Annotated in this window: 51 protein-coding genes and 1 pseudogene (1 of these 52 running past the window's edge); 33 read left to right on the top strand and 19 right to left on the bottom strand. The window is 66.8% G+C overall.

Features of this window, described 5'->3' with window-relative positions; all coding sequences use genetic code 11:
• A protein-coding gene (locus tag KU887_RS24650; protein ID WP_048987652.1) for a succinylglutamate desuccinylase/aspartoacylase family protein crosses the window boundary here: on the top strand, positions 1–883 show its 3' portion. 233 nt of this gene lie to the left of the window's left edge; only the last 883 of its 1,116 coding nucleotides appear in the window; the start codon falls outside the window, past its left edge; it ends in the stop codon at positions 881–883.
• Between the two features lie 211 nt (positions 884–1,094).
• On the opposite strand, the gene KU887_RS24645 is transcribed toward KU887_RS24650, so the two are convergent.
• Positions 1,095–1,883, bottom strand: coding sequence for an IclR family transcriptional regulator (locus KU887_RS24645; RefSeq protein ID WP_258255705.1), 789 nt, complete (start codon positions 1,881–1,883; stop codon positions 1,095–1,097).
• A gap of 227 nt (positions 1,884–2,110) precedes the next feature.
• Here KU887_RS24645 and pcaF point away from each other — a divergent pair, with 227 nt between their 5' ends.
• Positions 2,111–3,313, top strand: a complete 1,203-nt coding sequence (gene pcaF, locus KU887_RS24640; protein WP_006494221.1) for a 3-oxoadipyl-CoA thiolase — start codon at positions 2,111–2,113, stop codon at positions 3,311–3,313.
• Positions 3,314–3,424: 111 nt separating this feature from the next.
• Here pcaF and KU887_RS24635 read toward each other — a convergent pair whose 3' ends face one another.
• The 3 genes from KU887_RS24635 to KU887_RS24625 form a co-directional block, all read right to left on the bottom strand.
• On the bottom strand, positions 3,425–3,952 hold the full coding sequence (locus KU887_RS24635) for a DUF523 domain-containing protein (protein ID WP_058902354.1): 528 nt from the start codon (positions 3,950–3,952) through the stop codon (positions 3,425–3,427).
• A 74-nt stretch (positions 3,953–4,026) separates the two neighbouring features.
• A complete protein-coding gene (locus KU887_RS24630; RefSeq protein WP_006494223.1) occupies positions 4,027–4,587 on the bottom strand; it encodes a GNAT family N-acetyltransferase in 561 nt (186 codons plus the stop codon).
• The gene (locus KU887_RS24625) at positions 4,584–5,441 is read right to left on the bottom strand and encodes a class I SAM-dependent methyltransferase (RefSeq protein ID WP_060211007.1); all 858 of its coding nucleotides are present in this window, start codon (positions 5,439–5,441) and stop codon (positions 4,584–4,586) included. The genes KU887_RS24630 and KU887_RS24625 overlap by 4 nt, the downstream gene beginning before the upstream one ends.
• A gap of 311 nt (positions 5,442–5,752) precedes the next feature.
• Between KU887_RS24625 and KU887_RS24620 the strand changes: the two genes are divergently transcribed.
• Positions 5,753–7,297: a PAS domain-containing methyl-accepting chemotaxis protein gene (locus KU887_RS24620; protein WP_258255703.1), complete on the top strand. Its 1,545-nt coding sequence runs from the start codon at positions 5,753–5,755 to the stop codon at positions 7,295–7,297.
• A 411-nt stretch (positions 7,298–7,708) separates the two neighbouring features.
• Positions 7,709–9,253 (top strand): annotated as a pseudogene (locus tag KU887_RS24615) (methyl-accepting chemotaxis protein).
• A gap of 116 nt (positions 9,254–9,369) precedes the next feature.
• Here KU887_RS24615 and gabD read toward each other — a convergent pair.
• Both gabD and KU887_RS24605 read right to left on the bottom strand, forming a co-directional pair.
• Positions 9,370–10,839 carry an NADP-dependent succinate-semialdehyde dehydrogenase gene (gabD, locus tag KU887_RS24610; protein WP_012493582.1) on the bottom strand — a complete coding sequence of 490 codons (1,470 nt, stop codon included), beginning with the start codon at positions 10,837–10,839 and terminating at the stop codon, positions 9,370–9,372.
• 90 nt (positions 10,840–10,929) lie between these two features.
• Positions 10,930–12,219 (bottom strand): 4-aminobutyrate--2-oxoglutarate transaminase, encoded by a 1,290-nt coding sequence (locus KU887_RS24605; protein ID WP_060263351.1) that lies wholly within the window; start codon positions 12,217–12,219, stop codon positions 10,930–10,932.
• A gap of 120 nt (positions 12,220–12,339) precedes the next feature.
• Here KU887_RS24605 and KU887_RS24600 point away from each other — a divergent pair, with 120 nt between their 5' ends.
• Positions 12,340–13,848, top strand: coding sequence for a PLP-dependent aminotransferase family protein (locus tag KU887_RS24600; RefSeq protein ID WP_258255700.1), 1,509 nt, complete (start codon positions 12,340–12,342; stop codon positions 13,846–13,848).
• A gap of 160 nt (positions 13,849–14,008) precedes the next feature.
• Here KU887_RS24600 and KU887_RS24595 read toward each other — a convergent pair whose 3' ends face one another.
• Positions 14,009–14,845, bottom strand: coding sequence for a DMT family transporter (locus tag KU887_RS24595; RefSeq protein WP_062910281.1), 837 nt, complete (start codon positions 14,843–14,845; stop codon positions 14,009–14,011).
• Positions 14,846–14,959: 114 nt separating this feature from the next.
• Between KU887_RS24595 and selD the strand changes: the two genes are divergently transcribed.
• The 3 genes from selD (at position 14,960) to KU887_RS24580 (ending at position 18,009) form a co-directional block, all read left to right on the top strand.
• A complete protein-coding gene (gene selD, locus KU887_RS24590) occupies positions 14,960–16,024 on the top strand; it encodes a selenide, water dikinase SelD (protein ID WP_258255699.1) in 1,065 nt (354 codons plus the stop codon).
• Between the two features lie 81 nt (positions 16,025–16,105).
• On the top strand, positions 16,106–16,699 hold the full coding sequence (locus KU887_RS24585; RefSeq protein ID WP_258255698.1) for a LysE family translocator: 594 nt from the start codon (positions 16,106–16,108) through the stop codon (positions 16,697–16,699).
• Positions 16,700–16,929: 230 nt separating this feature from the next.
• A complete protein-coding gene (locus KU887_RS24580) occupies positions 16,930–18,009 on the top strand; it encodes a purine nucleoside permease (RefSeq protein WP_006494232.1) in 1,080 nt (359 codons plus the stop codon).
• 218 nt (positions 18,010–18,227) lie between these two features.
• On the opposite strand, the gene KU887_RS24575 is transcribed toward KU887_RS24580, so the two are convergent.
• Positions 18,228–18,521, bottom strand: coding sequence for a DUF4148 domain-containing protein (locus tag KU887_RS24575; RefSeq protein ID WP_006491979.1), 294 nt, complete (start codon positions 18,519–18,521; stop codon positions 18,228–18,230).
• A 416-nt stretch (positions 18,522–18,937) separates the two neighbouring features.
• Positions 18,938–19,942, bottom strand: a complete 1,005-nt coding sequence (gene ceoR, locus KU887_RS24570; protein ID WP_006484497.1) for a putative multidrug efflux transcriptional regulator CeoR — start codon at positions 19,940–19,942, stop codon at positions 18,938–18,940.
• A gap of 174 nt (positions 19,943–20,116) precedes the next feature.
• On the opposite strand from ceoR, the gene KU887_RS24565 reads away from it, so the two are divergent.
• The 10 genes from KU887_RS24565 to KU887_RS24520 all read left to right on the top strand — a co-directional run bounded on the left by KU887_RS24565 (position 20,117) and on the right by KU887_RS24520 (position 32,848).
• Entirely contained in the window at positions 20,117–20,977 is an 861-nt protein-coding gene (locus KU887_RS24565; protein ID WP_006484499.1) for an alpha/beta hydrolase, read from the top strand.
• A 32-nt stretch (positions 20,978–21,009) separates the two neighbouring features.
• Positions 21,010–22,227 (top strand): multidrug efflux RND transporter periplasmic adaptor subunit CeoA, encoded by a 1,218-nt coding sequence (ceoA, locus tag KU887_RS24560; RefSeq protein WP_006484484.1) that lies wholly within the window; start codon positions 21,010–21,012, stop codon positions 22,225–22,227.
• Between the two features lie 45 nt (positions 22,228–22,272).
• Positions 22,273–25,473 (top strand): multidrug efflux RND transporter permease subunit CeoB, encoded by a 3,201-nt coding sequence (gene ceoB, locus KU887_RS24555; RefSeq protein WP_006484500.1) that lies wholly within the window; start codon positions 22,273–22,275, stop codon positions 25,471–25,473.
• A gap of 10 nt (positions 25,474–25,483) precedes the next feature.
• Positions 25,484–27,025 (top strand): multidrug efflux transporter outer membrane subunit OpcM, encoded by a 1,542-nt coding sequence (opcM, locus tag KU887_RS24550; RefSeq protein ID WP_060263349.1) that lies wholly within the window; start codon positions 25,484–25,486, stop codon positions 27,023–27,025.
• 146 nt (positions 27,026–27,171) lie between these two features.
• Positions 27,172–27,795: a GNAT family N-acetyltransferase gene (locus tag KU887_RS24545; protein WP_249183126.1), complete on the top strand. Its 624-nt coding sequence runs from the start codon at positions 27,172–27,174 to the stop codon at positions 27,793–27,795.
• Between the two features lie 75 nt (positions 27,796–27,870).
• Positions 27,871–28,035, top strand: a complete 165-nt coding sequence (locus KU887_RS24540; RefSeq protein ID WP_154641174.1) for a hypothetical protein — start codon at positions 27,871–27,873, stop codon at positions 28,033–28,035.
• Between the two features lie 234 nt (positions 28,036–28,269).
• The gene (locus KU887_RS24535) at positions 28,270–30,978 is read left to right on the top strand and encodes a type VI secretion system Vgr family protein (RefSeq protein WP_258258448.1); all 2,709 of its coding nucleotides are present in this window, start codon (positions 28,270–28,272) and stop codon (positions 30,976–30,978) included.
• Positions 30,956–31,954 carry a hypothetical protein gene (locus KU887_RS24530; RefSeq protein WP_226245371.1) on the top strand — a complete coding sequence of 333 codons (999 nt, stop codon included), beginning with the start codon at positions 30,956–30,958 and terminating at the stop codon, positions 31,952–31,954. The genes KU887_RS24535 and KU887_RS24530 overlap by 23 nt, the downstream gene beginning before the upstream one ends.
• A complete protein-coding gene (locus tag KU887_RS24525) occupies positions 31,929–32,528 on the top strand; it encodes a hypothetical protein (protein ID WP_124675170.1) in 600 nt (199 codons plus the stop codon). Before KU887_RS24530 ends, KU887_RS24525 begins: the two co-directional genes overlap by 26 nt.
• Positions 32,525–32,848, top strand: a complete 324-nt coding sequence (locus KU887_RS24520; protein ID WP_059720619.1) for a hypothetical protein — start codon at positions 32,525–32,527, stop codon at positions 32,846–32,848. Before KU887_RS24525 ends, KU887_RS24520 begins: the two co-directional genes overlap by 4 nt.
• Positions 32,849–32,914: 66 nt before the next feature.
• On the opposite strand, the gene KU887_RS24515 is transcribed toward KU887_RS24520, so the two are convergent.
• Positions 32,915–33,409: a GNAT family N-acetyltransferase gene (locus KU887_RS24515; protein ID WP_059720620.1), complete on the bottom strand. Its 495-nt coding sequence runs from the start codon at positions 33,407–33,409 to the stop codon at positions 32,915–32,917.
• 264 nt (positions 33,410–33,673) lie between these two features.
• Between KU887_RS24515 and KU887_RS24510 the strand changes: the two genes are divergently transcribed.
• A complete protein-coding gene (locus KU887_RS24510) occupies positions 33,674–34,087 on the top strand; it encodes a hypothetical protein (RefSeq protein ID WP_258255695.1) in 414 nt (137 codons plus the stop codon).
• A gap of 90 nt (positions 34,088–34,177) precedes the next feature.
• On the opposite strand, the gene KU887_RS24505 is transcribed toward KU887_RS24510, so the two are convergent.
• Positions 34,178–34,774 carry a TetR/AcrR family transcriptional regulator gene (locus KU887_RS24505; RefSeq protein WP_058902342.1) on the bottom strand — a complete coding sequence of 199 codons (597 nt, stop codon included), beginning with the start codon at positions 34,772–34,774 and terminating at the stop codon, positions 34,178–34,180.
• 127 nt (positions 34,775–34,901) lie between these two features.
• Between KU887_RS24505 and KU887_RS24500 the strand changes: the two genes are divergently transcribed.
• Entirely contained in the window at positions 34,902–35,330 is a 429-nt protein-coding gene (locus KU887_RS24500) for a hypothetical protein (protein ID WP_058902341.1), read from the top strand.
• Between the two features lie 64 nt (positions 35,331–35,394).
• Here KU887_RS24500 and KU887_RS24495 read toward each other — a convergent pair whose 3' ends face one another.
• Complete coding sequence (locus tag KU887_RS24495; protein ID WP_212167886.1) at positions 35,395–36,285, bottom strand: LysR family transcriptional regulator; 891 nt, start codon at positions 36,283–36,285, stop codon at positions 35,395–35,397.
• 101 nt (positions 36,286–36,386) lie between these two features.
• Here KU887_RS24495 and KU887_RS24490 point away from each other — a divergent pair, with 101 nt between their 5' ends.
• Positions 36,387–36,827 (top strand): PACE efflux transporter, encoded by a 441-nt coding sequence (locus tag KU887_RS24490; protein WP_006484477.1) that lies wholly within the window; start codon positions 36,387–36,389, stop codon positions 36,825–36,827.
• 111 nt (positions 36,828–36,938) lie between these two features.
• On the opposite strand, the gene KU887_RS24485 is transcribed toward KU887_RS24490, so the two are convergent.
• From KU887_RS24485 to KU887_RS24465, 5 genes are all read right to left on the bottom strand, one after another.
• Entirely contained in the window at positions 36,939–37,790 is an 852-nt protein-coding gene (locus KU887_RS24485) for an alpha/beta fold hydrolase (RefSeq protein ID WP_006484487.1), read from the bottom strand.
• Between the two features lie 238 nt (positions 37,791–38,028).
• Positions 38,029–38,358, bottom strand: coding sequence for a DUF3579 domain-containing protein (locus KU887_RS24480; protein ID WP_006484473.1), 330 nt, complete (start codon positions 38,356–38,358; stop codon positions 38,029–38,031).
• Positions 38,359–38,383: 25 nt separating this feature from the next.
• On the bottom strand, positions 38,384–39,745 hold the full coding sequence (locus tag KU887_RS24475; RefSeq protein ID WP_006484474.1) for a sigma-54 dependent transcriptional regulator: 1,362 nt from the start codon (positions 39,743–39,745) through the stop codon (positions 38,384–38,386).
• A complete protein-coding gene (locus tag KU887_RS24470) occupies positions 39,735–41,648 on the bottom strand; it encodes an ATP-binding protein (protein WP_069352614.1) in 1,914 nt (637 codons plus the stop codon). The genes KU887_RS24475 and KU887_RS24470 overlap by 11 nt, the downstream gene beginning before the upstream one ends.
• A 120-nt stretch (positions 41,649–41,768) precedes the next feature.
• Entirely contained in the window at positions 41,769–43,133 is a 1,365-nt protein-coding gene (locus KU887_RS24465; RefSeq protein ID WP_006481998.1) for a 2-hydroxycarboxylate transporter family protein, read from the bottom strand.
• Between the two features lie 434 nt (positions 43,134–43,567).
• Between KU887_RS24465 and KU887_RS24460 the strand changes: the two genes are divergently transcribed.
• From KU887_RS24460 to KU887_RS24410, 11 genes are all read left to right on the top strand, one after another.
• The gene (locus KU887_RS24460; protein ID WP_058902338.1) at positions 43,568–44,398 is read left to right on the top strand and encodes a MetQ/NlpA family ABC transporter substrate-binding protein; all 831 of its coding nucleotides are present in this window, start codon (positions 43,568–43,570) and stop codon (positions 44,396–44,398) included.
• A 10-nt stretch (positions 44,399–44,408) separates the two neighbouring features.
• The gene (locus KU887_RS24455; protein ID WP_006493142.1) at positions 44,409–45,821 is read left to right on the top strand and encodes an LLM class flavin-dependent oxidoreductase; all 1,413 of its coding nucleotides are present in this window, start codon (positions 44,409–44,411) and stop codon (positions 45,819–45,821) included.
• Positions 45,822–45,839: 18 nt separating this feature from the next.
• Positions 45,840–47,021 (top strand): methionine ABC transporter ATP-binding protein, encoded by a 1,182-nt coding sequence (locus tag KU887_RS24450; RefSeq protein ID WP_060264046.1) that lies wholly within the window; start codon positions 45,840–45,842, stop codon positions 47,019–47,021.
• Entirely contained in the window at positions 47,014–47,670 is a 657-nt protein-coding gene (locus KU887_RS24445) for a methionine ABC transporter permease (protein WP_006491339.1), read from the top strand. The genes KU887_RS24450 and KU887_RS24445 overlap by 8 nt, the downstream gene beginning before the upstream one ends.
• A 51-nt stretch (positions 47,671–47,721) precedes the next feature.
• Positions 47,722–48,564, top strand: coding sequence for a hypothetical protein (locus KU887_RS24440; RefSeq protein WP_034203255.1), 843 nt, complete (start codon positions 47,722–47,724; stop codon positions 48,562–48,564).
• Entirely contained in the window at positions 48,561–49,772 is a 1,212-nt protein-coding gene (locus tag KU887_RS24435) for an acyl-CoA dehydrogenase family protein (RefSeq protein ID WP_062910291.1), read from the top strand. Before KU887_RS24440 ends, KU887_RS24435 begins: the two co-directional genes overlap by 4 nt.
• Before the next feature lie 166 nt (positions 49,773–49,938).
• Positions 49,939–51,147, top strand: a complete 1,209-nt coding sequence (gene zigA, locus KU887_RS24430; RefSeq protein WP_171984089.1) for a zinc metallochaperone GTPase ZigA — start codon at positions 49,939–49,941, stop codon at positions 51,145–51,147.
• A 60-nt stretch (positions 51,148–51,207) separates the two neighbouring features.
• Positions 51,208–52,128 (top strand): GTP cyclohydrolase FolE2, encoded by a 921-nt coding sequence (gene folE2 / locus KU887_RS24425; RefSeq protein WP_006491344.1) that lies wholly within the window; start codon positions 51,208–51,210, stop codon positions 52,126–52,128.
• Positions 52,122–52,700: a 6-carboxytetrahydropterin synthase gene (locus KU887_RS24420; protein ID WP_006491331.1), complete on the top strand. Its 579-nt coding sequence runs from the start codon at positions 52,122–52,124 to the stop codon at positions 52,698–52,700. The genes folE2 and KU887_RS24420 overlap by 7 nt, the downstream gene beginning before the upstream one ends.
• Positions 52,700–53,260 (top strand): carbonate dehydratase, encoded by a 561-nt coding sequence (locus KU887_RS24415; protein WP_006491343.1) that lies wholly within the window; start codon positions 52,700–52,702, stop codon positions 53,258–53,260. Before KU887_RS24420 ends, KU887_RS24415 begins: the two co-directional genes overlap by 1 nt.
• Before the next feature lie 3 nt (positions 53,261–53,263).
• Positions 53,264–54,634: a dihydroorotase gene (locus KU887_RS24410; RefSeq protein ID WP_006491330.1), complete on the top strand. Its 1,371-nt coding sequence runs from the start codon at positions 53,264–53,266 to the stop codon at positions 54,632–54,634.
• On the opposite strand, the gene KU887_RS24405 is transcribed toward KU887_RS24410, so the two are convergent.
• Positions 54,631–55,095 (bottom strand): Lrp/AsnC family transcriptional regulator, encoded by a 465-nt coding sequence (locus KU887_RS24405; RefSeq protein ID WP_006494255.1) that lies wholly within the window; start codon positions 55,093–55,095, stop codon positions 54,631–54,633. The genes KU887_RS24410 and KU887_RS24405 overlap by 4 nt on opposite strands.
• A gap of 168 nt (positions 55,096–55,263) precedes the next feature.
• Between KU887_RS24405 and KU887_RS24400 the strand changes: the two genes are divergently transcribed.
• Positions 55,264–55,890: a LysE family translocator gene (locus KU887_RS24400; RefSeq protein WP_034203259.1), complete on the top strand. Its 627-nt coding sequence runs from the start codon at positions 55,264–55,266 to the stop codon at positions 55,888–55,890.
• A 32-nt stretch (positions 55,891–55,922) separates the two neighbouring features.
• Here KU887_RS24400 and KU887_RS24395 read toward each other — a convergent pair whose 3' ends face one another.
• The gene (locus KU887_RS24395; protein ID WP_006494257.1) at positions 55,923–56,771 is read right to left on the bottom strand and encodes a helix-turn-helix domain-containing protein; all 849 of its coding nucleotides are present in this window, start codon (positions 56,769–56,771) and stop codon (positions 55,923–55,925) included.
• Positions 56,772–56,799: the final 28 nt, after the last annotated feature.

Raw genomic sequence — 56,799 nt, 5'->3', positions numbered from 1 at the left:
GGTCGGCCTCAATCATCATCTGCTCGGGCAGTTCATCGGCCGGTTCGATCTCGCGAGCGGCCGCAACTTCAATCGCGGCTTCCTGCCGCTCGCGGAGATCGCCGCGCGTGCGCGCGACCGGCTGGGCGACGACGGCGCGCGCAATCGCGCGATCGTGCGCGAATGCGTCGGCGCGGCGCTCGACGAAATCGCGCCGCGCACCGAATTCGATGCGCTGCAACTGGCGCTGCTGAAGCTGTCGCACGACGCCGACGTCGTGATCGACCTGCATTGCTCGCTCGAAGCGGTGATGCACGTCTACACGAGCGATACCGCGTGGCCGGAGGTCGAGCCGCTCGCGCGTTATCTCGGCGCCGAGGTGTCGCTGCTCGCCGAGGATTCGGGCGGCCATGCGTTCGACGATGCCCATCATCTGCTGTGGTCACGGTTGCGCGCGTATTTGCCGGACGGCACGCCGATGGCGGCCGGCACCGTGGCCGTGACGGTCGAGTGTCGGGGCCAGCGCGACGTGACGTACGAATATGCGCAACGCGACGCCGACGCGCTCGTCGACTATCTGGTGTGGTGCGGCGCGGTGCGCGGCGAACGCGCGCCGCTGCCGCCGCTGGCCGCGCCGGCCACGCCGCTCGCGGGCAGCGAGCAGTTTTATGCGCCGGTGAGCGGGATTCTCGTGCACCGCGCGGCGATCGGCGCGACGATCCGTGCGGGCGATCCGCTGTTCGACATCGTCGATCCGCTGACGGATGCGGTCACGACGATCTCGAGCGCGACCGATGGCGTGTTCTACATGCGCCGCGCGATCCGCTTCGTGACGGCCGGCGCGCCGCTCGGCCGCGTGACGGGCACGGTGCCGGTGCGAAAGGGGATGCTGCTGGGCGCGTGATCGAGGCGGCGGCCTGCCGACGCGATGCAATTTCGTTCTCGTCAGATTGACCGTGTTCGAGCGCGTTACTAAATTGTGCGACGCGGAGTGCGCTCCGTGTTCCGTGAGAAGAACGTTGCAGAGATCAGAGTTTGAGCGGGCGGCCTGTGCCGCCCGTCTTTTTTTGTTCGGTGACTTGTCGTGTCACGGATACGACGATCGGGCAGGGTGCTCAGCCACGTCGCGCCACCAGCTCCGATACCGTCTGCGCGGCCTGCTGCAGCGGCCCGAGAAACTCCTTCACCATCTGCTTCGCGGTATGCCGCTGCGCGTTGCCGCTGATGTTCATCGCGGCGATGACCTGCCCGCGCCGGTTGCGGATCGGCGCGGACAGCGACATCAGCCCCACTTCGAGTTCCTGGTCGACCACGGCCCAGCCCTGCTGGCGCACCTGCGCGATCGCCGCCTTCAGTTCGCCCATGTCGGTGATCGTGCGCGGCGTGTGCGCGCGGATGGCGCTCTGCGCGAGCGTGTCGTCGAGCGTCGCATCGTCGAGCGCGGACAGCAGCACGCGGCCCATCGACGTGCAGTATGCAGGCAGCCGGCTGCCGATCGACAGGTTGATCGTCATGATCTTGCGGGTCGGCACGCGCAGTACGTAGACGATCTCGGTGCGGTCGAGCACCGCGGCCGAGCAGCTTTCGTGGATCTGCGCGGACAGTTGCTCCATCACCGGATCGGCGAGATTCCAGAACGGCATCGACGTGAGATACGCGAAGCCGAGCTCGAGGATCTTCGGCGTGAGCCGGAACAGCCGGCCGTCGGCCTCGACGTAGCCGAGCGTCTGCAGCGTGAGCAGGATCCGGCGCGCGCCCGCGCGCGTGAGGCCGGTGGCCGATGCGACCTCGGTGAGCGTCTGTTCCGGGCGTGCCGCGTCGAACGCGCGGATCACCGCGAGGCCGCGCGCGAACGACTGTACATAGGAGTCGCCGGGTTTCGTCTGAATATCGTCGGTTGTCATGAGCGCCTGGAATGTCGTGCAGCCGAGAAGATAGCGCATGGGGCCCGACACGCCAACCGCCTGGCCGACCGTGCCCTTGACAGGTCGTCCCCGCACTCCCTATGATGCGTTGAACGTTCGATACACGATCTTATGTTCGTATGTAGAACATTTAAGCGCATCCCGGCGGGCAATGCAAGGGGCGCGCCCTGTTCATTTCCCCGCCTTTCACGGGACCGGAGACACTGATGACCGAAGCTTTTCTGTGTGATGCGATCCGTACGCCGATCGGGCGTTACGGTGGTGCACTGTCCGGCGTGCGCGCCGACGATCTGGGCGCGGTGCCGCTCAAGGCGCTCGTCGAGCGCAACCGCGACGTCGACTGGACGGCGATCGACGACGTGATCTACGGCTGCGCGAACCAGGCCGGCGAGGACAACCGTAACGTGGCACGCATGTCGGCGCTGCTGGCGGGCTTGCCGGAGGGCGTGCCGGGTTCGACGATCAACCGCCTGTGCGGTTCCGGGATGGACGCGGTCGGCGTGGCCGCGCGCGCGATCAAGTCGGGCGAAGCCGCGCTGATGGTCGCGGGCGGCGTCGAGAGCATGACGCGCGCGCCGTTCGTGATGGGCAAGGCCGCGAGCGCGTTCGCGCGCCAGGCCGACATCTACGACACGACGATCGGCTGGCGCTTCGTCAATCCGTTGATGAAACAGCTGCACGGCGTCGATTCGATGCCGGAAACCGCCGAGAACGTCGCGGTCGACTACAACGTCAGCCGCGCGGATCAGGACCTGTTCGCGCTGCGCAGCCAGCAGAAGGCCGCGCGGGCGCAGCAGGACGGCACGCTGGCCGAAGAAATCGTGTCGGTCACGATTGCTCAGAAGAAGGGCGATCCGGTGATCGTGTCGCGCGACGAGCATCCGCGCGAGACGTCGCTCGAAGCGCTCGCGAAGCTGAAGGGCGTCGTGCGCCCGGACGGCTCGGTGACGGCCGGCAACGCGTCGGGCGTCAATGACGGCGCCGCCGCGCTGCTGCTGGCGAACGAGGCAACCGCGAAGCGCTTCGGCCTGACGCCGCGCGCCCGCGTGCTGGGGATCGCGACGGCGGGCGTCGCGCCGCGCGTGATGGGCATCGGTCCGGCGCCGGCTACGCAGAAGCTGCTCGCGCGGCTCGGGATGACGATCGACCAGTTCGACGTGATCGAGCTGAACGAAGCGTTCGCGTCGCAAGGTCTCGCGGTGCTGCGCATGCTCGGCGTCGCCGATGACGATCCGCGCGTGAATCCGAACGGCGGCGCGATCGCGCTCGGCCACCCGCTCGGCGCATCGGGCGCGCGCCTCGTGACGACCGCGATGTACCAGTTGCATCGCACGAACGGCCGTTTCGCGCTGTGCACGATGTGCATCGGCGTCGGTCAGGGCATCGCGATCGCGATCGAACGCGTCTGAGCGGCGTAATGCGGTGATGCGGGCGGTGCGCGGCCGGATCCGCGCCGCTTGACCGCTGCGCCGTTTCCGCCACGATGGGCGGCACGAGGTGTCTCGTGCCGCCCATCGTCGTTAACCGGCCTGCGACGCTTGCCTGAGCCGCGCGTCGAGGGCGTCGATCTCGGTGTCCGCGAACACCTCGATGCCATGCGCGCGCAGCAGCGCCGCCGTGACGCCGGCGCCCGCGTGGCGCCGGCTCTCGAAACTTCCGTCGTAAATGAACGTGCTGCCGCACGACGGGCTGCCGTCGGCGAGGATCGCGAAGCGGCAATCGTGCGCCTGCGCGAGGGCCAGCGCGGTTTGCGCGCCGGCAACGAACGGGGTCGTCACGTCGGTGCCGTTCACGTCGACGATACGTGCGTGACCCGACAGCACCTGCTGCCCCGATGCGCCGCCGGCGATCTCGGCAGGCGGGCGCGGCACGCCGAGGCCGCCCGCGAGTTCGGGGCAGACGGCCACGAGCCGCCCTTCGCGTTGCCAGCGTTCGAGCGCTTCGTGCGCGGCGGTCTTCGCCGCGCCGTTGTAACGCACCGGATGGCCGACCACGCACATGCTGACGAGGATCTTCGGCGGGGCGGGCGGTGGCGGCTCGTGGTTCAATGTCGCGCTCCGTGACGGTTGATGGCGATTGTGGCAGAGCGAAAAATTCTACCCGTCATCCGCGTGCCGGGCCGTCAGGCCGTCGGCCCTTCGAGGTGAATGTCCTCGGGCTCGAGCGCGTAAAGCTCGGGATCGGGCGCCATGCTGACCGTGAAGCCGAGCCGCAGGTAGAAGTCGATCGTGTGCCGCGACGGCGTGGCCGACACATACAGGCGCTCGGCGCCCATTGCACGTGCCTGCACCTGCGCCGCGCGATAGAGCTGTACGCCGAGCCCGCAGCCGCGCCAGTCGTGGCTCACATGCAGGAATTTCAGCTGCAGCATGTCGCGCCGCGGGCCGAGCGGCCGGCTGTCGACGACGACGGCCGCGACGAGCCGCGTGCCGTCGAACCGGCCGAGAAACCAGCCGCCGCGGTCGTGGCAGTCGAGCAGGATCGGCGTGTAGTGATCGGCTTCGCCGTCGGGCCAGCCGGCCACGTCGTAGAACTCGGCCACGAGATGCAGCGTGCCGTCGCGCAGCACGTACAGGTGCTCGATGATTTCGCGGCGGTCGATGGTCCACACGAGCGGCACGTCGTCGCGGGCCAGCAGGCGGGCCGACAGCGCGTCGCGTTCGGCGGCGGTGCGGCGCGTCATGCGGCCGCCCGCTGCGCGGCGATTGCGTACATCAACGGCAGGCGCGGCATGCCTTCGGGCGGCACCATCCGGCGGCCCTCCAGCTCGCGCATGCCGTCGAAGCCCTTCCAGCCGTTCGCGTACGGATATTCGTTCAGGCGCTCGATCGCGAGCCCGGCCGAGACCAGCGCATTCACCACGTCGCCGATGCCCCACATGAACTCGTAGCTCGGATGCGGGTTCGCGAAACCGACGATGCCCGGATGATCGTGCTGCTCGCCGAGCCCCGTGCCGGACGCCGCGACGTAATCGCCGACGCCCGCGGGTTCCTCGGTCGCGTCGCTCTTGAAGTAGTCGTAGCGCGGTTGCCACTGTTCGTCGAAATACAGTGAGAACGGGTGGAACTCGATCATCGCGAAGCGGCCACCCGGTGCGAGCAGCGAGGCGATCCCGCGCGCCCATGCGCTCAGGTCGGACAGCCAGCAGATCGCGCCGTACGACGTGAACACGCGATCGAAGCGCTCGCCGCGCGCGGCGGCTTCGGGCATCCAGTCGAGTACGTCGGCGCGCTCGAACCGCGCGGGCAGGCCGGCGTCGGCCGACAGTCGCCGCGCGAAGTCGATCGCCTCGTCGGAGATGTCGACACCGGTTGCATCCGCGCCGTCGCGCACGAGGCTCAGCGTGTCCTGCCCCGCGTTGCATTGCAGGTGCAAGAGCCGCAGACCGGTGAGATCGCCGAGCAGTTCGCGTTCTTCCGGAAACAGCGTCGAGCCGCCATTGCGGAAAAATGCAGCCTGATCGCCTTTATGGCTGTTGTGCGCGACCGTCGCCGTATTCCAGGACAGCCGATTCAGTTCATGCAATGCCTTTTTCATGGAATTCGAATTCAGGTGGAATGGAGCAGGATAAGTCAAATCGTTTCGCCGCGCGCAACGGATGCTGGCATTGGCGCATCGGGCCGCGCGTTGTGACAAGTTGATAAACGCGTGTCGGGATTATCGCCGGATTATTTGATCGAAATCATGGCAATGGCTGGATTGCCCATTTTATGCGCAACGGAATTAAGGTTTTCCGATGAATTGCCGACAGTAAGGACGAGAGTGTCGTAAAGCGATCAACCGTTTTTCGGCTACTGAGCGCGACTTCAGCGCGGCGCGGACGACAGATCCGCCTTTCGGAGCCTTGCATGCGCAACAACCAGCCCGTTACCCAACAGGAATTCGATTTTCCCGACGACGTCACGCTGATGTCGACCACCGATGCCGACAGCATCATCACCTACGCAAACACGACGTTCGCGCAGGTGAGCGGGTTCTCGAACGAAGAGCTCGTCGGCCAGCCGCACAACGTGGTGCGTCACCCGGACATGCCGAAGGAGGCGTTCGCCGACATGTGGGCGACGCTCAGGCGCGGTGAGCCCTGGACCGCGCTCGTGAAGAACCGCCGCAAGAACGGCGATCACTACTGGGTGCGCGCGAACGCGATTCCGGTGATGCGCAACGGCGCGCCGCAAGGCTACATGTCGGTGCGCACGAAGGCGCCGCACGACGAGACCCAGGCCGCGGACGCGCTGTATCGCGCGTTTCGCGAAGGCAAGGCCGGCCGGCGCCGGTTCCACAAGGGGCTCGTCATCCGTACCGGGCTGCTGCGGCTCGCATCGCTGTCGCAGACGATGTCGGTGCGCGCACGCGTGCATTCGGCGCTGTGCGTGCTGGCGCCGGCGGTCGTCGGCGCGGGCTGGGCCTGCGGGCTGGCCGGCGGCGGGCTCGCGGCGTTTGCCGGCGTGACGGTCGGCGTGGCGGCGGCCACCGGCTGGTGGCTCGACGCGCAGATCGTGCAACCGTTGAAACGGCTGCACGAGCAGGCGCTGAACGTCGCGACCGGCGAGAGCCGGCGCGGCGTGCGGATGAATCGCGTCGACGAGATCGGCATGACATTGCGCACGATCAACCAGCTCGGGCTGATGTTCCGCTGGCTCGTCGACGACGTCAGCGAGCAGGTGCACAACGTGCAGCGCGCGAGCAACGAGATCGCGCAGGGCAACAACGACCTGAGCGCGCGCACCGAGCAGGCCGCGTCGAGCGTGCAGGAAACGGCCGCGTCGATGGCCGAGATGACGGCCACCGTGTCGAGCAATGCGGAGACGGCGCTGCAGGCGAATCAGTTGTCCGTGTCCGCGAGCGAGGCGGCCGAGCGGGGCGGGCAGGCGGTCAGCGAGGTCGTCACGACGATGAGCGAGATCACCGACAGCTCGAGGAGAATTGCCGACATCATCGGCGTGATCGACGGCATCGCGTTCCAGACCAACATCCTCGCGCTGAACGCGGCGGTCGAGGCGGCGCGCGCGGGCGAACAGGGTCGTGGTTTCGCGGTGGTCGCCGGCGAGGTGCGCGCGCTCGCGCAGCGCAGCGCGAACGCGGCGAAGGAGATCAAGACGCTGATCGGCGCGAGTGTCGAGCGGGTCGAGTCGGGTGCGCGGATCGTCGATGGCGCGGGCAAGACGATGGAGGACATCGTCACGCAGGTGAAGCGCGTGTCGGATCTGATTGCGGAGATCAGCTCGTCGACGGCCGAGCAGAGCACGGGTGTCGCGCAGGTCGACCAGGCGGTCGTGCACCTGGACAACATCACGCAGCAGAACGCGGCGCTCGTCGAACAGAGCACGGCGGCGTCGGAGAGCCTGAAGCAGCAGGCGACGCGGCTCGTGGATGCGGTGAACGTATTCAGATGATGCCGAAAGGGGGCGCGACGTGCGGGTTCGATCGATGAATGCCGGATGTCGCGCCCAGCGCTTATCCAGGGTTGAGGATTGGGTCGAACGGCGAAAAATGAGAAATATTCTTATTTCCAATTGACTGTTCGTGTATTCAATCACGCCGAAATCACGACGGGAAATAATCAGACGAATGGCCGGAAAACCTTTGTCGGACAAGGCGTTGCGTTTTATCCGTGAACAAATTATTCGGTAAAAACAAGTTGATTCATATTTAATGCATATTTACCCGAATACGGCATAATGTTTTCGTCGAATGTGCCGAAAGTGCAGGAGCCCGACTCACACGCATGCGAATCGATCGCCATGCGCGGAGTCTCGAATCAATCGACGAGCGGACGCAAGATCCGCCACCCGGAGCTCCACACCATGCGCAACAACCAGCCCGTCACGCAACGCGAATTCGAATTTGCCGACGATGCGACGCTGATGTCGACGACCGATGCCGACAGCTACATCACGTACGCGAACGCGGCGTTCATCCAGGTCAGCGGCTTTTCTCCCGAGGAAATCGAAGGCCAGCCGCACAACGTGGTGCGTCACCCGGATATGCCGAAGGAGGCGTTCGCCGACATGTGGGCGACGCTCAAGGGCGGCGAGCCGTGGACCGCGCTCGTGAAGAACCGCCGCAAGAACGGCGATCACTACTGGGTGCGCGCGAACGCGATTCCGGTGATGCGCAACGGGCAGCCGAAGGGCTACATGTCGGTGCGCACGAAGGCGACGCGCGACGAGATCGCGGCCGCCGAGGCGCTGTATCGCGATTTCCGCGAAGGCAAGGCCGGCAGCCGCCGGTTCCACAAGGGATTGATCGTGCGCACGGGCGCGATGCGCGTCGCGTCGCTGTTCCAGACGATGTCGGTGCGCGCCCGGCTGGTGTCGACGCTATGCGTGCTCGCGCCGGCGGTCATCGGCGCCGGCTGGGCGGGCGGGTTGACCGGCGGCGGGCTCGCGGCGTTCGCCGGCGCGGCGATCGGCGTGACGGCGGCGGCCGGGCTGTGGCTCGACGCGCAGATCGTGCGGCCGCTTCGACAGTTGCGCGACGAGGCGTTGCGCGTGGCGACCGGCGAGAGCCGCAGCGGCGTGCGGATGAACCGGGTCGACGAGATCGGCATGACGCTGCGCACGATCAACCAGCTCGGGTTGATGTTCCGCTGGCTCGTCGACGACGTCAGCGAACAGGTGCTGAACGTGCAGCGCGCGAGCAACGAGATCGCGCAAGGCAACAACGACCTGAGCGCGCGCACCGAGCAGGCGTCGACCAGCGTGCAGCAGACGGCCGCGTCGATGGCCGAGATGACGGCGACCGTGTCGAGCAATGCGGAGACGGCGTTGCAGGCGAATCAGTTGTCCGTGTCCGCGAGCGAGGCGGCCGGGCGGGGCGGGCAGGCGGTGAACGAAGTCGTCGCGACGATGAACGACATCACCGACAGCTCGCGCAAGATCGCGGATATCATCGGCGTGATCGACGGCATCGCGTTCCAGACCAACATCCTCGCGTTGAATGCGGCGGTCGAGGCGGCGCGCGCGGGCGATCAGGGGCGCGGTTTCGCGGTGGTCGCCGGCGAGGTGCGGGCGCTCGCGCAGCGCAGCGCGAACGCGGCGAAGGAGATCAAGACGCTGATCGGCGCGAGTGTCGAGCGGGTCGAGTCGGGTGCGCGGATCGTCGATGGCGCGGGCAAGACGATGGAGGACATCGTCACGCAGGTGAAGCGCGTGTCGGATCTGATTGCGGAGATCAGCTCGTCGACGGCCGAGCAGAGCACGGGTGTCGCGCAGGTCGACTAGGCGGTCGTGCACCTGGACAACATCACGCAGCAGAACGCGGCGCTCGTCGAACAGAGCACGGCGGCGTCGGAAAGCCTGAAGCAGCAGGCGACGCGGCTGGTCGAGGCGGTGAACGTATTCCGCTGATCGCGGGGAAGGGAGGGTGACGCGGGCGCGACGGAGAGGCGCCGGCCCGCGTCGGGCCGCCCGGTTCCGGCCGGGCGGCGAGGGCCTGTCGCCGGGAAGCGACCGGCCCCGAACCGTCAGACGGCCAGGCAGAGGTACTTGATCACGACGTAGTCGTCGATGCCGTAGTGCGAGCCTTCGCGGCCGAGGCCCGACTGCTTGACGCCGCCGAACGGCGCGACTTCGTTCGAGATCAGGCCCGTGTTCACGCCGACCATCCCGTATTCGAGCGCTTCGGCCACCTTCCACACGCGACCGATGTCGCGGCTGTAGAAGTACGCGGCGAGGCCGAACTCGGTGTCGTTCGCGAGGCGGATCACTTCGTCGTCGCTGCCGAACTTGAACAGCGGCGCGAGCGGCCCGAACGTTTCTTCCTTCGCGACCTTCATCGCCGGCGTGACGCCGGTCAGCACGGTCGGCTCGAAGAAGCCGTGGCCGAGCGCATGGCGCTTGCCGCCCGTCACGACGGTCGCGCCCTTCGCGAGCGCGTCCTCGATGTGCGCCTCGACCTTCAGCACGGCCGCTTCGTTGATCAGCGGGCCCTGCGTGACGCCCGGCTCCGTGCCGCGGCCGACCTTCAGCTGGCCGACGGCCGCCGCGAGCTTCTGCGCGAACTGGTCGTATACGGCTTCGTGTACGTAGAAGCGGTTCGTGCACACGCACGTCTGGCCGCTGTTGCGGTACTTCGACGCGATCGCGCCCTGCACGGCCGCATCGAGATCGGCGTCGTCGAACACGATGAACGGCGCGTTGCCGCCGAGCTCCAGCGACACCTTCTTGACCGTCGCCGCGCATTGCGCCATCAGCAGGCGGCCGACCGGCGTCGAGCCCGTGAACGACAGCTTGCGCACGATCGGGTTCGACGTCAGCTCGCCGCCGATCGCCTTCGGGTCGCCCGTGACGACGCTGAACACGCCGGCCGGCACGCCCGCGCGCTCGGCGAGCACCGCCATCGCGAGCGCGGAGAACGGCGTGGCCTCGGCCGGCTTCACGACGATCGGGCAGCCGGCCGCGAGCGCCGGGCCGACCTTGCGCGTGATCATCGCCGCCGGGAAGTTCCACGGCGTGATCGCCGCGCATACGCCGATCGCTTCCTTCGTCACGACGATGCGCTTGTCGCTCGCCGGCGTCGGGATCGTGTCGCCGTACACGCGCTTGCCTTCCTCGGCGAACCATTCGAGGAACGACGCCGCGTAGCCGATCTCGCCCTTCGCTTCGGCCAGCGACTTGCCTTGCTCGGTCGTCAGGATCAGCGCGAGGTCATCGGCGTTTTCCATCATCAGGTCGTGCCACTTGCGCAGGATGACCGCACGCTCCTTCGCGGTCTTCTTGCGCCATGCCGGCCAGGCGGCGTTCGCGGCGTCGATCGCGTGACGTGTCTCGGCCGCGCCCATCGCCGGCACGGTGCCGAGCAGGCCGCCGGTGGCCGGGTTGCGGACGTCGAACGTCTCGCCGTTCGTCGCGCCTTGCCATTCGCCGTTGACGTACGCCTGCTGGCGGAACAGCGACGGATCTTTCAGTGCCAGGGTTTCCTGAACAGTGCTCATATGAATCACCTGCTTCGAAAAGGACGGATGAAAACGGCCGCCGCCGTCTTCACGACGGCGGCGGCGCATTCAGTTGCAGCGGACGGGAACTCAGGCCGGCACGCCGACCGTTTCCTTCAGCACTTCCTCGAGGATCACGAGCGCTTCGTCGAACACGGCTTGCGGGATCGTCAGCGGGAACAGGAAGCGCACGACGTTCGAGTACACGCCGCACACGAGCAGCAGCAGGCCGCGCTCGAGCGCACGCGCCTGCACGCGCTTCGTGAATTCGGCATCCGGCTCGCCCGAACCCGGCTTCAGGAATTCGACCGCGATCATCGCGCCCGGGCCGCGCACGTCGGCGATCTGCGGCACGTCGGCCTGCAGCGCGTTCAGCTTCGCCTTCAGCACGTCGCCGAGTTGCGTCGCGCGCTCGCACAGCTTCTCTTCGTCGATGATCTCGAGCACCGCGTGCGCCGACGCGACCGCCAGCGGGTTGCCCGCGTAGGTGCCGCCGAGGCCGCCCGGGGCGGCCGCGTCCATCACGTCCGCACGGCCGACGACGCCCGACAGCGGCATGCCGCCCGCGAGGCTCTTCGCCATCGTGATCAGGTCGGCCAGCACGTCGTAGTGCTGCATCGCGAACAGCTTGCCGGTACGTGCGAAGCCCGTCTGCACTTCGTCGGCGATCAGCAGGATGCCGTGTTCGTTACAGATCTTGCGCAGCGCGCGCACGAATTCGGCCGGCGCCGGGTTGAAGCCGCCTTCGCCCTGGACCGGTTCGAAGATGATCGCGGCGACGCGCTTCGGATCGATGTCGGCCTTGAACAGCATCTCGATCGCCTTGATCGAGTCGGCCGTCGTCACGCCGTGCAGTGCGTTCGGGTACGGCGCGTGGAACACGTCGCCCGGGAACGGGCCGAAGTTCAGCTTGTACGGGGCGACCTTGCCGGTCAGCGCCATGCCCATCATCGTGCGGCCGTGGAAGCCGCCCGAGAATGCGATCACGCCCGGACGGCCGGTCGCCGCACGTGCGATCTTGATCGCGTTCTCGACGGCTTCGGCGCCGGTCGTGAAGAACGCGGTCTTCTTCGGGAAGTCGCCCGGCGCGCGTTCGTTGATCTTTTCCGCCAGCTCGACGTACGACGCGTACGGGACGATCTGGTAAGCGGTATGCGTGAAGCTGTTCAGTTGATCCGCGATCGCCTTGACGATCTTCGGGTGGCGGTGGCCCGTGTTCAGCACCGCGATGCCGGCGGCGAAATCGATGAAGCGGCGGCCTTCGACATCCCACAGCTCCGCGTTCTCGGCGCGGGCGGCGTAGAAATCGCACATCACGCCGACGCCGCGCGGGGTGGCGGCGTTCTTGCGGGCCTGCAGGTCGGCATTCTTCACGGTCATCTCCTTGATGTTCTGTCCGGTGGGTAGGAAATCGGGCGCCTTGGCAGCCCATGGAGGCGACTATAATCACATTTGGCTCTGGCAATCAGAGCCATTTCAATAAATATTCAGGAGCCAATCATGCGCGCGAGCGTGTTGTCGGACTGGCTGGCGCAGCGCCTCGTGCGCGGCGGCGAACAGCCGATCTACCGGCAGCTTCACCGGCTGCTGCAACAGGCGATCCTGTCGCGCGAACTGCCGGCCGGCACGCGTGTGCCGTCGTCGCGGCTGCTGGCCGCCGAGCTCGGGATCGCGCGCAACACGGTCACGCAGGTTTACGAACAGCTGGTGCTCGAAGGCTATGTGAACTCGGCGACGGGGCGCGGCACGTTCGTCGCCGACAGCGCGCCGGACGAGATCGTCGGCGCGCCGCCCGACGCGGGCGCCGGCCCGGCCGTCGTGACGCCGTCCGTACGGCGGCTGTCCGCGCGCGGCACGCGGCTCGTCGAAGGCGCCGGCGTGTCGAAGCGCCAGGGCGGCGCGTTCATGCCGGGCGTGCCCGATGTGTCGCGATTTCCGGCGCGTGTGTGGACGCGGCTGCACAACAAGTACTGGCGACGCCTGCGCCCCGACCTGCTGACCTACGCGCCCGGCGGCGGGCTCGCGCTGCTGCGCGAGGCGCTGGCCGACTACCTGCGCACGTCGCGCTCGGTGCGCTGCACGCCCGAGCAGATCGTGATCACGACCGGCATCCACCAGTCGATCGACCTCGCGGTGCGGCTGCTGACCGACCCGGGCGACGCGATCTGGACCGAGGACCCGTGCTACTGGGGCGTGCGCAGCGTGCTCAACGTGTCGGGGCTGACCACGCGGCCGATTCCGGTCGACGACGAAGGCATCGCGCCGTCGGCCGCCGATCTCGCCGAGCCGCCGAAGCTGATGCTCGTCACGCCGTCGCACCAGTATCCGCTCGGGATGGTGATGAGCCTCGCGCGGCGGCGGATGCTGCTCGAATACGCGCGCCAGCACGGCTGCTGGATCATCGAGGACGACTACGACAGCGAATTCCGCTACGGCAGCCGGCCGCTCGCGTCGCTGCAGGGGCTCGACACGGCCGGGCAGGTGATCTACGTCGGCAGTTTCGGCAAGACGCTGTTCCCGGGGCTGCGGGTCGGCTATCTGGTCGCGCCGGAGCCGCTCGCGGAAAGTTTCGCGACCGCGAGCGCCGAGCTGTATCGCGAAGGGCAACTGCTGCAGCAGGCCGTGCTCGCCGAATTCATCGCGGAAGGGCACTTCGTGTCGCACATCCGCAAGATGCGCACGCTGTACGGACAACGCCGCGAGGTGCTGCTCGACGCGGTCGCGCGGCGCTACGGCGATACGCTGCACGCGCTCGGCAGCGACGCCGGGCTGCATCTCGTCACGCAATTGCCGGCCGGCGTCGACGATCGCGCGGTCGCGCAGGCCGCGCTCGAACGCAACATCGTGGTGCGGCCGCTGTCCGGGTACTACGCGGATCGCGAGCGTGCCGCATCGGGTTTGCTGCTCGGCTATGCGTGCGTGCCGGAAGACGAGATCGCGACCGCGTTCGCGACGCTCGCCGAGGCGATCGACGAGCGGGCGTTCGACAAGGTGGCGGCGGCGGTGTGAGGCGGACGGACAGCCGCGCCGCCGGCGGGCCGAATCGTGCTGCCCGCGGTGCGGGGAACAGGCGTGTGCCGCGACGCGCGAGACGTTCGCCGATTCGCGGACTCGCGCGGAGCCGGCTCGACGCGTCCGGCAGCGTCAGCGGCGGCCGCTGGCCCGCTGTTTAAAGCCGGATCAACGCCGCGCCCGCGACCACCAGCGCGCAGGCGGCGAGCCGCTGCGCACCGGGCCGCTCGCGCATCACGAACCAGCCGATCGCGACCGCGAAGATCGAGCTCGTTTCGCGCAGCGCCGACACGGTCGCGACCGGCAGGTGCCGATACGCGAGGATCACGATCCCGTATGCGGCGAGCGAGATCGTGCCGGCGATCGCGCCCTGCGTGAGCGCGGTGCGCGAGCCGAGCACCGCGCGCGGGCCGCCGCGCACCGCGCAGACGAGCACGAGCTGCGGCACGCTCCACAGCAGATACACCCACGCGATATAGCCGAGCGCGCTGCCGGACACGCGCGAGCCGATCCCGTCGCAGATCGAATACGCGGCGATGAACACGCCCGTGAGCAGCGCATACGGCACGCCTTCGCCGGAGAACCGCAAGCCGCGCCGCAGCGCGAGCGACATGATGCCGATCGATACGAGCGCGATGCCCGCGAAGCCGAACGGCGTCGGCCGTTCGTGCAGCATCGCGAGCGCGAGGACCGATACGAGCAGCGGCGAGATCCCGCGCGCGATCGGATAGATCTGCCCGAATTCGCCGTTGCGGTACGCGCGCGCCAGCGTGAAGCAGTACGCGACCTCGAGCACGGCGGACGCGACGACGTACGGCCACGCGGCGGGCGCCGGCGCGGGCAGCAGCACGGCGCCGGCGATGCCGAACGCGAGATACGGCAGCGACATCGTGCCGAGCTGGACCAGCCGATCTTCGCTGACGTGGAGGAACGCGTTCCAGATGGCGTGCAGCAGCGCGGAGCACAGCACGAGGCCGATGAAGAAGTGATCCATGAACGAACGGGCGGACGAAGGCGGGAGCGGGCGGCGCCGTCAATTATGTGGGTATCGGGCGCGCTCGCGCGGAATTGTCGATAATAGAACGTTGTTATTCACCGGATGCCGACGATGACCGAAGCCACCCAAGCCCAGCCTGCCGTTCCGCGCCTCACGAGCCTGTCGCACGGGGGCGGCTGCGGCTGCAAGATCGCGCCGGGCGTGCTGTCCGAGCTGCTCAAGCGCGCGACGCCGCCCGCGCTGTTCCCGGATCTGCTGGTCGGCACCGAGACGTCCGACGACGCGGCCGTCTACCGGCTCAACGACGAGCAGGCGATCGTCGCGACCACCGATTTCTTCATGCCGATCGTCGACGATCCGTTCGACTTCGGCCGCATCGCGGCCACCAACGCGCTGTCCGACGTCTATGCGATGGGCGGCAAGCCGATCCTCGCGCTCGCGCTGGTCGGCATGCCGATCAACGTGCTGCCGCACGAGACGATCGCGGCCGTGCTGCGCGGCGGCGAATCGGTGTGCGCGGATGCCGGCATTCCGGTCGCGGGCGGTCATTCGATCGATTCGGTCGAGCCGATCTACGGGCTCGCGGCGATCGGCGTCGTGCATCCGTCGCGCGTGAAGCGCAACGCGGCCGCACGCGCGGGCGACGTGCTCGTGCTCGGCAAGCCGCTCGGCGTCGGCGTGCTGTCGGCCGCGCTGAAGAAGAACCAGCTCGACGCCGACGGCTACGCGCAGATGGTCGCGACGACCACCAAGCTGAACCGGCCGGGCGCCGAGCTCGCCGCGCTGCCGGGCGTGCATGCGCTGACCGACGTCACCGGCTTCGGGCTGCTCGGCCATACGCTCGAACTGGTGCGCGGCGCGCAGCTCACCGCGCGCGTGCACTATGCGTCGCTGCCGTGGCTCGCGGGCGTCGAGACGTTCGTGGCCGACGGTGTGTTTACCGGCGCGTCGGGCCGCAACTGGGCCGCGTACGGCACCGACGTACGGCTCGCCGACGGGCTGCCGCCCGTCGCGCAGGCGCTGCTGACCGATCCGCAGACGTCGGGCGGGCTGCTGGTCGCGTGCGTGCCGGAGGCGGTCGACGACGTGCTCGCGTGCTTCCGTGCCGACGGCTTCGACCGCGCGGCCGTGATCGGCGAGATGGCGGACGGGCCCGCACGCGTCGACGTCGCCTGACGCCGGATTCATACCGCGTATCGTTTCGACGTCGCTGGAATCGATGCCTTCCATCGACGGTATTGATGCCATCGACGACCGATGAACGACTTCCTGTTCGGGCTGATGATCGCGCTGTCGGTCGGGCCCGTCGCGCTGATGATCGCGAACTACGGCATGCGCGCCGGCATGGCGACCGGCGTGCGTGCGGCGATCGGAGTGGCCGCTGCCGACGGCTGTTATGCGGTCGTCGCGTTCACCATCGGCGCACTGCTCGCGGGCACGCTCGCGTCGCATCTGTCGCTGTTCCGCCTGGTCGGTGCGTGCGTGCTGCTCGCGATGGGCGCGCGGATGCTGTGGCAGGCGCTGCGTGACCGGCGCCGCACGCTCGATGGCGACGTCCCGCCGCCGCCGGGCAATCGCCCGTTCATGTCGATGTTCTTCGTCACGCTCGCGAACCCGCTGACCATCCTGCTGTTCTACGGCTATGCGACCGCTGCCGCCGGCGCGCATCGGCACTGGCTGCTCGGCGCCGCGTGCGTGTTCGCGGGCAGTCTCGCCGGGCAGCTCGTGTTCGCGTTCGGCGGCAGCGCGATCGGGCGTTTCGTGAAATCGCCAGCGTGGCTCGCGGCGAGCCATGGGGTCGCCGCACTCGTCGTGCTCGGTTACGGCGTCGCGGGGCTGATGCGCGTGTAGCGCGGCGCGAAGCGGTCGACGTCGCGCACGGCGACGAACCCGATAGCATTCCTGATGTTTGCAAGGCCGCGACGAATGCGCGATTTTCCGTCGCGCAACACGCCTCCGTTCGCACGAAACACCGCCAGCCGTTTCGTAGTCGGGTTCCGCATCGCGTACGCCCGTTCTATACTCGTCGCGCAGTCTCCGAGAGCCGTTCTCACCCAACATCACCGAAACAAGGAACGCCGATGCTGACTCGCTCCATCCTTTCCGCCGCCGCATTCTCGCTTGCCGCCTGTGCGACCGCGCCGTCGATCGCGCAGGACAACCAGGGCAACGATGCAGGCAATGCAGCATTCGCCGAGACCGGCTCGCATGGCCGCCCGGTCAAGGTCATGATCATCACGATGTTCGGCCCGGAAGGCCAGGCATGGCTCGACCGGCTCGGCCCGTGGCGCGACATCACCGTGCCGGGCCTGTCGCCCGACTATCCGGCTGTCCACTGCAACAAGCAGGACGTGTGCGTGGTCACGACCGGGATGGGCTATGCGAACGCGTCGGCGACGATCATGGCGCTCACGTTCTCGCCACGCTTCGATCTGCGCCGCACCTATTTCCTGATCTCGGGCATCGCGGGCGTCGACCCCGCACAGGGCACGGTCGGATCGGCCGCGTGGTCGAAATACCTCGTCGATTTCAGCCTGCAGTGGGAGCTCGATGCGCGCGAGATTCCGGCCGGGTGGAACACCGGCTTTCTCGGCATCAACACGAAGAGCCCGAACGACAAGCCGCCGCTCGACTATCGCACCGAAGTGTTCCAGCTCAACCCGCAGCTGACCGACGCCGCGTACGCGCTGTCGCGCAACGTCGTGCTCGCCGATAGCGCCCAGGCGCAGGCTGCGCGCGCGAAGTTCACGTATGCGCCGGCGAACCGGCCGCCGACGGTGATCCAGTGCGATACGTCATCGGGCAACACGTGGTTCTCGGGCACGCTGATCGGCGAGCGCGCGCGTCAGTGGACCAAGATCCTGACGGACGGCAAGGGCACCTACTGCATGACCGCGCAGGAGGACAACGCGACGTATGAAGCGCTCAAGCGCGCGGCGAGCGTGAAGCGGGTCGACCTGTCGCGTGTGGCCGTGCTGCGCACCGGGTCCGATTTCGATCGGCCGTACGCGGGGCAGACGAGCGCCGACAACCTGCTGAACTACGCGGACCAGGGCGGCTTCGCCCCGGCGACCGAAAACCTGTACCGCGCGGGCAATCCGCTGGTGCAGGACATCGTCACGCACTGGGGCGAATGGCGCGACGGCGTGCCGCGTCGTTGACGGCCGGACGATGACTCAGCCGGCGGTCAACGCAGTCAATGCGATTGCGGGGCCGAACGGAACGGCGTCCAGACCGGCGTGGTGTCGTCCCAGTGATCGAGCGGCGAAGGAAGTTGATCGTTCATCATGTGCTCCTGCAACTAACTGACTCAGCGAGTCGTCGACAAAGTCGTTCGAAACGCCGCGCGCGGGGCAACCCGCCGCGCGGCGTCGCGCGTTTACCGGCCCCCGCCGGCGAGCTGGTTGCCTTCCGGCGTCGAGCGATACGGGCTTTGTGCGAGTTCGAGCCCTTGCGGATACGAAGTCGCCTTGCGCAGGTATGCGAGCGTGCCGTCCTTGCGGGCCTGCACGACTTCCGCGCTCACTTCGGCGCGCGTCCGCGGGCCGTTGTGTTGCGAGTACCACGACGTGTTGCCGTAGTCGCCGGCATGCGGGGTACCCGAATCGGCGAAGGCCGGTGCGGACACCGCAAGCGCGAGAGCAAGGGCCGAGAGAAGATGGCGGCGGTTCATGGCGTCACTCCTAGAGATGTCGGAGCTGGCGCTCGAGCGCTGACTCCGGTCCCGCCAGGCGGGATCTGTTCGATGCGCAACGAGGTGCGCGACAGGGTTTACTCTAGGTATCTGTTCCGGTGCGATAAATGCGGCAGACGCGAATTGAATTGTCGTGTCAGTGGAACAATCGTCATCCGCACCGCCGGCAGGGTTATGCGGAAATGGCCGGGAGCCCCGCGGCGCGGGCTTCGCCGGGATGCGCGACGGCGACGCGCAACGACCCGCGACGACGCACGCGGCCGATTGCCGCGGGTCGCGCAAAGGTTTACTGCGGATTCGGGAAGGATCGGGGCACCGCGCTTGACAGACGTGCCGGGCGGCGCTCAGGCGGGATGACGCGCGGGCCGTCCGGCCCGCGCGCGGAGGTCAGGCGATTACGCGACCCACTCGTTGATGACCGGCGTATCGAGCACCGGCGCGCGTTCGGCTTCCTCGAACGTGCGCTTGCTGCACGTCGCGTCGAGGCTGCCCTTGCCGCTCAGCAGCGGGCAACGGTCGAACACTTCGGCCACCCAGTCGACGAACACGCGCACCTTCGGCGACAGATGGCGGCTGTGCGGATACACGACCGAAATCGGCATCGGCAACGGCTTGACGCCGGGCAGCACTTCCTTGAGCCGGCCTTCGCGCAGGTGCGGCAGCACCATGAACAGCGGCGGCTGGATCAGCCCGAAGCCTTCGATTCCGCACGTCACGTACGCATCCGCGTCGTTTACCGACACGATGCCCTCCATCTTCATCTCGACTTCCTTGCCGTCGATCAGGAAGGTCCAGTCGATCGTGCGGCCCGTGCGGCTCGAGAAGTAGTTGACGGCCTTGTGCTGGTTCAGGTCGTCGATCGTCTGCGGCTCGCCGTGGCGCTCGAGATAATCGGGCGACGCGACGGTCACGCATTCGAACAGGCCGACGCGGCGTGCGACGAGCGACGAGTCCTGCAGCGCACCGACGCGGATCACGCAGTCGACGCCTTCCTGCAGCAGGTCGACCGGCCGATCGGACAGGCCGAGTTGCAGGTCGATGTCCGGGTAGCGCGTATGGAATTCGCACAGCGACGGAATCACGAGCAGCCGCCCGATCGAGCCCGGCATGTCGATACGCAACTTTCCGTGCGGCTTCCGGTTGTTGGCCTGGAAGCTTGCTTCGGTTTCCTCGACGTCCGCGAGGATCCGCACGCATCGTTCGTAGTACGCGGCGCCGTCCGGCGTGAGCGAGAGCCGGCGCGTGGTCCGGTGCATCAGCCGCACGCCGAGGAATGCTTCGAGATTCTGGATGATCGTCGTGACGGACGCTCGCGGCAAGCTGAGCGTTTCTGCTGCCTTGGTGAAGCTGCTTGTATCGACGACGCGAGTAAACACCTGCATGGCCTGAAGCCGGTCCATCACAACCTCCGCAATTTAATTTGCCGCCGGAACAAGAAGGCTGCGCTACCTCGTGGGTAAACGCAGCCTCGGATTGTTCGGGGGCGTTGAATTGTGTTGCCGGATTATAGGCATTTATCCCAATGTCTGCCGGACCCAGAATTCGTTCCATCTCGAAATGGATGCTGCATCGTCATGGACGCTTCTGAATTCAGCAAATTCCTGAAAGCCGCGCTGCCCGCGCAAGCCATAGCGGGCGCGGCGCTGACGGTTGCCGAAGTGGAAATTCCCGGCTACGCGCAGGACATCGTGCTGCGTCTCTACCGCCGCCCGGACAAGACCGGGTTGCCAGTAGTGCTTTATTTCCACGGCGGCGGCTTCGTCCGCGGTTCGCTCGAAGACGCGGATTTCGCCGCGCGTTTTTTAGCAGAACGCTTACCAGCTCTCGTAGTGTCGGTCGATTATTCGCTCGCGCCGGCCTTTCCTTTTCCGGCCGCGCCGGAGGATGCGTATCGCGCCGCCGTGTGGGCCGCGACACGCGCCCGCGCGTTCGGCGGCAACCCGAAGAAGATCGGGGTCGCGGGGCACGACGCGGGCGGCCAGCTCGCGAACTGCCTCGCCTTCATCGCACGTGATCGCGGCGAAGTGTCGATCGCCGCGCAGGCGCTGTTCGGGCCGATGCTCGACCCGAGCATGACGCGCATCGGCGACGCCGAGCGCCTCGCGTCCGACATCACCGCGCGCGAATGCGCGGCCTGTTATCGCGCGTATCTGCCGCAGGCCGCGCAGCGCATGCACCCGTACGCGGCGCCGATCGAATCGGTGCGCCTCGCGGGGCTGCCGCCGACGCTCGTCGTCACCGCGCAGAACGACGTGCTGCACGTCGAAGCGGAGAACTATGCGGGCTGCCTGATCTCGTCGGGCGTGCTCACGCAGGTGATCCGCTACCCGGACATCACGCACGCCGCGCTCGCCACGCACGAAGCCGCATTCGAGGAAGCCGTGCGCTTCTTCCAGTGCCGCTTCCAGGCCCGCCAGCCGAACCGTCCCGAATAACCAGAACCAATCCACGCTTACTGGAGATCCACATGGCCATCCTACGCACCTCCCGTTCCCGAATCGCGACCGCGGCGATCGTCACGCTCGCCGTCGTCGGCCTCGGCACGTTCGGCGCGATGCGCGTGAGCGCGAACGCCCCCGAGAAAGCGGCGGCGCCGCTGCCCGAAGTCGACGTCGCGACCGTCGTGCCGCAGACCGTGACCGACTGGCAAAGCTATTCGGGCCGCCTCGAGGCGGTCGAGAAAGTCGACGTGCGCCCGCAGGTGTCGGGCACGATCGTCGCGGTGAACTTCAAGGACGGCGCGCTCGTGAAGAAGGGCGACGTGCTGTTCGTGATCGACCCGCGCCCGTACCAGGCGGAAGTCGATCGCGCTGCCGCGCAGCTCGCGGCCGCGCAGGCCCGCAACGGCTACGCGCAGACCGACTGGCAGCGCGCGCAGCGGCTGATCGGCGACAACGCGATCGCGAAGCGCGACTACGACGAGAAGCAGAACGCGGCGCGCGAAGCGAACGCGAACCTGAAGGCCGCCGAAGCCGCGCTGGAAACGGCGCGCATCAATCTCGGCTATACGCGCATCACCGCGCCGGTGTCGGGCCGCGTGTCGCGCGCGGAAATCACGCTCGGCAACGTCGTGTCGGCCGGCGCGTCGGCCGCGCCGCTGACGACGCTGGTATCGGTGTCGCCGATCTACGCGTCGTTCGACGCCGACGAGCAGACCTACCTGCAATACATCAACGGCGCGCGCAGCGGCCGCAAGGTGCCGGTCGAGCTCGGCCTCGCGAACGAAACCGGCTACTCGCGCAGCGGCGAGATCGATTCGGTCGACAACCGGCTCGACACGTCGTCCGGCACGATCCGCGTGCGCGCCCGCTTCGACAACGCGGACGGCACCCTGGTCCCGGGCCTCTACGCACGCGTGAAGGTGGGCGGCAGCGCGCCGCACGAGGCGCTGCTCGTCGACGACGCGGCGATCAACACCGACCAGGACAAGAAGTTCGTGTTCGTCGTCGACCAGCAGGGCCGCGTGTCGTATCGCGAAGTGCAGCAAGGGATGCAGCACGGCAACCGGCGCGTGATCGTGAGCGGGCTGTCGGCCGGCGACCGCGTGGTCGTGAACGGCACGCAGCGCGTGCGTCCGGGCGAGCAGGTGAAGCCGCACATGGTCCCGATGACGGGCGGCGATGCGCCGTCCGCGCCGCTCGCGAGCACCGCGAAGCCGGCCGCACCGGCGAAGGCGGATTCGTAAGCGGCGCGCCGCTTCGCATCCGCGTTCAACCAGACAGAGCAACCCATGAACATTTCCAAATTCTTTATCGACCGGCCGATCTTTGCAGGAGTCCTATCGGTGATCATCCTGCTCGGCGGGGTGATCGCGATGTTCCTGCTGCCGATTTCGGAATATCCGGAAGTCGTGCCGCCTTCGGTGATCGTGAAGGCGCAGTACCCGGGCGCGAACCCGAAAGTGATCGCCGAGACGGTCGCGTCGCCGCTGGAAGAGCAGATCAACGGCGTCGAGGACATGCTCTACATGCAGTCGCAGGCGAACAGCGACGGCAACATGACGATCACCGTCACGTTCAAGCTGGGCACCGATCCGGACAAGGCCACGCAGCTCGTGCAGAACCGCGTGAACCAGGCGCTGCCGCGCTTGCCGGAAGACGTGCAGCGGCTCGGCATCACCACGGTGAAGAGCTCGCCGACGCTGACGATGGTGGTCCACCTGATCTCGCCGGACAACCGCTACGACATGACCTACCTGCGCAACTACGCGCTGATCAACGTGAAGGATCGTCTGTCGCGGATCCAGGGCGTCGGCCAGGTGCAGCTGTGGGGTTCGGGCGACTACGCGATGCGCGTGTGGCTCGATCCGCAGAAGGTCGCGCAGCGCGGGCTGTCGGCCGAGGACGTCGTGCAGGCGATCCGCGAGCAGAACGTGCAGGTCGCGGCCGGCGTGATCGGCGCATCGCCGTCGCTGCCCGGCACGCCGCTGCAGCTGTCGGTGAACGCGCGCGGCCGTCTGCAGACGGAAGACGAATTCGGCGACATCGTCGTGAAGACGACGCCGGACGGCGGCGTCACGCACCTGCGCGACATCGCGCGGATCCAGCTCGACGCGTCCGAGTACGGGCTGCGCTCGCTGCTCGACAACAAGCCGGCCGTCGCGATGGCGATCAACCAGTCGCCGGGCGCGAACTCGCTGCAGATCTCGGACGAGGTGCGCAAGACGATGGCAGAACTGAAGCAGGACATGCCGGCGGGCGTCGACTACAAGATCGTCTATGACCCGACGCAGTTCGTGCGCTCGTCGATCAAGGCCGTCGTGCACACGCTGCTCGAAGCGATCGCGCTGGTCGTGATCGTCGTGATCGTGTTCCTGCAGACCTGGCGCGCGTCGCTGATTCCGCTGATCGCGGTGCCGGTGTCGATCATCGGCACGTTCTCGCTGCTGCTCGCGTTCGGGTATTCGATCAACGCGTTGTCGCTGTTCGGGATGGTGCTCGCGATCGGGATCGTGGTCGACGATGCGATCGTCGTCGTCGAGAACGTCGAGCGCAACATCGAGAACGGGATGAACGCGCGGCAGGCGACCTACAAGGCGATGCAGGAAGTGAGCGGGCCGATCATCGCGATCGCGCTGACGCTGGTCGCCGTGTTCGTGCCGCTCGCGTTCATGTCGGGCCTGACCGGCCAGTTCTACAAGCAGTTCGCGATGACCATCGCGATCTCGACGGTGATCTCGGCGTTCAACTCGCTGACGCTGTCGCCGGCGCTGTCCGCGATCCTGCTGAAGGGGCACGGCGACAAGGAAGACTGGCTCACGCGTGTGATGAACCGCGTGCTCGGCGGCTTCTTCCGCGGCTTCAACAAGGTGTTCCATCGCGGCGCGGAGAACTACGGCCGCGGCGTGCGCGGCGTGCTGTCGCGCAAGACGCTGATGCTCGGCGTGTATCTCGTGCTGGTGGGCGCGACGGTGCTCGTGTCGAAGGTCGTGCCGGGCGGCTTCGTGCCCGCGCAGGACAAGGAATACCTGATCGCGTTCGCGCAGCTGCCGAACGGTGCGTCGCTCGATCGCACCGAGAAGGTGATCCGCGACATGGGTTCGATCGCGCTGAAGCAGCCGGGCGTCGAGAGCGCGGTCGCGTTCCCGGGGCTGTCGGTGAACGGCTTCACCAACAGCTCGAGCGCGGGCATCGTGTTCGTCACGCTCAAGCCGTTCGCGGAACGGCACGGCAAGGCGCTGTCGGCCGGCGCGATCGCGGGTGCGCTGAACCAGAAGTACGGCGCGATGAAGGATTCGTTCGTCGCGGTGTTCCCGCCGCCGCCGGTGCTCGGCCTCGGTACGCTCGGCGGGTTCAAGATGCAGATCGAGGATCGCGGCGCGGTCGGCTACGCGAAGCTGTCGGATGCGACCAACGACTTCATCAAGCGCGCGCAGCAGGCGCCTGAACTCGGCCCGCTGTTCACGAGCTACCAGATCAACGTGCCGCAGCTCAACGTCGATCTCGACCGCGTGAAGGCGAAGCAGCTCGGCGTGCCGGTGACCGACGTGTTCAACACGATGCAGGTGTATCTGGGTTCGCTGTACGTGAACGACTTCAACCGCTTCGGACGCGTGTACCAGGTGCGCGTGCAGGCCGATGCGCCGTTCCGCCAGCGCGCGGACGACATCCTGCAACTGAAGACGCGCAACGACAAGGGCGAGATGGTGCCGCTGTCGTCGCTGGTCACCGTGACGCCGACGTTCGGCCCGGAAATGGTCGTGCGCTACAACGGCTACACGGCGGCCGACATCAACGGCGGCCCGGCGCCCGGCTTCTCGTCGGGGCAGGCGCAGGCCGCGGTCGAGCGCATCGCGCACGAGACGCTGCCGCGCGGCGTGCGCTTCGAGTGGACCGACCTCACGTACCAGCAGATCCTCGCGGGCGATTCGGCGATGTGGGTGTTCCCGATCAGCGTGCTGCTCGTGTTCCTCGTGCTCGCCGCGCTGTATGAAAGCCTGACGCTGCCGCTCGCGGTGATCCTGATCGTGCCGATGAGCATTCTGTCGGCGCTGACGGGCGTGTGGCTCACGCAGGGCGACAACAACATCTTCACGCAGATCGGCCTGATGGTGCTGGTGGGGCTGTCGGCGAAGAACGCGATCCTGATCGTCGAATTCGCGCGCGAGCTCGAACACGACGGCAGGACGCCGCTCGAGGCCGCGATCGAGGCGAGCCGGCTGCGGCTGCGCCCGATCCTGATGACGTCGATCGCTTTCATCATGGGCGTGGTGCCGCTCGTCACGTCGACCGGCGCGGGTTCGGAAATGCGTCATGCGATGGGGGTCGCGGTGTTCTTCGGGATGCTCGGCGTGACGCTGTTCGGGCTGATGCTGACGCCGGTGTTCTACGTCGTGCTGCGCACGCTCGCGGGCGGCAAGATTCACGTCGCCGGCAAGGACTCGGCGGGTTATGGCGTGTCGCCGTCGGGTGCGTCGGCTTCCGATGCTTGAGGATAGAAAGATGGACAACATGCACAACACGAACGGCCTGATGCGCTTCGCGAAGGTGGCGGCCGCGAGCACCCTGCTCGCGACGCTGCTCGCCGCGTGTGCGGTCGGCCCCGACTACCAGCGTCCCGACGCGGCGGCGCCCGCCGCGTTCAAGGAAGCGCCGACCCTTGCCGCCGGCGAGCAGGCCGGCACGTGGAAGACGGCCGAGCCGTCGGATGGCGAACACCGCGGCGAATGGTGGAAGGTGTTCGGCGACCCGGTGCTCGATTCGCTCGAGACGCAGGCGCTCGCCGCGAACCAGAACCTGAAGGCCGCGGCCGCGCGGGTCGAGGAAGCGCGGGCGGCGACGCGTTCGGCGCGCTCGCAATGGTTCCCGCAGGTCGGCGCCGGTTTCGGGCCGACGCGCGAGGGGCTGTCGTCGGCGTCGCAGTTCCAGCCGCAGGGCACCGGCCCGACCAACGCGACGCTGTGGCGCGCGCAGGGCACGGTGTCGTACGAAGCCGATCTGTTCGGCCGCGTCGGCCGCAACGTCGAGGCGTCGCGTGCCGACCAGGCGCAGAGCGAAGCGCTGTTCCGTTCGGTGCAGCTCGCGCTGCAGGCCGACGTCGCGCAGAACTACTTCGAGCTGCGACAGCTCGATTCGGACCAGGACCTGTACCGCCGCACGGTCGAGTTGCGCGAGCAGGCACTGAAGCTCGTACAGCGCCGCTTCAACGAAGGCGACATCAGCGAGCTCGACGTGTCGCGCGCGAAGAACGAACTGGCGAGCGCGCAGGCCGATGCGGTCGGCGTCGCGCGCCGGCGCGCGGCGTCCGAGCATGCGCTCGCCATCCTGCTCGGCAAGGCGCCCGCGGATTTCGCGTTCAAGGAAACGCCGATCGTGCCGGTCGCGGTGAAGATTCCGCCGGGCTTGCCGTCCGCGCTGCTCGAACGCCGCCCGGACGTGTCGGCGGCCGAACGCGCGATGGCGGCCGCGAACGCGCGGATCGGGCTCGCGAAGTCGGCGTACTTCCCGAAGCTCGATATCACCGGGTCGTTCGGCTATGAAGCGTCGACGCTCGGCAACCTGTTCCTGTGGTCGAGCCGTACGTTCCTGCTCGGGCCGTTCGCCGGCACCGCGCTGACGTTGCCGCTGTTCGACGGCGGACGGCGGGCGGCCGGCGTGCAGCAGGCGCGCGCGCAGTACGACGAGCAGGTCGCGAATTACCGGCAGCAGGTGCTCGTCGCGTTCCGCGAGGTCGAGGACAATCTTGCTGATCTGCGTTTGCTCGATGATCAGATCCGTGCGCAGGATGCGGCCGTCAACGCGTCGCGTCGGGCGGCGACGTTGTCGCGGACACAGTATCAGGAAGGTGAGGTCGCGTATCTCGATGTGATCGACAGTGAGCGGTCGGTGTTGCAGTCGCAGTTGCAGGCGAACCAGCTAACCGGTGCGCAGGCGGTGTCGACCGTCAACCTGATCCGCGCCCTGGGCGGCGGGTGGGGGAATGCGCCGGCGCCGACGGCGGTGGGTGATGCGGCGTCTGGCAAGGCTGACGTAGCTGCGCGGTAAGCGCGAACGGCGGGCGATTCGTCGCTTGCCGGCCGTGAAGCGAAGAACCCCGGCATGCAGGCTCAGGTCTGCATGCCGGGGTTTTGTATGGTTCATCGTAAATTGGCGGGGAGGAACGTCGGCGATCGGCCATTTTGATACGCTCGATGCCGCCGATCAAACCGTTGACAATCATCTTTCCCGGACACGCACCGATCGGCATGAGCGCAATCGAATTGTTGAGACCTACGCTTGCTTTGCTGCCGCGCTACGTTTCGGCGCTCGAGGCCGGATGGTCGCCTGACAACGTCCGTAAGGCGATCGCCGCGCGCGAACAATTGGATGCTATCGGCGTCGATGCCGTGCGATTCGTGAACGGACTGGACGATCCCGCTGCATCGGGCGGCCCGATTCCTTTACCCGATGGCGCGACCGTCGCGCGGCTCCCGAGCATTGTCCGCTGGATATGGGACGGTGATTTCTGCGGCGCGATCGGATTTCGTTGGCAGGTCGGAACCGCCGAGTTGCCGTCATACGTACTCGGACATATCGGCTTCTCGGTTGTGCCGTGGAAGAGGGGAAACGGCTACGCCACGCAGGCGCTCAATCTGATGCTGGGCGAAGCGAAGACAGCAGGTCTGCCCTATGTCGAACTAACGGTCGATCCGGAGAATATCGCCTCGCGGAAGGTGATTGCTGCGTGCAATGGTGTATTGATCGAGCACTTCAGAAAACCGGCCGCCTACGGATTCGCCGAGGCTCTTCGCTATCGCATTGAATTGAACGACTGAGCAGGGCGCGGTTCGGAAAGGCAGCGCTATCTGGAGGGAGTTTTCGACGGCATTTTCTATGCGCCGATCATTGCGATGAAGGACTTGCCGCGTGCAGTGAAGCGACATGGTTGTGCCGTCAATCTCGGGATGACCAACATGCATATGGCCGCAATCGTCGATAAATATATGACTGATAACCCAGATCGCTGGGGCGCGGTGACCAACAATGCGTACGCAGCCAATGGTTCAGGCATGTAGAAAAATCGGCACCCCTGCAGAATAGACGTTCACAGAGGGCCGTATAAGTCATTCAATTACGCGGATGTCATTTTCTATCGACGCGACGAATAATCAGTAATGGGATGGAGCGGACGTTATCAACATTGACCATTTTTGAGATTCGCTAGATCCGCTGTTCTGTACAATCGCCTGCGAGGGCAAAGTGAAATTACCACTTAGCAAGCGTGCGTAGGGATAAAGAATGGTATGCAGATGGATGTGCGTAATCTAATGCATTTCATTCGAGGCGGGTTGATTCAGCAAGACCGGCTTCTCAAGCTTGACACGTCATTGGGACACGACATGTTGCTCTCGCACCAGATGATCGGTGATGTGCGACTCGGGCGCGACTTTGAGTTTGTCGTCGATGTTGTTTCGACGACGTCGAGCGTCGAGCTCAAGAACCTTATTGCGCAACCTGCGACGCTGTGGATCCAGCAGGGTGGTGGTTCGTATGCGCCGCACAACGGCTACGTGCATACAGCGAGACGTCTCGGAGCAGACGGAGGGCTGACATTTCACCAGCTCACGATCTCCTCGTGGATGCACTTCCTGCGATTTCGTCGCGACCAGAAGATCTGGCAGGACAAACCGGTCGATGCGATCGTCACCGACGTTTTCAACGCTCATCCCCAAGCACGCGGCTTCTTCGAGTTTCATCTGTCCCGGACCCTGCCGTCACTCTCCTTCTGCCGCCAGGACGAAACTGATTGGAATTTCGTCCACCGGCTCCTTGAATCGGAAGGGCTCTACGGCTACTGGAAGCACGACAGCGACGGCAAAGCACATCGCCTCGTCATCACCGATCGCCTGACAGCACTCGACGAACCGCTGCCGCTCACTTTTTCACGCGCGGGCACGACGGTCGCATCGGACGCACTCACGGAGTGGAGCGGCACACGAACGTTGCAGAGTACGTCGCTGACCACTCGCACGTTCGACTACAAGAACCCTGCGAGCGCTTTCAACGCGAAGGGCACATCGTTGCCGACGATGCCAAATCAAGGCGCGCTACCGGAGCAAGCGGAGGTGTATCAGTACACCGGCGCGTACACCTTTATGGCCCAGGGCCGAGGTGACGCGCTTTCGAAAATCCGCCTCGAAGAATGGGAATCGCGGTCGAAGCGCTTTTTTGGTATCGGTGGATGGCGAGCAGCTGACGCTGGCAAACGTTTCACGTTGAACGGACATCCCGATCACGATGGCGATTCGAGCGAGCAGCGCGAGTTCGCGGCGATTGCGGTGCGTTGGATCGTGCGAAACAATCTACCGATCACTCAGACATCCGCCCGGATGCTCCATAGCCTGGACCGTCGGATTGCAGAATCAGCGATTGCAGACCTGGACAGCGGCGCGTATACCTTGATCGGAGCAGATGGATCCACGGGCGCCTTTCACGTTGAGATCGAAGCGCAGCGGACCGTGGTACCGTTCAGGAGCCCTTTCGAACACGCCAAGCCGACGACACACCTCGAAACTGCGATCGTGGTCGGGCCGAAGAACGAAGAGGTCTACACGGATGAGCTGAACCGTATCAAGGTGCGTTTCATTTGGGATCGCATCAATGAAGGCAATGAGAGCGCATCTTGTTGGGTACGCGTTGCGCAATCCGATACCGGCAGCGGGTACGGTGCTGTCCATCCGCCGCGGGTCGGCGAAGAGGTCTTGATCGATTATGTCGGTGGAGACTGTGACCGTCCGATCGCGATCGCACGAGTCTACAACGGCGCGACGAAGCCTCAGTGGCATACGAACGGTCTGCTGTCGGGCTATCGCTCGAAAGAGTTTGCCGGAGCGGGATACAACCAGATGGTAATGGACGACTCGACCGGCCAAAACCGCGTGCAGCTGTTCAGCAGCCACGGAAACTCGGCGCTCCATCTCGGCTATTTGATCCAGCATACCGGGAATTCACGGGGCGACTATCTAGGTAGTGGCTTCGATCTCCGGACGGACAGTTACGGCGCCATCCGCGCGAATCGCGGATTGTACGTCACCACGTATTCGAAAGCGGCGGACAGCCAACCGCTCGACGCGCGCGAAACGCAAGAGCAACTAGTGCGAACCGAGAGCTTGCTCGAATCACTCTCCGACGCGAGTACAGCACACGACGCCGAGGGCATGCAGGCCGGATACGACGCACTGAAGCAGCTGACCGATGCGTCGCAAGAGTCGGCCACGGGTTCCGCGTCCGGGGGGCGCACAGCTGGCGGTGGCACGGGTACAGCGAATACCTTCAAAGAGCCGATTATGCTTTTTGGCAGTCCGTCGGGTATCGCGCTGTCGACGAACGAGACCGCTCATTTGTCCGCCGCGCAACACGTCAACATCGTCAGCGGTCAGAGCACGCACGTGGCAGTGGGGAAGTCGCTGATCGCGAGTGTCGCCAACAAGTTAAGTATCTTCGCTCAAAATGCCGGCATGAAATTGTTCGCAGGTCGCGGCAAGATCGAGGTGCAAGCGCACTCGGACAACGTCGAGCTTACCGCGCAAAAATCGGTCAAGGTGTTATCAGCGACCGCCAAGGTCGAAGTCGCGGCGGATCAGGAGATCTACCTAACTTCCGGCGGCGCCTACATCCGCATCGCGAACGGTGACATTCAGATTCACGCACCGGGCAAAATCGATATCAAGGGCGCGACGCACAGCCTGGACGGACCGACCGCGCAGGGTTACGTGCTCCCTGGACTACCTCACGCGGGCGATGTTCCGCGATATCACGAGCAGTTCCACCTGGTCGACGACGACGGCAAGACTGTGTTGCCGCACACACGCTACGAGATCGAAAGCGAATCGGGCAAAAAGTGGAGCGGCTATAGTGACGCAAACGGTTTCACCCAGCATGTGTATACCGATCAGCCTGAGTCTCTTTCTCTGACAGTCTACAAGGAGGTCGATGATGACAGCGACGAAGAAGCGTAAAACCGAGAAGCGTCACGTGAAGCACGCGTCGACGACCGGGACCGATCAGAAGTCGCTGGTGAAGGCAGTGGTACAGAACGACTCGGGCGAGTGGGTCCGGCCGTCAACGGGCGACAAGTTCGTGATCGACGAGACGCCAAAATTTCCGGAGATCACGTTCGAGATTAAGACCGAACAGCCTCCACCGTATCAATGGAAGTGGACGATTACATGGGACGCACAGGTGAGCGGACTACGGGAAAAGCCTCGCGGAAAGAAGCTCAAAACCTTCTCTGACACCGGTTCGTTCTCGATCAATGACAAAACGTGGGTGGCGGATCCGGGGGGGAAGATCTTGGGCGGGAAATTGGTCGTCGAGGTCACAGCGGGTACGGAGCAATTCCGACGCACCGTATTTATCGTGGGCACCAACCCGAGCAAGGACGCTGTCCTGGAGTTCCTGAAGACCCAGAAGGATGCCGTCGGCTTTGATCGTGTGATCAATCAGGAAAGTCACTTCAAGAATTTCATCAACGCGGATAACGAACCCGTCGTCGCATTCGACAACGGGTACGGCATGACGCAAATGACCAATCCAGCGCCCACCTACGAACAAGTGTGGAACTGGAAAGAGAACATCAAGGTCGGCATCAAGCTTTATCAAGAGAAGCAGGGGTATGCCAAGAACGACTTGGCTGGCCATCCATATACCGAAGACCAACTGATCCGGGCGACGTTCTCTCGATGGAACGGCAGTGTCTACTACCGGTGGGACGAATCATCGAAGGCATGGGTTCCCAATGGCACGATTATGTGCGATCCGGACACCAGCAACATTGGCTGGGATATGTCGAAAGATGCAAATAAGGGTAAGACTGTGGAAGAATTGCACAAGCGCGACAAGGACACTTACAAGAGTGGGAAGGCAGGTCGTTCCGATGAACACGCTTGGATCTATTCGGGTATCTGTTATGCAGACCACATGGCGAACAATTAAGAGGGTATTGTGTGGAGTGTTTGTCTGTACTCTCAGCGTCGCCGCGCTTGCACAGACCCCGGCACCGCAGTTTGTACAGCTGAGCGCAGGACCCATTGTCCAGGAACATTCGCACCGGTTGGTGGTGACCGACGCGCGGCACGGCAAGTTGCGAACGCTCGAGGTTCCCGGCGCGATACGGCGTGCGTTGGTGTCGTCATCCAGCGTTGCATTTCCTGCGGCGCAGTCCAGCGTAATCGACGGCCATGAATTCATCATGGTGGTGGTCAATCAATCGTCTAGCGACAACCCAACGGGCTACTGCGGGGCGGGCGAGGAAGGAACGCTTTACGTACTACGCTTGGATGGCAAACGTGCAGAACTCGCCTACTCTACGCTGGTGCAGAGTTGCCTCAAGAATATCGACTTGTTTACCGATTCAGGGAACAAGTCTCCCTATCTTGCGATCGCGTGGACGGACGGCGGAGACGGCTTCTGGATTCACTGGGCGAATTACGCAAAACCAGAACCCGTTACTCGACGATATCGCTATGCGAATGGAAACTTCGTCGTCGATAGCGAGCTTCCTAAGTGACCGTGGATTTCTTCATCGCGCTCGACGGACGCGGGCGCCAGCCACCGACGCCGTTGAAGGACCTCAAGCCCACGGTTCTGCTCGTTCGCCCGGAGCAAGATCTTTGCTGGCGCGGCAGCGTATGGGTTCGCGGCGTCTTCGACGGGACGCATTGCATGCGCCTCACTGCCGTGGCCAACGGTATCCGTCTTGAGCAGGCGGAGACGTTCTCCGGGTTGCTCGCCGGACGATTGACCAAAGACGTGATCCAGGAAACGCGGCGTGAATTTCAGTTGATGAATACTGCGGTCAAGCGTCGCGCGGAAGCGAATCCGTCATGAGGCCGCATCGCCGATGCAGTCGACAACGGCAGTCGTGGGCCGACCATTTCGAGCCGATCGAGCTCGCTATCCAATTGGGCGCTGCATGACGATCAGGTCGCCGGTAAATCTCGGACTGTTCGCGCGTCGAATCTCCTCAAAGCCCTCGCGCTGCCAGAATGCGTGTGCACGAGGGTTGGTCGAGACGACTGCAAGTTGCGCGGCGCGATAGCCCCACTCGCCCGCCATCTCGATCAACAGCTTCAAAGCGGCCTTTCCATGGCCTCGGCCCTGCCTCGCTTCGGTGAGAAGCATCAGGCCAATCCATATGCAGTCGTCCGTCGGATACGAACGAATCACATCTGCGCAGCCGATCATCTCGCGTTCGGCAAAAAACCCGAAGACTGATTTTTGTGCTGCGTTCGTGCCCGCTGGCTTGCCGAAGAAGAAATCGTCGACGTCTTCCGGGGAGGGCGCGCGGCCTTCAACGAGTTCCGTGTACGACGGTGCTTCATTGAAGACGCGCAAGACGTTTGCGCAGTCGCTGGCGGATTCGCTGACAAGTGGGCGCGCTGTGAGCATCGGGTACTCGAGCGAAAGGGAAAATTCGATTCTAAGCTGGCTCGTTCGGCAGTGGTGCGCTGCACCGTCGCCGCGAACGTCCGCTTTCGATGCGCGTCACGGACGGAACCGCACCGATGGACGCAAGAGCCGAATGCCGGTCTCGGTCAAAACGGTGGCCGTGCAATCGTGGAGTAGTATGCCCCCATGCCCAGGTCATTGTCCGGCCTCTGCGGCTTCGTACAGCCGACTCATCCGTGACGGCGGCATTGATGGGAATGCATCATGTCAACCGAGTGGAAGCACCGCGTCAGACTGTTTGTCCAGCGTTTCTGGCAGCCGACCAGCGCGTGCATGACCTGCATGCCGGGGAGCTGGGGAAATGTCACGAGCCTTGCCCACTGGACCATCGCATTTCATACGGGGCTGCTGACCGGGCTCCTGGCTGTACTTCTGACTTTCACGCCGGTGGGGAAACTCTATGCGCATCGATATGGCAATGCGCTGGTCGTTGGCGTCCTGACGACGTTGGGCGATGCGTACTCGCACACGAGTCATTACCGTATCCCCTATGTCGAGCACATCGTGACGGGTGCCATTTCAGGTCTATTGGCGCTTGCGGCCTCCTATCTCTTCGAAGATCGCGCGCGACGTCTTCGGGCGGCGTGGACTCGGGTTGTCGGACGGCTTGTCCGCTGACGTTCCCGGCAACGTGTCGATAGCGACCACGCCGGGCCGGAAGGCGACGTCCACGGAGATCTACGAAGCCCCCTTTTTATCGCCCGTTCGTCATGCCTGCTGCTCGGGCTGCACGTCGGTACGCTCGGCGATCACCACCGCATAACGGTCGACCGCATCGGCGATGCGCTGCGCGAGTTCGGGATCGCGCACCGCGCGCGCGAGCGTGACGCCGCCCGACAGCAGCGCGAGGAACGCGATCGCGCGGTCGTCGTCGGGCGTGTCGCCGAGCCCGGACGACACTTCGTCGACGATCTGCCGCAACGCTTGTTCATACGCGTCGCGCGTGTCGTCGTCGGCGCGCATCACTTCGGGCGACAGGCTCGGTAGCGCACAGCTTTCGCCGAGTGCGCAGGTGCGTCGCGGCCCCAGATAGAACGATACGAACGGGCGCCGCCAGCGCGCGCCATGCTCGGCCTTGAATGCCGCGACGCCTTGCCGGAGTTGGTCGAGGCCGTCCAGCACGATCTGGCGGAATGCTTCGCCCTTGGATTTGAAATGCCCGTAGAACGCGCCATTGGTGACGCCCGCCGCCTTCGTCAGCGGACCGATGCCGGAGCCGCCGTAGCCCTCCTGGCGGAACAGGCGGCTCGCGGCTTCGAGGATGCGCGTGCGGGTTTCGTGCTTGTGTTCGACGGAATAACGCATGACAGGCTCGCTTCAGAGCGATCGCTCTTTTTTGCTTGCATAGAGAGCGATCAGTGTCTAATGTGTAGAGAGTGACTGATATTTATATCACGTCACGATTCCGATGACCTGACCTGGAGAAAGTGCGATGCCGATTACGCTGACCGTATCAGAAGGGGTTTTCACGCAGGAAGACGAGGGCCCGGTGTTTGCCGAGTTGACCGAGGCGCTGCTGGAGGTCGAAGGATTGACCGGGAACGCGTTCCTGGCGCCGAACGTGATCGGCACGCTGAACGTGTTGCCGCGCGACCGGACGTTCGTGCAGGGCCGCGCGGAACCGGCGGCGTTCGTCGAGCTGAAGCTGCCGGCCGTCGCGCTCGCGGCGTCCGACAAGCAGCGGCAATTCGTCGAACGGGCGACCGAGATCGTGTTGCGCCGCGCGGGCGGCCGGCTCACGCCCACGCAGGTCTGGGTCAACGTCGTTCACGCGGTCGACGGCGGATGGGGTATCGCCGGGCGACGTTACGACAACGCGGCGCTGGTCGACGCCATCCAGAACGCGGCGGCGGTGCAGTGATCGCAACTAACGGTCAAGCCATTGCGCGTTGACCGACGGTGCGGCGATACCCTCGCCGCACCGCTCAATGCCGACCGTCTTCAGCGCGCAGCGCCCGTACGAGTTCCTCGGCGGCCTTGCCGATCCCGGTATGTTTCGGCCGCCGCAAATACACGGGCAACGGCAACCCGTTGCGGATGTTCGCGAACACGAGCGGTGCGAGTTCGCCGTCGGCCACATAGCGGCCAATGATCGATTCCGGCAAGTTCGCCCAGCCATGACCGGCCTTCACGAGCGCGATCGCGGTCGCCATGTCGGTCACCTTCCACGTGCGGTTGCCGATCAGCGGCCGCACGTCGGTGAGTGGCCGCTCCGGATCGGCGATCACGATCTGCCGAAATCCCGACAATCGCTCGATCGCTTCCGGATGCGCGGCTTCGGCAATCGCAGGATGGTCGGGCGCGGCGACCGCGATCAGCGTCTCGGTCCACAGCGCGTGAATCTGTTCCTGCGGATGCAGATCGAGCCCGCCGTACGCGACGCAAAGATCGACGGCGCCGCGATGCAGCGCATCGACGATCACATCCTGCGGCGCCGTGACGACGCTGACCGCGAGCGCCGGATATTGCGCCGCGACGGCCGTCAGCGCGCGTGCAACCGGCGCACCGTCGATTTCGGCCGCGAGCCCGAGCCGCAGCGTGTCCTCGACGCCTTCCGACAAGTGCTGCGCATGCGCGCGCAGCGCATGCAGCCGTTCGGCGATCGCGCGTGCGTCGGGCAGCAGCGCGGCCATCGCGGCGGTCGGCGTCGGCTCGCGCGTGCCGCGATCGAACAGCACGAGGTCGAGTTCGGCCTCGAGGTTCGCGATCGCCATGCTGACTGCCGACGGCGTACGGCCGAGCGCACGCGCGGCCGCCGAGAACGAGCCTTTGTCGATGACGGTCAGCAGCATGTCGATGTGATCGCTGGTCAGCATGGTCGGCCGTCTCCTGTCAGAAAAATTGAAAGGACCTGACTTTGGCGGACGACGTGCCCGCGGTAGTCTCGCCACCTGGTTCGATATGAAGGTGGTCGGTCATGCAAGGATGGAAGAGACGCATAGTCTACGTCGTGATGTTCGAGGTGCTCGGCATCCTCGTCGCGTCGTCGGTGCTCGGCATGTTGAGCGGCGCGAGCGCGGCGACGAGCGGGCTGCTCGGCGTGATGATCTCGACGACGGGCGTCATCGTCAATTTTCTGTACAACCTCGGCTTCGAGGCGTGGGAGCGGCGGCGCGCGGAAACGACGCGCACCGTCGGGCGGCGCGTCGTGCATGCGATCGGGTTCCAGATCGCGCTCGTGACGTTCCTGATTCCGCTGATCGCGTGGTGGCTCGACGTGTCGCTGCTGCAGGCGTTCCTGTACGACGCGGTGCTGATCGTGTTCTTCCCGATCTTCACGTTCACGTACAACTGGGCGTTCGACAGCGTGTTCGGGTTGCCGGACGCGGTGACGCGCAAGGCGGCGCCGGTGGCATGACGCAGAGGGATGCGAAACGATTCGATGCGGGCAGTACGCGTCGTGTCGTTTCGGTAGCAGGCCGTGCGACGACGGCAGCGAAGACGGGCGGCGCGCCTGCCGCCCGCGACGTTACGCGCCGACGAACTCGTGCACGTAACGGTTGAACACCGCGGGGCTCGCCGCGTTCATTCCGTGCGATGCGCCGGCGACGGTCTGCCGTTGCGCATCGCCGATCCACTGCGACAGCGTGTCGACGTTGTGACGGAACATCTTCGGGCTGCGCTGGCCGTCGATCAGCAGCGTGCGGCATGCGATGTCGCCGGCCGTGTGCTGCGAATACGCGGGCAGCGGGTCGCGCAGCTGCTTCGGCAGCGTGCTCGCATTGTCGATCGCCATCGTGCGAAAGCGCGCCGTGCTCTTCTTCCATGCGCCGGGCAGGCTCACGGAATCGACGAACATCTCGAGACCGGCTTCGACGTCGCCTTGCCCGATCAGGTTCACGGCCTTCGTGCGCAGCGCGAGGGCGGCGGCCGGCAACGCGGCTTCGCGCACGCCGGGCTGCTGGAGCGGGCCGCCCGGATCGGCGAGCGTCAGCGACTCGACGAGGTGCGGATGCTGGCGCGCGACGTTGAACGCGACGCTGCCGCCGCGCGAATGGCCGACCAGGTGCACGGGGCCGAGATCGAGCGCATCGATGAATTCGGCGAGCTCGTCGACGTGGTTCTGCCAGCTGAACTCGTCCTGAATGCCTGCTTCGACGGCCGGCCAGTAATGGCTGAGGCTCGGCGCGATGCAGCGGTAGTGGGCCGACAGCGCCGCGAGCTGCGGATCCCAGTAGCGGTAGTCGCACAGCGAGCCGTGCACGAACACCATCGGCGCACCGCTGCCCCGCTCGACATACGGCAGGCTGATGCCTGACGAAAGCGTCGCAAATTGCAGGTCGGGGTTCGCGAGCACGGACGGCTCGATTCGCATGTTCATGGCTGAAAGGCTCAAAGGTGCGTCAACACGACGCAACTATGCATCACGGCGACCTGCAAGGAAAACGCATAATTTTCATCGTGACGATCAATTTTTTTGATGGCACAGCCGGAAACCCCTGTCGGAGCGTGGTCATGTACCGAAGCCTTCAATCGTCTGACGATTCGTTTCGCCGATGAAAGGGCGTGCCGCGGGCTGCGCGCACGCGCCCTGGCATCGGAACGGGGAAGGGGGCGCGTCAGCGCACGCTCAACGCGGGCGCGGTCTGAAGCTCGACGGGGAGGTCGTTGTCGGTGGCGAACTGCATCGCGAAATCGAATGCGTCCGCGCAGACGGCGCGCAATTCGTCGGACACGAACAGGCATTTGACGCCGCCGTCGACGACCGGCATCGCGAGCCGCGACAGCGCGCACGGATAGCCGGGCCGCCGTTCGCCGACGAACAGCGTGATGACGCCCGCGAGGCGCTCGGGCCAGTCGCTCGGGCGGAAGGTTTTCTGCGCGCGCGTGACGCCGCGGATCAAATGGCCGGCGATGCGGCCGTGGTCGGTGATGTCGATGCGATCCATGCTGGGGTGCGTGTCCTCGTGCGCGTCATTCGCCGCCGTCGGCCGCGGCGTCGCCGCGCGCGGGAATCCGGAGGTTGCGCAGCTTGTGATAGAGCGTTTTCTTCGGCATGCCGAGCGCCTCGCTCGCGTCCGCGACGTTGCCGTGGTGACGCCGCAGCATGTCCTCGATCAGCATCCGCTCGAAATACGCGAGCTGCTCCGCGAGCGTGCTGCCGGCCGTCGGCGTGCCGCCGGACGACAGCAGGCTGTCGCCGGTCAGCCCGAGCACGAAGCGGTCGGCCACGTTCTGCAGCTCGCGCACGTTGCCGGGCCACGCGTGCGTCATCAGTTCGGATACCTGCGCGGCGGTGACGACCGGCGCCGGCTGCCCGAAGCGCCGCGCGGCCGCGAGCACGAAATGCTCGAACAGCAGCGGCACGTCCTCGCGCCGTTCGCGCAGCGGCGGCAGCTCGATCTGCGCGACGTTGAGGCGATACAGCAGATCCGCGCGAAAACGTCCGTCGGCCGCGAGTTCGGCGAGATCCGCCTTCGACGCGGCCACCACGCGGCAGTCGACCGGAATCAGGTCGTTCGCGCCGAGCCGCTCGACCACGCGTTCCTGCAGCACGCGCAGCATCTTGATCTGCAGCGCGATCGGCATCGTCTCGATCTCGTCGAGGAACAGCGTGCCGCCGTCCGCCCACTCGATCTTGCCGATGCGCTTCTTGATCGCGCCGGTGAACGCGCCGGCCTCGTGGCCGAACAGCTCGCTCTCGAACACCTGCTCGGGCAGGCCGCCGCAGTTCAGCGCGACGAAATGCGCGTCGCGGCGGCCGCCGAAGTCGTGCAGGCTGCGCGCGATCAACTCCTTGCCGGTGCCCGTCTCGCCGGTGATCAGCACCGACACCGACGTATCGGCGAGGCGCAGGATCTTCTTGCGCACGTCGGCCATCGCGGGCGACTTGCCGAGCACGAACGCCTCGATGCCCTGCCAGTTGTTCAGCGCCGCGCGCAGCCCCTGCACCTCGAGCGTCAGGCGGCGCTTCTCGACCGCGCGCGCGACGCGGCCGGCGATCACGTCCGACGAAAACGGCTTCTCGATGAAGTCGTACGCGCCGACCTGCATCGCGCCGACGGCCGTCGAGATGTCCGCGTGGCCGCTGATCAGCACGACCGGGATCTGCGCGTCGATGGCCATCACGCGGTCGAGCAGCTGCAGCCCGTCGATGCCGGGCATCCGCACGTCCGACACGATCACCACCGGCGCGCCGGGCGCGACGTGCGCGAGCGCGTCGGCGGCGGACGCGAACGCGTCGACCGGGAACCCGGCGAGCGCGACGGCCTGCTCGACGCCGATCCGGACGTTTTCATCGTCCTCGACGACCAGCACCCGAATCTCATCTTCCATGCTCTGTCCTCTGTTGCGGCGTCGCCGCCGCGAATTCGATGGTGAACTGCGCGCCGCCTTCGTCGCGGTTCGTCGCGGTGATCCTCGCGCCGAACGCCTCGACGATGCGCGACGTGATCGCGAGGCCGAGCCCGAGGCCCTGGCCGCGCGGCTTGGTCGTGACGAACGGCTCGAACAGGTGCGGCAGCACGTCGGGCGCGATGCCCGCGCCGCTGTCGGTCACCGTCAGGCGCACGCGACCGGCGTCGTCCGCCTCGTCCGCGTCGTCCGCGTCGTCCGCTTCGACCGCCTCGATGACGATGCGGCGCACCGGCGCGTCGTGCACCGCGTCGAGCGCGTTGCCGAGCAGGTTCACGATCACCTGCTGCAACTGGCTCGATTCGGCCGAGACCGTCGTGCCGGGCGCGATGTTCACGTCGAGCCGTACGCCTTCGTCGCGAATGCGCGCATCGTAGATGAGCCGCGCATGCGCGACGGCCTCGTTCAGCGATACCGCGACGCGCTCGACGTCGGGCTTGCGCGCGAAGGTCTTCAGCTCGCCGGTGAGCACGGCCATGCCGTCGACCAGCTTGCCGACCCGCTCGAGATTCGCGAGCGCCGGCGCCGGCTGGCCGCGCTCGAAGAACGTGCGCGCGTTGTCGCACAGCGTGCGGATCGCGACGAGCGGCTGGTTCAGCTCGTGCGTGAGGCCGGCGGCCATCTGCCCGAGCACCGCGAGCTTGCCCGCGTGCACGACTTCCTGCTGCGACGCGCGCAGCCGCTGCTCGGTGCGTTCGCGCTCGTCGATCTCGCGCTGCATCCGCTCGTTCGCGGCCGTCAGCGCGGCGGTGCGTTGCGCGACGGTCAGTTCGAGCCGGTCGTTCGCGCGGCGCAGCGCATCCTGCGCGTTCAGCCGCGCGAGGATCGCCCGGCGGCGCTGGATCGCATAGCCGACCAGCAGCGCGACGATCAGGAACGCGCCGGTGACGAACACGAACGCCGTCTGCTGCTGGCGTCGCGCGCCCGCGATGTCGAGCAGCACCATCAGCGAATCGCCGGCCTGCGGCGCGGGGCGCGACATCACGAGATAGCGCGTGGTGCGGCCGGCGTGGCGCGGATCGGGGAAGGTGCCGAACCACGCGGCCGAGCTGCGATCGCCGATGCGGCGATAGGGCAGCGCGTCGACGGTGCGGCCCGCGTACTGGCGCGACGCCTGGATGTCGCGCTGCTGCTGCGCGGTGATCGGGCGCAGCGCGGTGAATTTCCACGCGGGCTCGGTCGAGATCACGACCACGCCGTTGCTGTCGACGACCATCGCGGCGACGCCCGGCGCGCGCCATGCCGATTCGAGCGGATCGACGCTGATCTTCACGGCGGCCACGCCGATCGGCACGCCGTCGCTGCGCACCGCGCTCGCGAAGTAGACGCCCGGCACGCCGGTGTTGGTGCCGATGCCGAAGAAGCGGCCGCTGCCGCGCGCGAGCGCGTCCTTGAAGTACGGCCGGTACGACACGTTGGTGCCGACGAAGCTGATCGTCTCGTTCCAGTTGCTCGCGGCGATCACGTCGCCTTGCAGGTCGATCACGTCGACCGCGCCGCTGCCCGCGTCGCGGTTCACGGCTTCGAGGTAGGTGTTCACCGCATGCACGCGCTCGGGCGCATCGTTCGGCGCGGCTTTCAGCATCGCGCGCACGCCGTCCTGCCGCGCGACCAGCCCGGGCAGGATCTCGAAGCGGCCGAGCTCGCTTTTCAGGCTCGACGCATACAGGTCGAGCCGGTGCGCGCCGGCTTCCTCGAGCGCGTCGATCGCGCGTTCCCACGCGAAGTCGACGGCCGCGCCGGCCACGCCGACATACAGCACCGCGGCCGATGCCCAGCCCCACCACGGGATTCCCTTGAAGCTCTTCTGCACGTTCGCCCTCATCGAAGCCCGCTATCGGCGTGAACCGGCCCTGGCCGCGTTGAACGACGCGCGCCGCGCACCGGCCAAGGCCGGCGGCGGCGCGTGCGAGGCAGCCGGCGCGACGGGGCGCGCGGCCGCGCGTTATCCGAAGTGCGCGACCAGGATCAGCGTCACCGTGACGACGATCGCGCCGCCGATGCGGGTGGCGATCTGCGCGAACGGCATCAGCTGCATCCGGTTCGCGGCGGTCAGGATCGCGACGTCGCCGGTGCCGCCTTGCCCGCTGTGGCAGGCGTTCACGATTGCGGTGTCGATAGGGTACATCTTCAGCAGGCGGCCGACCACGAAACCGGTGCCCATCAACGTCGCGACGGTCGACACGATCGTGACCACGTTGACGAGCGTGAACGCGGCGGTCAGCTTGTCCCACGGCGTCATCGCGACGCCGATCGCGAACAGCAGCGGATACGTGACGGCGGTCGAGAAGAATTTGTAGACGACGAACGCGCCTTCCTGCAGCGGCGGCGACACCGCACGCGCGAGCTTCACCAGCACCGCGAGGAACAGCATCGCGACCGGCGCGGGCAGGCCGAACAGCTTGTGCGCCATCAGGCCGACGAGGTACAGCGTGATCGCGGTGATGCCGGCGCCCGCGATGTGCGTGACGTCGACGTGGCCGCGGATCTCTTCGCTTTCCGGCGTCATGTCGCCGCTTTCGCCGACCTGCAGGCGGCCGTTGCCGGTCAGGTGCGGCAGGCGCTTGCCGAGCATGTCGAGCGCGCCCGACAGGATGATCGCGGTCAGGCTGCCGAGCATCACCGGCGGCAGCACCATCGCGAACATCTCGCCCTGCGGCAGGTGCATCAGTTCCGAATAGCCGATCGACAGCGGAATCGCGCCTTCGCCGACGCCGCCCGCCATGATCGGCACGACGATGTACAGCAGCGTGTGGCGCGCGCCGAGGCCGAGCGCGGTGCCGACCGCCGTGCCGACGATCGCCGCCGCGACCGACCCGGCCGCGAGCGGAATGAAGATCTTCACGAAGCCCTGGATCAGCACGCGGCGGTCCATGCTCAGGATGCTGCCGACGATGATCGACGCGATGAACAGGTACAGGAAGTTGGTCGACTTCGTGAACTCGACGGTGAGGTTCAGCACCGGCTTCGGCAGCACGTGGTAGTACGTGAGCGCCGACGGCACGAAGGTCGCGAAGATCGCGGCCGCGCCGATGTTGCGCAAGAGCGGCAGGCGCTTGCCGAGTTCGGCGCAGGTGAAGCCGAAGAACGCGAGGACGGCGATCGCCATCGAGATTTCGCCGGGCACCTTGCCCGTGACCGCGAAGCCGACGATCAGCCCGAACAGGATCACGTAGACCGGCAGCGGGATGATGCCGATGCGGATTTCCATCAGCTTCCACCAGCCTTCCGGCCAGAAGCGTTCGCGCGTGGCGGGACCGGCCGCGGCAAGCGGCTCCGGATGGGACGGGGTTTGGATAGAGGTCTGCAAGACGTGTCTCCTGATGTTTGGAATGCCTGCATCGCTTCGCGGCATCGTGTGCCGTCTATTAAGCAACCCCCGTGCCAGCATGACGGCCCACCGGAATATTTTTAATGCATTGATTCATAAGGGATTTGTTTCGTCTGCGGAAAGGGTTTTCCGGGCAAGCTGGCCGAGATTTCGGAATCGGCGCGGCGCTCAGGCCGAGATTTCGGCCTGGCGGCGGCCGGGGCGCGCGGCCAGGCCCGCCGCCCGCCGTACCGCCGGCCATATCGCCGCGCGCGATTTTCTTCGCACAATCGCTTCGTAGACCGCCTTCCCGCCGCTCTCTATCATCGGCTGATCCTTTTCCGATGCGATGACGACTGTCCGGAGAACGCCCGCGCGTTCGCCGTGGCGTCGCTCATCCGTCGATACCGTCTTTGGACAGGAGAGTGGTTTCCATGCTGCATCCCGTTTTTTCCGCCCGCTTTTCCGCCGGCCGCCTGGCCCGCCTGCTGACGGCCGCGCTGCTCGGCGTCGTGCTGCTGAACGGCGCGCGCGCCGACACCGCACCGCTGAAGGTCGGAATCTCGACCAGCCCGCAGATCGAGGCGCTGAAGATCGCCGCGAAGGAGGCGAAGGAGCAGGGGCTCGACGTGAAGATCGTCGAATTCACCGACTGGAATACGCCGAACGCGGCGCTCGCGAACAAGGACATCGACGTCAACTACTTCCAGCACATCCCGTTTCTCGAGAACGCGAAGAAGCAGGGCGGCTACAACTTCATCTCGATCGCGCCCGGCACGATCATGAAGATCGGTCTCTATTCGAAGAAGGTGAAAAGCTTCGCCGAGCTGAAGGACGGCGCGCGCGTCGCGATCGCGAACGATCCGGTCAACGGCGGGCGCGGGCTGTTGCTGCTGCAGCGCGCGGGGCTCATCACGCTGAAGCCGGGCGCCGACTACCGCGCGACCACGCACGACATCGTCGCCAACCCGAAGCACCTGAAGATCATCCCGCTCGAAGCGTCGCAGCTCGCGCGTTCGCTCGACGACGTCGATCTCGCGCAGGGTTACCCGAGCTTCATCAAGCTCGCCGGCACGACCGACCCGAACAGCGCGCTGCTGTTCGACGGCACCGAGAACAAGAACTTCGCGATCCAGTGGGTCGTGCGGCCCGAGAGCGCGAACGATCCGCGCATCCGCAAGTTCATCGCGATCTACCAGCACTCGCCGGCGGTGCGCCGTGCGCTCGACAACGCGTTCGGCTCGCTGTACGCGATCGCGTGGTGACGGAGGCGGCATGACGACGGCGAACCGCAAGAAGATCCTGCTCAACGCGTTCAACATGAACTGCGTCGGGCACATCAACCACGGGCTGTGGACGCATCCGCGCGACCGCTCCGCGCATTACACCGATCTCGACTACTGGGCCGATCTCGCGAGGACGCTGGAGCGCGGCAAGTTCGACGGGATCTTTCTCGCGGACATCGTCGGCGTGTACGACGTGTTCGGCGGCGGGCCCGACGCCGCGCTGCGCGAATCGGTGCAGGTGCCCGTCAACGATCCGCTCTTGCTCGTGCCGGCGATGGCGCAGGTCACGCGGCATCTCGGCTTCGGCGTGACCGCGAACCTGACCTACGAGCCGCCGTACCTGTTCGCGCGCCGCATGTCGACGCTCGATCATCTGACGAAAGGGCGCGTGGGCTGGAACATCGTCACCGGCTACCTCGACAGCGCCGCGCGCGGGATGGGCCTCGCGCAGCAGATCGGCCACGACGACCGCTACGAGCGCGCCGACGACTACATGGACGTCGTCTACAAGCTGTGGGAACAGAGCTGGGACGACGATGCGGTGATCCGCGACGCGCAGGCGCGCGTGTTCGCGCAGCCGGGCAAGGTGCGGCGCGTGAAGCACGACGGGCCGTTCTATTCGGTCGATGCGATTCACCTGAGCGAACCGTCGCTGCAGCGCACGCCGGTGCTGTACCAGGCCGGCTCGTCCGCGCGCGGCGTCGAGTTCGCGGGGCGCCACGCGGAATGCGTGTTCGTGAACGGGCAGAGCAAGGCGGCCGCACGCGCGGCGGCGCTCGACATCCGCGCGGCCGCCGCGCGGCAGGGGCGCGACCCGGCGTCGATCAGGATCTTTGCCGGCGTGAGCGTCGTGACGGCCGAGACCGAATTGCTCGCCCGCGAGAAATTCGACGAATACCGGCGCTACGCGAGCCCGGAAGCCGGCCTCGCCCATTTCGCGAGCTCGACGGGCATCGACTTCTCGAAGTACGGCCTCGACGAGCCGATCTCGTACGTGAAGACCGATTCGATCCAGTCGGCCGTCGACGCGATCTCGAAGAAGAGCACGACCGGCACGTGGACCGTGCGCCGCATGCTCGAACAGATGTCGCTCGGCGGCCGCTATGCGCCGATCGTCGGCTCGCCGTCGCAGGTCGCGGACGAGCTGCAGTCGTGGATCGACGAGACCGGCATCGACGGCTTCAACCTGACGCGCACCGTGATGCCCGAGTCGTTCGAGGATTTCGTCGACTGGGTCGTGCCCGAGCTGCAGAACCGCGGCGTCTACAAGGAAGACTACGATCCCGCGCCGACGCTGCGCGAGAAGCTGTTCGGCGCGGGGCCGCGCCTGCCCGCGTGGCATACCGGTGCGCAGCACCGGCCGGCGGCCGCAGCCGAACCCGCGCACCCCGCGCATGCCTGAACGTGACGGAGCGAAGCGATGACGCAATTGTTCGATACGCTGGGTTTCATCGAGGCATCGGCCGTGCGCGCCGGTGCCGGTGCCGATGCAGCGGCACATGAGGAAGCCGTGACGCCGGCCGGCGGCGCGGCCGTGTCGCTGGAACAGGTCGGCAAGGTATTCGCGACGCCGCGCGGCCACGCCGCCGCGCTGCGCGACGTGACGCTCGACGTGCGGCGCGGCGAGGTGTTCGGGATCATCGGCCGCAGCGGCGCGGGCAAGTCGACGTTGCTGCGCCTCCTGAACGGCCTCGAGCGGCCGAGTTCGGGCCGCGTGCGCGTGCAGGGCGTCGACGTCGGCGCGCTCGACGAGGATGGCCTCGTCGCGTTGCGTCGTCGCACCGGCATGGTGTTCCAGCATTTCAACCTGCTGTCCGCGAAGACGGTGTTCGAGAACGTCGCGCTGCCGCTGAAGATCGCCGGCGTGCCGAAGGCCGAGCGCGTGCGCAAGGTCGAGGCGCTGCTCGACCTCGTCGGGCTCGCCGCGAAGCGCGACGCGTATCCGGCGAGCCTGTCGGGCGGGCAGAAGCAGCGGGTCGGCATCGCGCGGGCGCTCGTGCACGATCCCGAAGTGCTGCTGTGCGACGAAGCGACGTCGGCGCTCGATCCGGAGACCACGCAATCGATCCTCGCGCTGCTGGCCGACATCAACCGTCGTCTCGGGCTGACGATCGTGCTGATCACGCACGAGATGGAGGTGATCCGCGCGGTGTGCGACACCGTCGCGGTGATCGAACAGGGCGAAGTCGTCGAAACCGGCCCGGTGTGGCGCGTGTTCGGCGATCCGCGCCACGGCGCAACGCGCGCGCTGCTGAGCACGCTGCAGCACGACTTGCCGGCCGAGCTGGCCGCGCGCGTGCGGCCGCTGCCCGAACAGGCCGCGCTGCCCGACGGCGCACAGATCGTGCTCGACGTCCGCTATACGGGCGAGAGCGGCGGCGAGCCGGATGTCGGTGCGCTCGCGGCGGCGCTCGGCGGCTCCGTGCGGTTCCTGCACGGCGGCATCGAACGCATCCAGGGGCACGCGCAGGGGCGGCTCGTGATCGCCGCGACGCCGCGGGCGGACGACGCCGGCCCGGCGGCGCGCGGCGGTGCGGTCGCCGCGCTGCTCGAACGTGCGCGCCGCCATGCGAATCACGCGGAGGTGCTCGGCTATGTTTGACCTCTGGTGGCCCGAACTGCTCGACGCGATCCGCGACACGCTGTCGATGGTCGCCGCATCGGCCGCGATCGCGGCGCTGATCGGCATTCCGCTCGCGGTGATCCTCGTGACCACCGCGCCCGGCGGCATCTATGCGCGGCGCGGCGTGAACGCGGTGCTCGGCGCGCTCGTCAACGTGTTCCGCTCGACGCCGTTCATCATCCTGCTGGTCGCGCTGCTGCCGTTCACGCGCGTGCTGATCGGCACGACGATCGGCGTGTGGGCGGCCGTCGTGCCGCTGTCGATCGCCGCGATCCCGTTCTTCGCGCGAATCGCCGAAGTGAGCCTGCGCGAAGTCGATCGCGGGCTGATCGAGGCCGCGCTCGCGATGGGCGCGAAGCGCCGCCACATCGTGTGGCACGTGCTGCTGCCCGAAGCGTTGCCCGGCATGCTCGGCGGCTTCACGATCACCGTCGTCGCGCTGATCGGCTCGACCGCGATGGCGGGCGCCGTCGGCGCGGGCGGGCTCGGCGATCTCGCGATCCGCTACGGCTATCAACGTTTCGACACCACCGTCATGGCGACCGTGATCGTGATCCTGATCGCGCTCGTCTCGGCCGTGCAAATCACGGGCGACCGCCTGGTCCGACGCGTGACCAGGCGCACCTGAGCGACGCCACGAGCGTCCGCTCGCTTCATTCCTGATCCTGAGAGAAAAATCATGACCTTGCCCATCGGCGCGCCGCGCGAATGGAACGGACAATTCGAGGAAGCGCTGTTTCTTGAGGTGGCGCGACGCCATCGTCCGGACTTCCCCGACAAGCTGGCGACCTCGCCGCGCGAGCCGCGCGACGGCGACGAGCTGGCCGCCGTCGCCGACTACTACACGAAGATGGCATCGCACGACCTGTTCATCGTGCAGGTCGTCGCGAAGGCGATCGACACGCTGTTCCGCGACGATCCGCATTTCCAGTTGATCCTGTCGCGCCAGTTGGGCGACGACGGCGCGCACGCGGTGATCGGCCGCGAACGCGTGACCGCGCTCACCGGGCGCGATCCGCTGCCGGAAGTCGACCGGCTGGTCGCCGCGCACTGGGCACGCATCGGCGACATCGCGGTGCGCGACGTCGCGGGCTTTCTCGCGTTCGAATGGCATTACGAGCTGCACATCCTCGCGAAGCTGTGGATCCAGCGCAAGACCGGCCGCATCGGCGACAGTGCGATGCGCGAGCACGGCGAGAACCGGATCCGGCCGGACGAGGAGTGGCACCGCGTGCAGATCGTCCAGTGGTGGTTCGACACGCTGCAGGCGCTGCCCGTCGCCGAGCGCGACGCACTGATCGATCGCGTGATCGCGGCCGACGAGGAAACCCAGGCGCGGCTCGACGGCTATTTGCACGACGAGTACGCGCATACCGCACTGGTGTTCGGCGCGGATATCGCCGAATATCGTGCGATCTACGACGACTGGCGGCGCGAGATCCTGTCGCGGCTGACCGGCCGCCAGCTCGGCGCGCTCGTCCCGCTGTCGGGCGAAACCGTTGAACAGGAAGCTGTCGCATGAACGATCCCCGCGGCCCGGCGACGCTGGCGCCGGATACCGATGCACCGGCCGTCGACCGCGCTGCGCTGGCGCGCGCGATCGACGCGTTGCGCGTGAGCGCCGCCGAGCGCGACCGCGCGGGCGGTCACGCCGCCCTGGAAAAGCAGTGGCTCGCCGACGCGGGTTTGCTGACGCTCGCGGTTCCGCGTGCGTTCGGCGGCCAGGAGGCGGCGTGGCCCGCGATCTACGACGTGATCCGGCAGGTCGCGCGGGTCGACAGCGCGCTCGCGCATCTCGTCGGGTTCCAGTGCCTGCAGGTGGTGAGCGTCGACGTGTGGGGCAACGCCGCGCAGCGCGAGCGCTACCTGCGCGGCACGGTCGACGGACGCTGGTGGTGGGGTAACGCGGTCAATCCGCTCGACACGCGGCTCGTGGCCACGGCCACGCCCGACGGCGGCTACCGGCTCGACGGCGTGAAGGGCTTCTGTTCCGGCACGCGCGGCTCGCAGCGGATGACGGTATCCGCGCACGATCCGGCCATCGGCCGCACCGTGTTCGGCGTGGTGCCGACCGATCGGGCCGGGATCACCGTGAACGACGACTGGGATCCGGTCGGCCAGCGCCAGACCGACAGCGGCAGCGTGCGCTTCGACGGCGTGACGCTCGCGGCCGACGAGGTGCTGCATCGGTCGGAAGCGCCGCCGACGCCGCGCGCGACGCTGCGCACGCTCGTGTCGCAGCTCGTGCTGACGAACCTGTTCGTCGGTCTCGCGGAGGGTGCGCTGGGCGAGGCGCGCGACTACGTGCGGCAGCATGGCCGCCCGTGGATTCACTCGGACGTCGAGCGGGCCGAGGACGATCCGTACACGCTGCAGCGCCTCGGCGACATGCGCGTGCGTGCGGTCGCCGCGGCGGCGCTGGCCGATCGCGCGGCCCACGCGTTGCAGCACGCGTGGGCGCGGCAGGATGCGCTGACGGCCGACGAACGCGCCGAAGTCGCACTCGCGGTGTCGGAAGCGAAGATCGTCGCGCAGCGCGCGGCGCTCGACAACGGCGAGGCGCTGTTCGATGCATGCGGCGCGCGCGCGACGGCCGCGTCGCTCGGCCTCGACCGCTTCTGGCGGAACGCCCGCACGCATACGCTCCATGATCCGCTCGACTACCGGCTGCGCGACGTGGGCCGGTTCGCGCTGACCGACGCATTGCCGCCGGCGTCGCTCTATACGTAATACGCAGCGGGGCGCTGCCGGCACGGCCCCGCGTACCGCGGCCTTCGTGCCGCCCTCGCTGTCGCCGCATCGATGAGCCGGGCTGCTGGACGCCTGGAATGATATGTTATATCGTAGCGATACAATATATCATTTCATCCTCAACGTCCTGTTCCGGAATCGCCCGATGAGCCCCGCCCTTCACCCGTCCACGCGGCTTCCCGTGACCGTCCTGTCCGGCTTTCTCGGCGCCGGCAAGACGACGCTGCTCAACCACATCCTCAACAATCGCGAGGGCCGGCGCGTCGCGGTCATCGTCAACGACATGTCGGAGGTCAACATCGACGCCGCGCTCGTGCGCGACGGCGGCGCGGGGCTGTCGCGCACCGACGAGAAGCTGGTCGAGATGAGCAACGGCTGCATTTGCTGCACGCTGCGCGAGGATCTGCTGATCGAGGTCGACCGGCTCGCGCGCGAAGGGCGCTTCGATCAGCTCGTGATCGAATCGACCGGCATCTCGGAGCCGCTGCCGGTGGCCGAGACGTTCACGTTCGAAGGCGAGGACGGCCGCAGCCTCGGCGAAGTCGCGCGGCTCGACACGATGGTGACGGTGGTCGACGCGTTCAATTTCCTGCGCGATTACGCGTCGCGCGACAGCCTGCAAGCGCGCGGCGAATCGATGGGCGACGAGGACGCGCGCACGGTCGTCGATCTGCTGATCGACCAGATCGAGTTCTGCGACGTGCTCGTGATCAACAAGATCGACCTGATCGACGGCAGCGCACGCGAGCGGCTGGTCGCGCTGCTGCGCGGGCTGAACCCGCGTGCGCGGATCGAGATCGCCGAATTCGGCAAGGTGCCGCTCGAACGTGTGCTCGACACCGGCCTGTTCGACTTCGACGCGGCGTCGCGCGCGCCGGGCTGGCTGCAGGAACTGCGCGGCACGCACACGCCGGAGACCGACGAGTACGGGATCCGCAGTTTCGTCTATCGCGCGCGGCGGCCGTTCCATCCGCAGCGCTTCTTCGATCTCGTCGAGAGCGAATGGCCGGGCGTCGTCCGCTCGAAGGGGTTCTTCTGGCTGGCCACGCATCCGGCCGTCGCCGGTTCGTGGTCGCAGGCGGGCGCGGTCGCGCGGCACGGGCCGGCCGGCCACTGGTGGGCGGCCGTGCCGCCCGAGCGTTGGCCGCAGGACCCGGAAGCCGTCGCGCAGATCCGCGCGCGCTGGGACGAGCATGTCGGCGACGCCCGGCAGGAACTCGTGCTGATCGGCATGGACATGGACGAGCCGGCGTTGCGCGCGCGCTTCGACGCGTGTCTGCTGACCGACGCCGAGATGGCGACCGGCCCCGAACACTGGACCACGTGGAACAACCCGTTTCGCGACTGGCCCTGACCTGAACGCGCGCTTCCTGCATCGATCCGGATGGAGAAGGCGCTCCACCGGATGTCAAGCATGAACGCAGCGCTTCCCGATATTTCCCTGACCGATGCCGCGCCGGGGCACCGCCCGCTGGAATGGGTCGGCATGCAGGGCATCGACCTGCCCGTCGTCGTGGCGGAGCCCGGCTGCCGGCGCGACGTGCATGCGCGTGCCGACGTGCAGGTCGATCTGCCTGCGCCGCAGGTGAAAGGCATTCACATGTCGCGGCTGTACTGGCTGCTCGACTGGCTGGCCGACGGCGAAGCGCTGTCGCCGGCCGGCCTGCAGCGCGTGCTGCGCGCGATGGTCGACAGCCACCGCGACTGCGATACGCGCAGCGCACGCGTGCGGCTGCACTTCGACCTGCTGGCCCGCCGCACGGCGCTCGTGACCGACGGGCTGAGCGGCTGGAAGGCCTATCCGGTGCGGGTCGACGCGACGCTGGCCGGCGACGCATTCGCGTTGCGCGCGCAGGTGACGGTCGTCTATTCGTCGACGTGCCCGTGTTCGGCCGCGCTGTCGCGGCACTGGATCGAACAGGCGTTCCTGACGGCGTTCGGCCGCGAGGATCGCGTGGACCCGGCAGCGGTCGCCGCATGGCTGAAACAGCATGCGACGGCCGCCACGCCGCACAGCCAGCGCAGCGAAGCCGTCGTCAGCGTGGCGCTGCCCGCCGATGGCGCGACGCTGGGGCTGATCGGCCTGATCGATCGCGTCGAGCAGGCGCTCGGCACGCCGGTGCAGACGGCCGTCAAGCGTGCGGACGAGCAGGCGTTCGCGGTGCTGAACGGCGGCAACCTGATGTTCGTCGAGGATGCCGCGCGCCGCGTGCAGGCCGCGCTGGAAGGCCATCATGCGGGCCCGCGCGTGCGCGTGCGCCATCTCGAAAGCCTGCATCCGCACGATGCGGTGGCATGGGCCGCTCCGCTGCGCGAGGGGGCCGACGCATGCTGATCCGCAAGCTGTTCCGCTTCGAGAATGCGCACGTCGTGCGCGGCTGCAGCACGCGGCGCTGCTCGCATTCGATCCATGGTCATTCGTACCGTGTCGAGTTGCTGCTCGAAGCGCATGCGCTGGACCACGGGCAGATGATCTACGACTTCGGGCTGCTCAAGGGCGACGTGCGCGACCTGATCGACGCGTTCGACCATGCGGTGACGCTGTGGTCGGACGACGATCCGCGCTATGTCGAAAGCATGCGCCGGCATTCGGAGCGCTGGGTGCTGCTGCCGGTGTCGCCGAGCGCCGAGCAGTTCTCGCGCGTGCTGTTCCGGCTCGTCGATGCCGCGCTGTCGGGCACGCCGATGTCGAACGGCGAAGCCGACGTGCGACTGCATTCGGTGATCGTTCACGAGACCGAGACCGGCTACGCGCAGTGCTTCCGCGACGACGCATTCAACCCGCGCATGGGCCGCATCGATCTCGACGCGATCGTGTTCGCGCCGGCCATCGTCGCGCAGTGGCGCGATCCGGGCCTGTTCGAGCGGCTCAAGCGCAGTCATGTCCTTTCAAGGCAGGAATCCTGATGATCCGAAAGAACCCGCGCGGCGATCTGCCGACGATTCATCCGAACGCGTTCGTCGACCCGACCGCCATCCTGTGCGGGCACGTGATCGTCGAGGAGAACGTGTTCATCGGCCCGTACGCGGTGATCCGTGCCGACGAAACGGATGCCGACGGCCAGATCGCGCCGATCGTGATCGGCGCGCATTCGAACATCCAGGACGGCGTCGTGATCCACTCGAAATCGGGTGCGAGCGTGACGATCGGCCGGCACACGTCGATCGCGCATCGCGCGATCGTCCACGGGCCGTGCAAGGTCGGCGACGGCGTGTTCGTCGGCTTCAACAGCGTGCTGTTCAACTGCACGATCGACGACGGCTGCGTGGTGCGCTACAACGCGGTCGTCGACGGCTGCCACCTGCCGCCGGGCTTCTACGTGCGCTCGACCGAACGCATCGGGCCGGAAACCGACCTCGCCGCGTTGCCGCAGGTGACGGCCGACGCGAGCGATTTCTCCGAGGACGTCGCGCGCACGAACAATGCGCTGGTGCTCGGTTACAAGCACATCCAGAACGAGTTCTGACGCATGGACGCGCGGCTGCGACAGGAAGCGGGCGACCGATCGAAGCTGCGGCACGCCGATCTGCTGGTGCACGGCGGCACGGTGATGACGCCCGGCGGCGCCGAGCGGATCGACGTCGCGTGCGCGGATGGCCGCGTCGTCGCGCTGGGCGCGCTGCACGGCGCGTGGAGCGCCGACGTGCTGCTCGATGCGCGCGGCTTGCACGTGTTGCCGGGCGTGGTCGACAGCCAGGTGCATTTCCGCGAACCGGGGCTCACGCACAAGGAGACCCTCGAGGCCGGCATGCGCGGCGCGGTGCTCGGCGGCGTCACGACGATCTTCGAGATGCCCAATACGCATCCGCTGACGCTGGACGAGCAGGATCTGGGCGCCAAGCTCGATCTCGCGCGCGGCCGTGCGTGGTGCAACTACGCGTTCTACATCGGCGGCTCGGCCGTGAATGCCGAACGGCTGCCGGTGCTCGAACGGTTGCCCGGCTGCGCGGGGGTGAAGGTCTTCATGGGCAGTTCGTTCGGCGATCTGCTGGCCGACGACGAAACCGTGTTGCGCCGGATCCTGCGCAACGGCCGGCGGCGCATGGCCGTGCATGCGGAGGACGAGGCGCGGCTGCGCGAGCGCAAGGCGATCGCGGAAGCGAGCGGCGACGTGCGCGACCATCCGCGCTGGCGCGACGCGGAAAGCGCGCTGGCCGCGACGCGGCGCATCGTCGGGCTGGCCGCGCAAGCGGGCCGCCGGCTGCATGTGCTGCACGTGTCCACGGCGGATGAAATGGCGTTGCTCGCGCGGCACCGGCGGCGCGTGACGGTCGAAGTCACGCCGCATCACCTGAGCCTGCATGCACCGGATTGCTACGAGCGGCTCGGCACGTTCGCGCAGATGAATCCGCCCGTGCGCGAACGGCATCATCGGGATGCGCTGTGGCAGGCGGTTCGCGACGGCGTGGTCGACGTGATCGGCAGCGATCACGCGCCGCATACGCGCGACGAAAAGCGCCGCCCGTATCCGCAGTCGCCGAGCGGGATGACCGGCGTGCAGACGCTGCTGCCGTTGATGCTCGATCACGTGCAGGCCGGCCGCCTGAGCCTCGAACGGCTGGTCGACCTGACGAGTGCCGGGCCGGCGCGCGTTTTCGGCATCGAGGGGAAGGGGCGCATCGCGGCCGGCTACGACGCGGATTTCAGCATCGTCGACCTGCGCGCGCGGCGGATCATTCGCGACGCATGGATCGCGAGCGTGAGCGGGTGGACGCCGTACGACGGCTGTGCGGTCACGGGGTGGCCCGTGCATACGGTCGTGCGCGGGCAGGTCGTCGTGCGGGACGAGGCGCTGAACGGGCAGCCGGCGGGGGAGGCCGTGACGTTTCTCGACACCTAGATCGGCAACCGCACCGTCTGCTTGATGCGCTTCAGCGGGATTTCGGTTTCGACGTTGCGCACGCCTTCGATCTGCGTGAGCGTTTCCATCTGAAAGCGCTGATAGTCGTCGAGATCCTTCGCGATCACGCGCAGCAGATAGTCGTAGCTGCCGGCCATCAGGTGGCACTCGAGCACTTCGGGCGCCTGCTCCATCTCGCGTGCGAAGCGTTCGACCGTCGTCTTGTCCTGGCGCTCCAGCGTGACGCGCACGAATGCCGTGAAGCGCAGCTCGACGGCTGCCGGGTTCAGCAACGCAACGTAGGCGTCGATCACGCCCTGTTCCTCGAGCAGGTGAACGCGGCGCAGGCACGGCGTGGGCGACAGTCCCGCCTGTTGCGCGATGTCGGCGTTCGTCTGGTTCGAATTCTGCTGCAACGCACGCAGAATGCGTCGGTCGATTGCATCCAGTTTGATTGGCATGTTTGGCTACCCAAAACCTCAAGATTGGAGAATAACTCCAAATCAACAGCCGGAAGTAGCCGGTTTTGCAACCAATCTCCACGGGAAATTGCCGATAATCTGACGACTGCCCGGCCTCCGGAGCGCGCGATCCCCGCGCGCCGCGGCGCCGCTTTCAGGAGTTTCCCGATGCCGCACGTCGCCTGGTTGCCGTTCATGGCCACATCCCTTCTGATCATTCTGACGCCCGGCCAGGACATGGTCCTCGTGATGTCGCGCACGCTGTCCGGCGGCACGCGCGCGGGCCTCGTGACCGCCGCGGGTGTCAGCGTCGGGCTGCTCGTGCATACGATGCTCGCGACGCTCGGGCTGGGCGCCCTTCTTCAGGCCTCCGAATGGCTGTTCACGGCGCTTAAGATGGTGGGCGCGCTGTACCTGCTGTACCTCGGCATCACGCTGTTGCGCTCGACGGGCGAATTGACGCTCGCGGGCCACGGCAATGCGCCGGCATCGCGGCTGCGGACGTTCGCGCAAGGCGCGCTGTCCAATGTATCCAATCCGAAGGTCGCGCTTTTCTATCTGGCGTTCCTGCCGCAATTCGTGCCGGCCGGCGTCCCCCATCCGATGCTGTCGCTGTTCGTGCTGGGTGCGACGTTTGCCGGGCTGACGTTTCTCGTCAAGGGGCCGGTCGCGTTGTTCGCCGGCCTGCTGTCGGCATCGATCCGCCGCAACCCGCGCATCCTGACGCGCATGCATCGCGTCAGCGGGGTAGTCTTGCTCGCGCTGGGCGTGAAGCTGGCGCTCGAACGCCGCTGAGCGCACGGCCGCGGCGCCGGCGCGCCTGCCGGCTACTCCGCCGGCAACGCGTCCGCCAGCGCCCGCATCGCCTCCGCCGTTTCCGGATTCGCCGGAAAGAACGCCTCGATCGCGAGTTCCGACAGCGTCACGTCGACCGGCGTGCCGAATACCGTCGTCGTACTGAAGAACGTCAGCTCGCCGCTCGCCGTGCGCAGCCGCAGCGGCACGGCGATTTCCGCGAAATCGGTGCGCGTGTGCGAATCGTCGGGCTGCCCGGCCGGCGCCGGATACGCGGCGAGCTCGTCGCGCAGCGCATGCAGCGTGCGGTCGCCGCTCGCATCGATCTGCCGCTGCAGCCGGTGCAGGATGTGCGCGCGCCATTCGTGCCAGTTGGCGATCTGCGACGCGAGGCCGTCCGGATGCAGGCTCAGTCGCAGCACGTTGACGGGTGGTTGCAGCAGCGCCGGATCGGCCTGCGCGACCAGCGCGCCGAGCATCCGGTTCGCGGCGAGCAGCGTCCAGTGGCGGTCCACCGCGAGCGCCGGATAAGGCTCGTGCCCGCGCAGCACGGCTTCGACCGCATGACGCGCGGCATCCAGTTGCGGGTCCGAAAACGGCCGTTCGCGAAACAGCGGCGCGAAGCCGGCCGCGACGAGCAGCGCGTTGCGTTCGCGCAGCGGCACGTCGAGGCGCTCGGCGAGATGCAGCACCATCTCGCGGCTCGGCTGCGCGCGGCCCGATTCGACGAAGCTCAGGTGGCGCGCGGAGACTTCCGCATCGAGCGCGAGCGCCATCTGGCTCAGGCGCCGGCGTTGCCGCCACGTGCGCAGCAGCGGGCCGATGCCGGACGCGCGGCCGGCGGACGGGGAGGGCGAATGGAGCGTGGCGGTCGAGTTCATGGAGCGAATGATAGGCAATCTCGCGCCG

The organism is Burkholderia sp. EMB26 (assembly GCF_024730645.1).
GTDB lineage: Bacteria > Pseudomonadota > Gammaproteobacteria > Burkholderiales > Burkholderiaceae > Burkholderia > Burkholderia cenocepacia.
This window is presented reverse-complemented; position numbering and strand designations above follow the sequence as displayed.

Excerpts from the sequence above, each read along its gene's own strand:
- KU887_RS24645 (WP_258255705.1), bottom strand. The coding sequence starts at position 1,883 with ATGACAACCGACGATATTCAGACGAAACCCGGCGACTCCTATGTACAG.
- pcaF (WP_006494221.1), top strand. The coding sequence starts at position 2,111 with ATGACCGAAGCTTTTCTGTGTGATGCGATCCGTACGCCGATCGGGCGT.
- KU887_RS24630 (WP_006494223.1), bottom strand. The coding sequence starts at position 4,587 with ATGACGCGCCGCACCGCCGCCGAACGCGACGCGCTGTCGGCCCGCCTG.
- KU887_RS24625 (WP_060211007.1), bottom strand. The coding sequence starts at position 5,441 with ATGAAAAAGGCATTGCATGAACTGAATCGGCTGTCCTGGAATACGGCG.
- KU887_RS24620 (WP_258255703.1), top strand. The coding sequence starts at position 5,753 with ATGCGCAACAACCAGCCCGTTACCCAACAGGAATTCGATTTTCCCGAC.
- gabD (WP_012493582.1), bottom strand. The coding sequence starts at position 10,839 with ATGAGCACTGTTCAGGAAACCCTGGCACTGAAAGATCCGTCGCTGTTC.
- KU887_RS24605 (WP_060263351.1), bottom strand. The coding sequence starts at position 12,219 with ATGACCGTGAAGAATGCCGACCTGCAGGCCCGCAAGAACGCCGCCACC.
- KU887_RS24600 (WP_258255700.1), top strand. The coding sequence starts at position 12,340 with ATGCGCGCGAGCGTGTTGTCGGACTGGCTGGCGCAGCGCCTCGTGCGC.
- KU887_RS24595 (WP_062910281.1), bottom strand. The coding sequence starts at position 14,845 with ATGGATCACTTCTTCATCGGCCTCGTGCTGTGCTCCGCGCTGCTGCAC.
- selD (WP_258255699.1), top strand. The coding sequence starts at position 14,960 with ATGACCGAAGCCACCCAAGCCCAGCCTGCCGTTCCGCGCCTCACGAGC.
- KU887_RS24585 (WP_258255698.1), top strand. The coding sequence starts at position 16,106 with ATGAACGACTTCCTGTTCGGGCTGATGATCGCGCTGTCGGTCGGGCCC.
- KU887_RS24580 (WP_006494232.1), top strand. The coding sequence starts at position 16,930 with ATGCTGACTCGCTCCATCCTTTCCGCCGCCGCATTCTCGCTTGCCGCC.
- KU887_RS24575 (WP_006491979.1), bottom strand. The coding sequence starts at position 18,521 with ATGAACCGCCGCCATCTTCTCTCGGCCCTTGCTCTCGCGCTTGCGGTG.
- ceoR (WP_006484497.1), bottom strand. The coding sequence starts at position 19,942 with ATGGACCGGCTTCAGGCCATGCAGGTGTTTACTCGCGTCGTCGATACA.
- KU887_RS24565 (WP_006484499.1), top strand. The coding sequence starts at position 20,117 with ATGGACGCTTCTGAATTCAGCAAATTCCTGAAAGCCGCGCTGCCCGCG.
- ceoA (WP_006484484.1), top strand. The coding sequence starts at position 21,010 with ATGGCCATCCTACGCACCTCCCGTTCCCGAATCGCGACCGCGGCGATC.
- ceoB (WP_006484500.1), top strand. The coding sequence starts at position 22,273 with ATGAACATTTCCAAATTCTTTATCGACCGGCCGATCTTTGCAGGAGTC.
- opcM (WP_060263349.1), top strand. The coding sequence starts at position 25,484 with ATGGACAACATGCACAACACGAACGGCCTGATGCGCTTCGCGAAGGTG.
- KU887_RS24545 (WP_249183126.1), top strand. The coding sequence starts at position 27,172 with ATGCCGCCGATCAAACCGTTGACAATCATCTTTCCCGGACACGCACCG.
- KU887_RS24540 (WP_154641174.1), top strand. The coding sequence starts at position 27,871 with ATGAAGGACTTGCCGCGTGCAGTGAAGCGACATGGTTGTGCCGTCAAT.
- KU887_RS24535 (WP_258258448.1), top strand. The coding sequence starts at position 28,270 with ATGGATGTGCGTAATCTAATGCATTTCATTCGAGGCGGGTTGATTCAG.
- KU887_RS24530 (WP_226245371.1), top strand. The coding sequence starts at position 30,956 with ATGACAGCGACGAAGAAGCGTAAAACCGAGAAGCGTCACGTGAAGCAC.
- KU887_RS24525 (WP_124675170.1), top strand. The coding sequence starts at position 31,929 with ATGCAGACCACATGGCGAACAATTAAGAGGGTATTGTGTGGAGTGTTT.
- KU887_RS24515 (WP_059720620.1), bottom strand. The coding sequence starts at position 33,409 with ATGCTCACAGCGCGCCCACTTGTCAGCGAATCCGCCAGCGACTGCGCA.
- KU887_RS24510 (WP_258255695.1), top strand. The coding sequence starts at position 33,674 with ATGTCAACCGAGTGGAAGCACCGCGTCAGACTGTTTGTCCAGCGTTTC.
- KU887_RS24505 (WP_058902342.1), bottom strand. The coding sequence starts at position 34,774 with ATGCGTTATTCCGTCGAACACAAGCACGAAACCCGCACGCGCATCCTC.
- KU887_RS24500 (WP_058902341.1), top strand. The coding sequence starts at position 34,902 with ATGCCGATTACGCTGACCGTATCAGAAGGGGTTTTCACGCAGGAAGAC.
- KU887_RS24495 (WP_212167886.1), bottom strand. The coding sequence starts at position 36,285 with ATGCTGACCAGCGATCACATCGACATGCTGCTGACCGTCATCGACAAA.
- KU887_RS24490 (WP_006484477.1), top strand. The coding sequence starts at position 36,387 with ATGCAAGGATGGAAGAGACGCATAGTCTACGTCGTGATGTTCGAGGTG.
- KU887_RS24485 (WP_006484487.1), bottom strand. The coding sequence starts at position 37,790 with ATGAACATGCGAATCGAGCCGTCCGTGCTCGCGAACCCCGACCTGCAA.
- KU887_RS24480 (WP_006484473.1), bottom strand. The coding sequence starts at position 38,358 with ATGGATCGCATCGACATCACCGACCACGGCCGCATCGCCGGCCATTTG.
- KU887_RS24475 (WP_006484474.1), bottom strand. The coding sequence starts at position 39,745 with ATGGAAGATGAGATTCGGGTGCTGGTCGTCGAGGACGATGAAAACGTC.
- KU887_RS24470 (WP_069352614.1), bottom strand. The coding sequence starts at position 41,648 with ATGAGGGCGAACGTGCAGAAGAGCTTCAAGGGAATCCCGTGGTGGGGC.
- KU887_RS24460 (WP_058902338.1), top strand. The coding sequence starts at position 43,568 with ATGCTGCATCCCGTTTTTTCCGCCCGCTTTTCCGCCGGCCGCCTGGCC.
- KU887_RS24455 (WP_006493142.1), top strand. The coding sequence starts at position 44,409 with ATGACGACGGCGAACCGCAAGAAGATCCTGCTCAACGCGTTCAACATG.
- KU887_RS24450 (WP_060264046.1), top strand. The coding sequence starts at position 45,840 with ATGACGCAATTGTTCGATACGCTGGGTTTCATCGAGGCATCGGCCGTG.
- KU887_RS24445 (WP_006491339.1), top strand. The coding sequence starts at position 47,014 with ATGTTTGACCTCTGGTGGCCCGAACTGCTCGACGCGATCCGCGACACG.
- KU887_RS24440 (WP_034203255.1), top strand. The coding sequence starts at position 47,722 with ATGACCTTGCCCATCGGCGCGCCGCGCGAATGGAACGGACAATTCGAG.
- KU887_RS24435 (WP_062910291.1), top strand. The coding sequence starts at position 48,561 with ATGAACGATCCCCGCGGCCCGGCGACGCTGGCGCCGGATACCGATGCA.
- zigA (WP_171984089.1), top strand. The coding sequence starts at position 49,939 with ATGAGCCCCGCCCTTCACCCGTCCACGCGGCTTCCCGTGACCGTCCTG.
- folE2 (WP_006491344.1), top strand. The coding sequence starts at position 51,208 with ATGAACGCAGCGCTTCCCGATATTTCCCTGACCGATGCCGCGCCGGGG.
- KU887_RS24420 (WP_006491331.1), top strand. The coding sequence starts at position 52,122 with ATGCTGATCCGCAAGCTGTTCCGCTTCGAGAATGCGCACGTCGTGCGC.
- KU887_RS24415 (WP_006491343.1), top strand. The coding sequence starts at position 52,700 with ATGATCCGAAAGAACCCGCGCGGCGATCTGCCGACGATTCATCCGAAC.
- KU887_RS24410 (WP_006491330.1), top strand. The coding sequence starts at position 53,264 with ATGGACGCGCGGCTGCGACAGGAAGCGGGCGACCGATCGAAGCTGCGG.
- KU887_RS24405 (WP_006494255.1), bottom strand. The coding sequence starts at position 55,095 with ATGCCAATCAAACTGGATGCAATCGACCGACGCATTCTGCGTGCGTTG.
- KU887_RS24400 (WP_034203259.1), top strand. The coding sequence starts at position 55,264 with ATGCCGCACGTCGCCTGGTTGCCGTTCATGGCCACATCCCTTCTGATC.
- KU887_RS24395 (WP_006494257.1), bottom strand. The coding sequence starts at position 56,771 with ATGAACTCGACCGCCACGCTCCATTCGCCCTCCCCGTCCGCCGGCCGC.